44 protein-coding genes and 1 pseudogene are annotated in these 46,570 nt (G+C 71.1%); 27 read left to right on the top strand and 18 right to left on the bottom strand.

Features of this window, described 5'->3' with window-relative positions; all coding sequences use genetic code 11:
- The 4 genes from ABZ070_RS10885 to ABZ070_RS10870 all read left to right on the top strand — a co-directional run.
- Window positions 1-312 (top strand): hypothetical protein (locus ABZ070_RS10885; protein ID WP_356632196.1); only part of this gene is annotated, 312 nt, incomplete at its 5' end.
- 109 nt (window positions 313-421) lie between these two features.
- The gene (locus tag ABZ070_RS10880) at window positions 422-802 is read left to right on the top strand and encodes a hypothetical protein (protein ID WP_356632194.1); all 381 of its coding nucleotides are present in this window, start codon (window positions 422-424) and stop codon (window positions 800-802) included.
- A 22-nt stretch (window positions 803-824) separates the two neighbouring features.
- The gene (locus ABZ070_RS10875) at window positions 825-2,558 is read left to right on the top strand and encodes a cation acetate symporter (protein WP_356632192.1); all 1,734 of its coding nucleotides are present in this window, start codon (window positions 825-827) and stop codon (window positions 2,556-2,558) included.
- Between the two features lie 58 nt (window positions 2,559-2,616).
- Window positions 2,617-3,831 (top strand): histidine kinase, encoded by a 1,215-nt coding sequence (locus ABZ070_RS10870; protein ID WP_356632190.1) that lies wholly within the window; start codon window positions 2,617-2,619, stop codon window positions 3,829-3,831.
- Window positions 3,832-3,843: 12 nt separating this feature from the next.
- On the opposite strand, the gene ABZ070_RS10865 is transcribed toward ABZ070_RS10870, so the two are convergent.
- Window positions 3,844-4,359, bottom strand: a complete 516-nt coding sequence (locus ABZ070_RS10865) for a hypothetical protein (RefSeq protein WP_356632188.1) — start codon at window positions 4,357-4,359, stop codon at window positions 3,844-3,846.
- 85 nt (window positions 4,360-4,444) lie between these two features.
- Window positions 4,445-5,056 (bottom strand): sigma-70 family RNA polymerase sigma factor, encoded by a 612-nt coding sequence (locus ABZ070_RS10860; RefSeq protein WP_356632186.1) that lies wholly within the window; start codon window positions 5,054-5,056, stop codon window positions 4,445-4,447.
- 273 nt (window positions 5,057-5,329) lie between these two features.
- Here ABZ070_RS10860 and ABZ070_RS10855 point away from each other — a divergent pair, with 273 nt between their 5' ends.
- Complete coding sequence (locus ABZ070_RS10855) at window positions 5,330-6,532, top strand: CapA family protein (protein ID WP_356632184.1); 1,203 nt, start codon at window positions 5,330-5,332, stop codon at window positions 6,530-6,532.
- A 42-nt stretch (window positions 6,533-6,574) separates the two neighbouring features.
- On the opposite strand, the gene ABZ070_RS10850 is transcribed toward ABZ070_RS10855, so the two are convergent.
- Complete coding sequence (locus tag ABZ070_RS10850) at window positions 6,575-7,036, bottom strand: universal stress protein (RefSeq protein WP_356632182.1); 462 nt, start codon at window positions 7,034-7,036, stop codon at window positions 6,575-6,577.
- A 156-nt stretch (window positions 7,037-7,192) separates the two neighbouring features.
- Here ABZ070_RS10850 and ABZ070_RS10845 point away from each other — a divergent pair, with 156 nt between their 5' ends.
- On the top strand, window positions 7,193-8,029 hold the full coding sequence (locus tag ABZ070_RS10845; protein ID WP_356632180.1) for a polysaccharide deacetylase family protein: 837 nt from the start codon (window positions 7,193-7,195) through the stop codon (window positions 8,027-8,029).
- Between the two features lie 6 nt (window positions 8,030-8,035).
- Here ABZ070_RS10845 and ABZ070_RS10840 read toward each other — a convergent pair whose 3' ends face one another.
- The gene (locus ABZ070_RS10840; RefSeq protein ID WP_356632178.1) at window positions 8,036-8,683 is read right to left on the bottom strand and encodes a class F sortase; all 648 of its coding nucleotides are present in this window, start codon (window positions 8,681-8,683) and stop codon (window positions 8,036-8,038) included.
- Between the two features lie 376 nt (window positions 8,684-9,059).
- On the opposite strand from ABZ070_RS10840, the gene ABZ070_RS10835 reads away from it, so the two are divergent.
- Window positions 9,060-10,142, top strand: coding sequence for a hypothetical protein (locus ABZ070_RS10835; protein WP_356632176.1), 1,083 nt, complete (start codon window positions 9,060-9,062; stop codon window positions 10,140-10,142).
- A gap of 153 nt (window positions 10,143-10,295) precedes the next feature.
- Here the strand turns inward: ABZ070_RS10835 and ABZ070_RS10830 are convergent, their stop codons facing one another.
- The gene (locus ABZ070_RS10830; RefSeq protein ID WP_356632174.1) at window positions 10,296-10,808 is read right to left on the bottom strand and encodes a hypothetical protein; all 513 of its coding nucleotides are present in this window, start codon (window positions 10,806-10,808) and stop codon (window positions 10,296-10,298) included.
- A gap of 169 nt (window positions 10,809-10,977) precedes the next feature.
- Entirely contained in the window at window positions 10,978-11,499 is a 522-nt protein-coding gene (locus ABZ070_RS10825; protein WP_356632172.1) for a MarR family transcriptional regulator, read from the bottom strand.
- Between the two features lie 75 nt (window positions 11,500-11,574).
- Between ABZ070_RS10825 and pip the strand changes: the two genes are divergently transcribed.
- From pip to ABZ070_RS10805, 4 genes are all read left to right on the top strand, one after another.
- A complete protein-coding gene (gene pip / locus ABZ070_RS10820) occupies window positions 11,575-12,537 on the top strand; it encodes a prolyl aminopeptidase (RefSeq protein WP_356632170.1) in 963 nt (320 codons plus the stop codon).
- A gap of 217 nt (window positions 12,538-12,754) precedes the next feature.
- A complete protein-coding gene (locus ABZ070_RS10815; RefSeq protein WP_356632168.1) occupies window positions 12,755-13,732 on the top strand; it encodes an SCO0930 family lipoprotein in 978 nt (325 codons plus the stop codon).
- A 261-nt stretch (window positions 13,733-13,993) separates the two neighbouring features.
- Complete coding sequence (locus ABZ070_RS10810; RefSeq protein WP_356632166.1) at window positions 13,994-14,800, top strand: SAM-dependent methyltransferase; 807 nt, start codon at window positions 13,994-13,996, stop codon at window positions 14,798-14,800.
- On the top strand, window positions 14,797-16,959 hold the full coding sequence (locus ABZ070_RS10805; protein ID WP_356632164.1) for an EAL domain-containing protein: 2,163 nt from the start codon (window positions 14,797-14,799) through the stop codon (window positions 16,957-16,959). Before ABZ070_RS10810 ends, ABZ070_RS10805 begins: the two co-directional genes overlap by 4 nt.
- A 2-nt stretch (window positions 16,960-16,961) precedes the next feature.
- On the opposite strand, the gene ABZ070_RS10800 is transcribed toward ABZ070_RS10805, so the two are convergent.
- On the bottom strand, window positions 16,962-17,849 hold the full coding sequence (locus ABZ070_RS10800) for a LysR substrate-binding domain-containing protein (protein ID WP_356632162.1): 888 nt from the start codon (window positions 17,847-17,849) through the stop codon (window positions 16,962-16,964).
- Between the two features lie 94 nt (window positions 17,850-17,943).
- On the opposite strand from ABZ070_RS10800, the gene ABZ070_RS10795 reads away from it, so the two are divergent.
- The 3 genes from ABZ070_RS10795 to ABZ070_RS10785 are packed head-to-tail and all read left to right on the top strand — an operon-like array spanning window position 17,944 to window position 21,396.
- A complete protein-coding gene (locus tag ABZ070_RS10795; protein ID WP_356632160.1) occupies window positions 17,944-18,708 on the top strand; it encodes a succinate dehydrogenase in 765 nt (254 codons plus the stop codon).
- Between the two features lies 1 nt (window position 18,709).
- The gene (locus tag ABZ070_RS10790; RefSeq protein ID WP_356632158.1) at window positions 18,710-20,653 is read left to right on the top strand and encodes a fumarate reductase/succinate dehydrogenase flavoprotein subunit; all 1,944 of its coding nucleotides are present in this window, start codon (window positions 18,710-18,712) and stop codon (window positions 20,651-20,653) included.
- Window positions 20,650-21,396, top strand: coding sequence for a succinate dehydrogenase/fumarate reductase iron-sulfur subunit (locus ABZ070_RS10785; RefSeq protein ID WP_356632156.1), 747 nt, complete (start codon window positions 20,650-20,652; stop codon window positions 21,394-21,396). The genes ABZ070_RS10790 and ABZ070_RS10785 overlap by 4 nt, the downstream gene beginning before the upstream one ends.
- A gap of 247 nt (window positions 21,397-21,643) precedes the next feature.
- Here ABZ070_RS10785 and ABZ070_RS10780 read toward each other — a convergent pair whose 3' ends face one another.
- Together ABZ070_RS10780 and ABZ070_RS10775 are read right to left on the bottom strand one after the other, a co-directional pair.
- Entirely contained in the window at window positions 21,644-23,992 is a 2,349-nt protein-coding gene (locus ABZ070_RS10780; protein WP_356632154.1) for an excinuclease ABC subunit UvrA, read from the bottom strand.
- Window positions 23,993-24,020: 28 nt separating this feature from the next.
- Window positions 24,021-25,049 (bottom strand): MsnO8 family LLM class oxidoreductase, encoded by a 1,029-nt coding sequence (locus tag ABZ070_RS10775; protein ID WP_356632152.1) that lies wholly within the window; start codon window positions 25,047-25,049, stop codon window positions 24,021-24,023.
- A 94-nt stretch (window positions 25,050-25,143) separates the two neighbouring features.
- Between ABZ070_RS10775 and ABZ070_RS10770 the strand changes: the two genes are divergently transcribed.
- A complete protein-coding gene (locus ABZ070_RS10770; RefSeq protein WP_356632150.1) occupies window positions 25,144-25,638 on the top strand; it encodes a hypothetical protein in 495 nt (164 codons plus the stop codon).
- Window positions 25,639-25,728: 90 nt separating this feature from the next.
- Here the strand turns inward: ABZ070_RS10770 and ABZ070_RS10765 are convergent, their stop codons facing one another.
- A complete protein-coding gene (locus tag ABZ070_RS10765; protein WP_356632148.1) occupies window positions 25,729-25,944 on the bottom strand; it encodes a dodecin in 216 nt (71 codons plus the stop codon).
- 192 nt (window positions 25,945-26,136) lie between these two features.
- On the bottom strand, window positions 26,137-27,153 hold the full coding sequence (locus ABZ070_RS10760) for a tetratricopeptide repeat protein (RefSeq protein WP_356632146.1): 1,017 nt from the start codon (window positions 27,151-27,153) through the stop codon (window positions 26,137-26,139).
- Between the two features lie 249 nt (window positions 27,154-27,402).
- On the opposite strand from ABZ070_RS10760, the gene ABZ070_RS10755 reads away from it, so the two are divergent.
- The 3 genes from ABZ070_RS10755 (at window position 27,403) to ABZ070_RS10745 (ending at window position 30,617) form a co-directional block, all read left to right on the top strand.
- On the top strand, window positions 27,403-28,674 hold the full coding sequence (locus tag ABZ070_RS10755; RefSeq protein ID WP_356632144.1) for an extracellular solute-binding protein: 1,272 nt from the start codon (window positions 27,403-27,405) through the stop codon (window positions 28,672-28,674).
- 252 nt (window positions 28,675-28,926) lie between these two features.
- Window positions 28,927-29,745: a GNAT family N-acyltransferase gene (locus tag ABZ070_RS10750; protein ID WP_356632142.1), complete on the top strand. Its 819-nt coding sequence runs from the start codon at window positions 28,927-28,929 to the stop codon at window positions 29,743-29,745.
- Entirely contained in the window at window positions 29,742-30,617 is an 876-nt protein-coding gene (locus ABZ070_RS10745; RefSeq protein ID WP_356632140.1) for a lysophospholipid acyltransferase family protein, read from the top strand. The genes ABZ070_RS10750 and ABZ070_RS10745 overlap by 4 nt, the downstream gene beginning before the upstream one ends.
- Here ABZ070_RS10745 and egtD read toward each other — a convergent pair.
- The 4 genes from egtD to egtA are packed head-to-tail and all read right to left on the bottom strand — an operon-like array spanning window position 30,512 to window position 34,861.
- Window positions 30,512-31,474 carry an L-histidine N(alpha)-methyltransferase gene (gene egtD / locus ABZ070_RS10740; RefSeq protein WP_356632138.1) on the bottom strand — a complete coding sequence of 321 codons (963 nt, stop codon included), beginning with the start codon at window positions 31,472-31,474 and terminating at the stop codon, window positions 30,512-30,514. The genes ABZ070_RS10745 and egtD overlap by 106 nt on opposite strands.
- Window positions 31,471-32,226, bottom strand: coding sequence for an ergothioneine biosynthesis protein EgtC (egtC, locus tag ABZ070_RS10735; protein WP_356632136.1), 756 nt, complete (start codon window positions 32,224-32,226; stop codon window positions 31,471-31,473). The genes egtD and egtC overlap by 4 nt, the downstream gene beginning before the upstream one ends.
- Window positions 32,226-33,587: an ergothioneine biosynthesis protein EgtB gene (gene egtB, locus ABZ070_RS10730; RefSeq protein ID WP_356632134.1), complete on the bottom strand. Its 1,362-nt coding sequence runs from the start codon at window positions 33,585-33,587 to the stop codon at window positions 32,226-32,228. The genes egtC and egtB overlap by 1 nt, the downstream gene beginning before the upstream one ends.
- Window positions 33,584-34,861: an ergothioneine biosynthesis glutamate--cysteine ligase EgtA gene (egtA, locus tag ABZ070_RS10725; RefSeq protein ID WP_356632132.1), complete on the bottom strand. Its 1,278-nt coding sequence runs from the start codon at window positions 34,859-34,861 to the stop codon at window positions 33,584-33,586. Before egtA ends, egtB begins: the two co-directional genes overlap by 4 nt.
- Window positions 34,862-34,987: 126 nt before the next feature.
- On the opposite strand from egtA, the gene ABZ070_RS10720 reads away from it, so the two are divergent.
- Window positions 34,988-35,833 (top strand): TIGR02452 family protein, encoded by an 846-nt coding sequence (locus ABZ070_RS10720; protein ID WP_356632130.1) that lies wholly within the window; start codon window positions 34,988-34,990, stop codon window positions 35,831-35,833.
- A gap of 47 nt (window positions 35,834-35,880) precedes the next feature.
- On the opposite strand, the gene ABZ070_RS10715 is transcribed toward ABZ070_RS10720, so the two are convergent.
- Window positions 35,881-36,372 (bottom strand): type II toxin-antitoxin system PemK/MazF family toxin, encoded by a 492-nt coding sequence (locus tag ABZ070_RS10715; RefSeq protein ID WP_356632128.1) that lies wholly within the window; start codon window positions 36,370-36,372, stop codon window positions 35,881-35,883.
- Between the two features lie 63 nt (window positions 36,373-36,435).
- Between ABZ070_RS10715 and ABZ070_RS10710 the strand changes: the two genes are divergently transcribed.
- Window positions 36,436-36,705, top strand: a complete 270-nt coding sequence (locus tag ABZ070_RS10710) for a hypothetical protein (protein ID WP_356632126.1) — start codon at window positions 36,436-36,438, stop codon at window positions 36,703-36,705.
- 118 nt (window positions 36,706-36,823) lie between these two features.
- On the opposite strand, the gene trxA is transcribed toward ABZ070_RS10710, so the two are convergent.
- Window positions 36,824-37,222, bottom strand: coding sequence for a thioredoxin (gene trxA, locus ABZ070_RS10705; RefSeq protein ID WP_356632124.1), 399 nt, complete (start codon window positions 37,220-37,222; stop codon window positions 36,824-36,826).
- Between the two features lie 118 nt (window positions 37,223-37,340).
- Between trxA and ABZ070_RS10700 the strand changes: the two genes are divergently transcribed.
- The 4 genes from ABZ070_RS10700 (at window position 37,341) to ABZ070_RS10685 (ending at window position 44,523) form a co-directional block, all read left to right on the top strand.
- Window positions 37,341-38,780, top strand: a complete 1,440-nt coding sequence (locus ABZ070_RS10700) for an NAD(P)/FAD-dependent oxidoreductase (RefSeq protein ID WP_356632122.1) — start codon at window positions 37,341-37,343, stop codon at window positions 38,778-38,780.
- A gap of 306 nt (window positions 38,781-39,086) precedes the next feature.
- Complete coding sequence (locus ABZ070_RS10695; RefSeq protein WP_356632198.1) at window positions 39,087-41,780, top strand: SpoIIE family protein phosphatase; 2,694 nt, start codon at window positions 39,087-39,089, stop codon at window positions 41,778-41,780.
- A gap of 277 nt (window positions 41,781-42,057) precedes the next feature.
- A complete protein-coding gene (locus tag ABZ070_RS10690) occupies window positions 42,058-43,467 on the top strand; it encodes an alpha/beta hydrolase (protein WP_356632120.1) in 1,410 nt (469 codons plus the stop codon).
- 90 nt (window positions 43,468-43,557) lie between these two features.
- A complete protein-coding gene (locus ABZ070_RS10685) occupies window positions 43,558-44,523 on the top strand; it encodes an AEC family transporter (RefSeq protein WP_356632118.1) in 966 nt (321 codons plus the stop codon).
- A 31-nt stretch (window positions 44,524-44,554) separates the two neighbouring features.
- On the opposite strand, the gene ABZ070_RS10680 is transcribed toward ABZ070_RS10685, so the two are convergent.
- On the bottom strand, window positions 44,555-44,908 hold the full coding sequence (locus ABZ070_RS10680) for a tetratricopeptide repeat protein (protein ID WP_356632116.1): 354 nt from the start codon (window positions 44,906-44,908) through the stop codon (window positions 44,555-44,557).
- A gap of 147 nt (window positions 44,909-45,055) precedes the next feature.
- On the opposite strand from ABZ070_RS10680, the gene ABZ070_RS10675 reads away from it, so the two are divergent.
- From ABZ070_RS10675 to ABZ070_RS10665, 3 genes and pseudogenes are all read left to right on the top strand, one after another.
- The gene (locus ABZ070_RS10675; protein WP_356632114.1) at window positions 45,056-46,021 is read left to right on the top strand and encodes a pirin family protein; all 966 of its coding nucleotides are present in this window, start codon (window positions 45,056-45,058) and stop codon (window positions 46,019-46,021) included.
- A gap of 157 nt (window positions 46,022-46,178) precedes the next feature.
- Window positions 46,179-46,310, top strand: a complete 132-nt coding sequence (locus tag ABZ070_RS10670; protein WP_356632112.1) for a hypothetical protein — start codon at window positions 46,179-46,181, stop codon at window positions 46,308-46,310.
- Between the two features lie 99 nt (window positions 46,311-46,409).
- A pseudogene (locus ABZ070_RS10665) lies at window positions 46,410-46,570 on the top strand (VOC family protein); the annotation flags it as partial.

Below are 46,570 nucleotides of genomic sequence, written 5' to 3'. Positions count from 1 at the left end.
GGCCCGGTCCTAACCTTGATCGGGCCGGGAAGAAGGGGCCTGATGCGCGACATCGAAGCACTGCTGGACGAGCTGCGCAGCCTCCCGGCGACCCGCCCGGCCGACGCCCGTGACCTCGAGGCGGTGCTCGCAACGGTCAGAAGCGCCGCAGGCCGCTGGGCGGATGTGATCTACGAGGTCCAGGAGTCGGCCAGGGGGCTTGTGGGACCGCGGGGTGAGGCCGCCCTGGAAGTCGCGTTCCGCAGGGCGGAGGAGTCGTATGTCGAGCTGGAGATCGCACTGAGCGACTGCGCCCGGTACACGGGCCGCTGACGCGCCCGCCCGGCCGCCCGGTGACCCTCGTCTCTACCGTCGGTAATCGCTCCTGCGTAGACTCACGCCACCTCCCCGAGTTCGCCGAGAGACGCTGGAGCGGACGACGATGTCTGCGGATCAAGCCCCACGCCGCGAGGTGGTCACCGGAGTGCCGCGCGGCACCCGGCGCCCGCCCGGTCATGCCCCGGCCCGCTCGGAGATCAGCGAGCAGACCACGCTCGGTACCACCTATGTCCGCTCCCTGATGCGCAGCCAGCTGCGGGCTGCCCTCTGTGCACTCGGCACGCTCGCCCTGCTCGTCGGTTCGCTGCCGCTGCTCTTCGCGCTCCCGGCTGCGCTCGGCGGCTCACCCGGCTCGCCCGAGCCCTTCGTCTGGACCGCTCTCGGCATCGCCGTATACCCGGTGATGTGGCTGACCGCACGCTGGTACGTGCGGCGGGCCGAACGGAACGAGCGAGACTTCACCCGGCTCGTCGAAGGACGCTGAGGGTGCCGCCCGGAGACGCCACGTGAACCAGACCTACGCGGTGACGGCTGTCACCGTCGTGGTGCTCGCCACCGTCCTCGTCGGCGCGCTCGGCCTGCGCATATCCCGCACCACCTCCGACTTCTACGTCGCCTCCCGCACGGTCAAACCAGGTCTCAACGCCGCGGCCATCAGCGGTGAGTACCTGTCCGCCGCGTCGTTCCTGGGCATCGCGGGACTGGTTCTCCTACAGGGTCCGGACATGCTCTGGTACCCGGTCGGCTACACCGCCGGCTACCTCGTCCTGCTGGTGCTGGTCGCCGCTCCGCTGCGGCGCTCGGGGGCGTACACCCTGTCCGACTTCGCCGAGGCCCGGCTGGAGTCGGCGCGGGTGCGCAGGCTCGCGAGCCTGTTCGTCGTCGGCATCGGCTGGCTGTACCTGCTGCCGCAACTGCAGGGCGCGGGCCTGACGCTGCAGATCCTCACCGGCGCTCCGGACTGGGTCGGCAGCGTCGTCGTGGCCGTCGTCGTCACCGGAGCGGTCGCCGCCGGCGGCATGCGCAGCATCACCTTCGTCCAGGCCTTCCAGTACTGGCTGAAGCTCACCGCCCTGCTGGTACCGGCACTGTTCCTCGTCGCGGCGTGGCTCGGCGACGACGCCCCGCGCGCCCGCTTCGACGCGCCCGCCGTCTTCCAGAAGCACACGGAGGTGCGCGTCGACGACACCGTCCGCGTCGACCTCGACGCTCCGCTGACGCTCACCGTCTCCGGCTCGGTCGACGGCATCCGCCACCATGAGAGGCCCGTCGCGCTCGACGAGGGAACGCACCGCATCGAGGCCGGCACGACCCTGCGGTTCCCGAAGGGCGCCGAAGTGCCGCAGCGGACGACGGAGGGCACCGATCCGCTCAGCTGGTCGCAGCCGCTGTCGGGGGGCCGGGACGGCTACCGGCTGTACGCGACGTACGGACTGATCCTGGCCACGTTCCTCGGCACCATGGGGCTTCCGCATGTCGCGGTCCGCTTCTACACCAGCCCGAACGGGCGTGCCGCCCGCCGTACCACCCTGGTCGTGCTCGGCCTGATCGGCGCGTTCTACCTGCTCCCGCCGGTCTACGGCGCGCTCGGGCGGATCTATGCCCCTGAACTCGCCCTGACCGGCGCCGCCGACGCAGCCGTCCTGATACTGCCGGAACGGATCGTCGGCGGGCTCGCCGGCGAACTGCTCGGCGCACTCCTCGCCGGGGGTGCGTTCGCCGCCTTCCTGTCCACCGCCTCCGGGCTCACCATGTCGGTGGCCGGCGTGATCACGCAGGACGTGCTGCCCTCGCGCGGTGTACGGCACTTCCGGCTTGCCACCCTGTCCGCCATGGCCGTGCCGCTCGCGCTGAGCGCGGTGGCGACCAATGTGCCCGTCGCCGACGCGGTCGGACTCGCCTTCGCCGTCTCCGCCTCCTCGTTCTGTCCGCTGCTGATTCTCGGCATCTGGTGGCGCGGGCTCACCCCGCCCGGGGCGGCCGCCGGCCTCGTCGTCGGCGGCGGCGCGGCACTGACCGCCGTGATGGCCACGCGCACCGGCCTCGCGCCCGAGGGCTGGGCGCACACGCTGATGGCCTGGCCCGCGGTCTGGTCGGTGCCGCTCGGATTCCTGACCATGGTGGCCGTCTCCCTGGCCACCCCGCGCCACATACCCGCCGGCGCGGCAGCCACCCTGGCCCGGCTGCATCTGCCGGAGGACCTCGTCGGGCGACCGCAGCACGAAGGAGCACCGCGATGACCGGGTACCACGACGACCGGCCGAGGGGCGCCACGACGAACGGCGAAGGGGTACCGGGATGACCGGCACCGGAGTGGCCGCGCTGGCCGCGGCGGGGGCCGTACTGCTGGCCGTCGGCATGGTGCTCGGCCGGATGACGGCCGGCCGCGGCGCACGCCCCGACCTCGATCTCGGCACGCCCGTGGAACGCGCCACCTTCCACACGCTGCACACCGCCTCTCTCGCCGCCCCGCCGCTGCGCGCGGGCCTCACGCAGGACACGGCCCGCAAGGCCGCCCGCCGGCTGCGTTCCCTGCTCGGCACGGAGGCGCTCTGCCTCACCGACCGCGAAGCGGTGCTCGCCTGGGACGGCCCAGGCGCGGAGCGCCACCGGCAGCAGGTGATGGCGCTCGTCGCCGAGATGCTCGACTCCGGGCGCAGCCAGAGCGTCCACTCCGAGTGCGACGACCTGGACTGCCCGCTGCGCTGGGTCGTCATCGCCCCCCTGACCGGCGAGGAAGGCGTGCTGGGGGCCCTGGTCGCCTACGGGTCACGGGAGTCCGCCGTCCTGGTGCGGGCCGCCACCGAGGTGGCCCGCTGGGTCTCCGTACAGCTGGAACTCACCGAGCTCGACCGGTCCCGCACCGCCCTGATCGAGGCCGAGATCCGGGCCCTGCGCGCGCAGATCTCCCCGCACTTCATCTTCAACTCGCTCGCCGCGATCGCGTCCTTCGTCCGCACCGACCCCGAGCGCGCCCGGGAACTCCTTCTCGAGTTCGCCGACTTCACCCGCTACTCCTTCCGTCGGCACGGCGAGTTCACCCAACTCGCCGACGAACTGCGCTCCATCGAGCAGTATCTGGCGCTGGCCGGGGCCCGTTTCGGCGACCGGCTGAAGGTCACGCTCCAGGTCGCCCCGGAGGTCCTGCCGGTGGCCCTGCCGTTCCTGTGCCTGCAGCCTCTCGTCGAGAACGCCGTCAAGCACGGGCTCGAGGACTCGAGGAACGAGTGCCGTGTCACGATCGCCGCCCAGGACGCGGGCGCGGAGGCGATGGTGACCATCGAGGACGACGGCGTGGGGATGGACCCGGACATCCTGCGCGGCATCCTCGCGGGGGAGCGCAGCACCTCGTCGGGCATCGGGCTGAGCAACGTCGACGAGCGACTGCGACAGGTGTACGGGGACGACTACGGGCTGGTCATCGAGACGGCCGTCGGCGCGGGCATGAAGATAACCGTCCGTATCCCCAAGTACCGGGCAGGCGTCCATTCGTCGGCGGGACCGCGCACCTGAGGTGCCCGGCGTTCACCACAGGTGGATGGCCAGGTGGCCGAGCGGCAGCCCCAATTCCCACGCCGGCGTCCACACCTGGGCGGCTTCGTCGGCGGCCGGTTCCGGGACGTGGGCCGGGTGCCACGGCTCGAGATTCCCCAGGTCGGTGGCGAGCAGTTGGGTGTCCCGCAGCCGGCGCCACGCCTCCGAGGCGAGCGTCAGGTCGGGATCCTCGCCGCCGCGGCGCATCCGCTCCGTCCTGGCGGCGAGTTGCCGCTGCACCCACTGCGGCCAGGGGTGCCCGTACGACGTCACCGTCAGCCAGTGGTCGATGCGCGCGGCCGTGCGGATGCCGGCGTGGGGGTCCGGTCCGTCGCAGAGATGGATGGTGAGCGCGAGTGTCTGCCGGCCGGCCCGGAATTCGAGCGAGCCGCTGTCGACCAGGGCGCCGTTGCGCATCATCTCGTCGGCCGTGTACTCCGCGCAGAGCCATGCCATGGGGACCGCGAGCCCGCCTCCGCTGGTGCCGTTCGTACTTTCGGGCTGCACTCTCCTCCACCCTCTTCCGTACGCCTGCGTTCGCGTCTCGACCACGAGCCTCCACCGACAAACACGGCCGGCGGCGCGTCTTTGCTCAACTGGCGCGTGACGTTTCGCATATGGCCGCCCGGTGGCCGTGACCCGTGGGGGAGGCGCTCATCACCGGTGTGCCCGGGGCGGAGGGGGCGGCGCGCCTGCTGTAGCCCGGCAGGCAGCGGGCGAGGGCGCGCAAGGCGTAGTGCGAGCGCGACTTGACGGTGCCCGGCGGAATGCCGAGGGCCTGGGCGGCCTCGTTCACGCTCAGACCGTGGAAGTAGATCTGGACGAGAACGGCGCGATGCTCGGGACTCAGTGACCCCACTGCCGCGCGCACATCGAGCGCGGCGACCGCGCTTTCGGTGACGTCCGCGGGGTCGGGCGTGGTGGCGAGCACACCGTCGCCGATCTCCGTGGGGCGGGCCAGGCGCGAGCGCCGGGCGTCGATCGCGAGCCGGCGAGCCACGGTGAAGAGCCAGGGGCGCATGGACTCGTAGGGGGCGTCGAAGGCCTCCGGGTGCTGCCAGGCCCGCACCAGCGTCTCCTGCACCAGGTCCTCGGCGCGCTGCTGGTCCCCGTAGGTCAGCCCGAGCAGAAAGCTCAGCAGTGCGGGCCCGTGCTCGCGCTGCAGATCCGCCAAGGTCCGCTCGTCGGTCGTCGCGGTCGCCATTGCCCACACCCTTCTCCCCGGAGGTCTGCTGCCACGTGGCGTATACGAACGCATCCCGGCGCGCGGCGACAGTCGGCGTACCGCTGTCGTCGACGAACGGTCGCACCGAGCGGCGAGTGGTGCGGTGAACGGTCAACCGGCCCGGCTGGCCCGATCGGAATTCACAGGTCCGTTGCGGTGACCGCGTCGGCTCGGTCGCTTGACTCGGCGGAGCCCGCACCTATGGATTCGATAGACATGCCGTTAATCACACAAATGGGAGGTGCGTCGACGATGACGCACACGAGACGCGCGCCACGGACCACGGTGGCTGTCTGTGCTGTGCTGCTCGCGGGAGCGGCGGGCTGCGCCGGGCTGCAGGACCCGGACCACCGCGCCGCACCCGGGAAAGGCTCCAGCGGCATCGCGCCCCCCGCCGCCGGGGCCGCATCCGCCCCGCGCGGCTTCACGCTCGTGGCCAGCGGGGACGTGATCCCGCACGGCTCGGTCATCAACCAGGCCGCCGAGGCGGGGCGCGGACGCGGCTACGACTTCCGCCCCATGCTCGCCGCCGTCGGCCCCGTCGTCTCCAGCGCGGACATCGCCGTCTGCCACATGGAGACGGTCTACGGTGCCAACGGCGAGTACACCGGCTTCCCCCTCTTCAAGTCGCCGCCCGAGATCGCCGAAGGGCTCGCCTCGGTCGGCTACGACTCCTGCTCCACCGCCTCCAACCACACCCTCGACGACGGGACCGCGGGGGTGTGGCGCACCCTGGACGCCCTGGACCACGCGGGCGTCCAGCACGTCGGTTCCGCCCGCACCCCCGAGGAGGCCGACCAGCCCGCCTGGCTCACCGCCGGGGGCGCCAAGGTGGCGCAACTCGCCTACACCTACGGCATCAACGGCTACCGGGTGCCCGCGGACCCGCCCTGGACCGTGAACCTCATCGACGAGCGGCAGATCATCGACGACGCTCGCGCCGCGCGGAGCGCCGGGGCCGATGTGGTCGTCGTCAGCCTCCACTGGGGCACCGAGTGGCAGACCGCCCCCGACCAGCGGCAGCTGGACCTCGGCCGGTCGCTCACCGCCTCCACCACCGCCGGACGCCCCGACATCGACCTGATCCTCGGTACCCACGCCCACGTCCCGCAGGCGTACGAGAAGGTCAACGGCACCTGGATCGTCTACGGCATGGGCGACCAGATCGCCGGTTCCATGATCAACCACCTCGGCGAACAGGACCCGCGCGGCAACGAGAGCTCCATCGCCCGCTTCACCTTCGCCCCGCCCGCCACCAGCAACGGCCGCTGGGAGGTCACGAAGGCCGAGTACATCCCGCAGTGGATGGACACGGTCGCAGGCCGCGTCGTCAACCTGCCGGACGCGATCCGCCGCGAGGGCCCGCGCGACGACTACGTCACCGCCCGCGCAACGATCAGCGACACCGTCCTCAGCCGCGGCGCAGCAGCGGACGGTCTGACCATGGGACGCTGAGAGCACGTCCGGGATCACGGGACGACGGTCACCGGCCGTCGATCACGGGACGACCGTCACCGGCCACCGCCCGGCCTTCACCAGCCGGACCGCGACCGATCCGACGATCCGGTGCCCGGCCGACTCGGAGGCACCCACCACCACGGCGTCCGCCTTGAGTTCGTCGGCCGCGGTGACCAGCCCGGAGTAGGGGTCGCCGCGGAAGGTGTGGAACTCCCAGCGCACGTCCCAAATGCCCCTGACCCGCTCCGCGGCCGCCCGGATCTCCGCGACCAGTTCCTCGGCGATCTCCCCCGTCGTGTCGGCGACCGGAACACCGAGGGCGGCGCCTGCGGGCATCACCGGCTGTACGTAGACGATCGCGAGCAGCGCGTTCTGCCGTCGGGCGAGACCGCTCGCATACGCCGCCGCCCGCAGGGACGAGTCGGAGCCGTCCAGGCCGACGACGATCACCTTCGGGCCGTCCGTGCCCCGTTCGAACCGGTGCGGCGAGTGTTCTGTCACACGAAAAGGCTATCCGCTCCACGGCGCCTGCCCGCTGTCAGCCCGGCCCGCGACGAACGGCGCCGCCCGCCCCGGCACTGCTCCCATCGGGTATTTTCCGCCGCGGAACCGGTGTTGATCAGACGGTCGTGGCAGTGGTCGTGCGAGCAGTTGGCCATGAAAGAGGATCAGCTGCTTCCGGGCCGCCGTTCGGTGTTCCGCATCGCCGCCTGTCTCGGCGCCGCCGCTGTCGGAGGCATGCTCGTCAGCGAGCGGGCCGAGGCCCCGGGACGCGCTCCCGCCGCCCCCGCGCCGGCTGGGGGCCCGGAGGTCGCCCGCCCGCCCCAGGCCGCTTCCTACCGGCTGCGGCCCATGACGGCCTACGCGCCGCCCGCACGGCAACGCGCCGCGCCGCCGGTGCGCAAGCGCCCCATCCTCGAGGTCCCCGCCAGGGGCCGCACCATGGTCCTCACCTTCGACGACGGTCCCGACCCCCGCTACACACCGGACGTGCTCGCCATCCTGCGCAAGCACGACGTGCGGGCGATGTTCTTCGTCTGCGGCGAGATGGCCACCGCCCACCGTGATCTGCTGCGGGAGATGGCCGGGGACGGCCATGTGGTGGGCAACCACACGTGGTCCCATCCGCTGATCCCCGAGCTGTCGTCGTCCAAGATCAACGATCAGCTGGGCCGTACGAGCGAGGTGATCGAGGAGGCGGTGGGCGAACCGCCGTTGTGGTACCGCGCCCCCTATGGTGCCTGGAACCGGCGCTCCTTCGAGATCGGCGCCGAGCTCGGCATGGAGCCGCTCGGATGGACCCTCGACACCCTCGACTGGGCGACTCCCGGCACCGGCACCATCGTCCGCCGGGTGCTCAAAGGCGCGGCACCGGGAGTGATCGTCCTCTCGCACGACGCGGGCGGCAACCGGACGCAGAGCGTCGCGGCGCTGCGAAGATACCTGCCGAAGCTGCTCGACAAGGGCTACCAGATCACCGTTCCCCGCCGTTGACCTCGGTCAGACGACCTTGACCATCCGGGCGAAGACGACCACGTTGCCGTCGTACCCGCCTGCCTTGGAGTAGCCACCGCCGCACGTGATCACGCGCAGCTCCGGCTGGCCGGTGTCGGCGTACACCCGTACGCCGGGGAAGTCGTTCTTGGCGAAGACCTCCACCCCGTACACCTCGAAGACGGCGACGCGGCCGTCGAAGCGAGGCACGTCGATGAGGTGGCCCGTCTTGACGGAACCGAGGCCGTAGAAGACGGCGGGGCCGGCCTGGTTGTCGACGTGCCCCACGATGACGGCGGTGCCCCGCTGACCCGGTGACACCCCGTTCTGGTACCAGCCCGCGAGGTTGGCGTCGTGCGGCGGCGGGGCCTCCACCCAGCCCTCCGGGTCCAGTCCCACGTTCACGATCGGGGCGTCCACCTTGATCGTCGGGATGCGCACCCGCGACGCCGGTGCGTACGGCAGCGGCTCCAGCGGTACGGGAAGGAACGTCTCGCCCACCCTTCCGTGGGACGCGGCGGCAGCCGGTTGCGGCGGCCCGAGGCCCACATCCACACCGTTCCTCACCATGGCAAGCCCGGTGAGCATGACAAGAGCCAGTACCCCCCAGGGCGAGCGTCTCCGCGTCTGAGAGCCGTACCTGTCCTGGCCCATGGTTCTCCCTTCGCGCATTTGTGGGCACGCTATGCGCGGTGCGCAAGTCCTGCGAGGGGGGAAGCGCGAACGGGTGGCAGGGGTGGTGGGCGCTGGCCCATCCGAGCATTTCGACCGATAAGCACTCTGACGGTCTGTGACCTGCGGCTCCGTCAGGAATGAGCTGCTCGGTCGGCGTGTCGCCTCACCGGGGTGGACCAAGCCCGAAATGCGTCGAACGCGTCACCCAGTGATGGTTCGTCATGGAAGACGTACTCGTCGAATATCCCGGAGCGCCGCTTTGGGGCGTCTTCCTTCTGGAGGTTCAACGATGCGTGCCTCACGCGCTCTCGCAGCGACGGTGACCGCCTGCGCGGCCGTCGGACTATGCGCTCCCATGGCGGTCGCCGGCGGCAGCAGCGGCCCCCGGAACGTCCGAGTCAGCCCGTCTTCCGTATTTCAGGGCGGCATCCTGACCATCCACGTCGACGGATGCCGCCGCGGCGGCGTCGTCAGCTCCAACGCGTTCCCGGACGCGTCGCTCTCCCCTGTCGGCGACCGAGGTTTCTACGGTCCCGGCGGTGTCCGGGCCGACGACGGGGGTTTCGGTGGCAACGGCGGTGATCGTGGCGACCGCGGGGGCAATGGTGGTGACGGCGGGGTGAACGGTGGGGGCAACGGCGGCAACGGGGGTGGTGGCCGGGGCGACAACGGTGGGGGCAACGGGGGTGACCGGGGTGACAGCAACGGTGGCGGCAATGGCGGCTTTGGCGGTGACCGGGGTGACAGCAACGGTGGCGGCAACGGTGGCTTTGGCGGTGACCGGGGTGACAGCAACGGTGGCGGCAATGGTGGCTTTGGCGGTGACCGGGGTGACAGCAACGGTGGCGGCAACGGTGGCTTTGGCGGTGACCGGGGTGACAACAACGGTGGCGGCAATGGCGGCTTTGGCGGTGACCGGGGTGACAACAACGGTGGCGGCAATGGCGGCTTCGGCGGCGACCGCGGCAACAACAACCGCGGCGACAACGGCGACCGCGGTGGCAACGGTGGCGACCGCGGGGGGAACGGTGGTGACCGGGGCGGCAACGACCGCGACCGTGGAAACGACCGCGACCGTAACAACGACCGAGACCGCCGCAACGACCGCGACCGCCGCAACGACCGCGACCGCGGGAACGGCGGCTTCGGCGGGGACGCCGCTTTCAGGGGCTTCGACGAGTCGGTTGCCACGGCCCGCGTGCGGAACAACGCGACTCCCGGCAACTACAGTCTGACCGTCAGGTGCCACGACAGCTCGCAGATCGCCAGGGCTTCGTTCAGGGTGCTCCGTGGTCGGGGAGCGGAGGGTGGTCTCGGTGGCTCCATCGGTCCGACCAAGGCCGAGATGGCGATCGGTGCCGGTCTGGTCGCCACGGCGGCCGTCGGCGGCAGCCTGTTCATCGTGCGCCGCCGCCGCACGATCGGAGAGGAGGCCTGACCGGCCGATGCTCCGAACGTCCGGTCACCCGACGACCGGCCGCAAACGCCCGCCGCCCCGAATCCTCGTCAGGACTCGGGGCGACGGGCGGTCGGTGCGGGGTGCGGAGCGGGTGGCGCCGTTGATGGGTGGGCAGCAGGGTCTGCGCGCCCATCACTGCTGGCGGTTGGACGACCGCCTGCGGATGATGACCACGGTCGCGGTGGCGGCTGCCACGACGAGAGCGCTGCCGGCGGCGATCTCCGCCGCGTTCAGCTCCTTGAAGCCGCCGCCCACGCCGCCGCGAACACCCTGAGGCGGGGTGGTCGTGGTCGAGCGGGCGGAGGGGGCTGCGGCCCCGCCGGCGATGGTGAGGTCGAGGGTCCCGACCCGGCCGATGCAGTTGAACTGCACCGAGTACACGGCGCCCGGTGTGGCGTCCCAGTCGACGGTGGCCGTGGCCGCGCCGTTGCGGGGGATGGTGACGGTGTCGAAGACACCGGAGGTGACCGTGGTGCTGCTGGGGCAGCCGCCCGCGGTCAGAGTGATGCGCCCGCCCGCGGCGACGGTCGAGGGCGTGACTTCGAAGTCGTACGGTGTGTTGTTGACGGCCGCAGCCGAGGGGGCCGTCAGTGCGAGTGCGGCCGCTCCGAGCAGAGCGGCGGATGCGGCACGTATCGTGCGCATGGTCGTCCTCCGGTCCCGAGGAGCAGTCGCGGAACGATTTCCGCAGGGGTCGGAAAGTGCACCTCGATCACCGAAACGCTAAGAGCGGCTCCGGTCACCCGCGATTGGTGTAGGGCAAACGGGTCATCTTTCTGATCCGGCCAGGTGAACCTGCCGCCAGGGTGTTACATCAGGTGCGGTGGCGCATGAGATCGGGCGCCGCGTCGTAGATCCGCTCGAGCATCGAACGTCGCTGCAGTACTGCGAGAGCCTCGCCGACGAGTTCGCTCAGCGGGTACGTGAGCTCGGCCTCGAAGGCGGTGGCCGCCGCCGCGGTCGCCTGCCACTCGGCGTCCAGTGCCGGCAGCAGCGCCTCGGCCTTCGCAGTGAGGGAGGCGATGCGCCTGCGTCCGTCCCTGCCCGGGCCGACCGTGGCGAAACCTTCCTTGACGAGCTGGGCGACCGTCTGGCTCGCCGCCGAATGGGTCACGCCGGTCGCCGCTGCCAGGTCCTGGATGGAGCTCGCGCCTTCGGCCGCCAGAATGCGCAGAACCGGCACGTAGCGCGGGCGCATTCCTTCGAGGCCGAGTCCGTCGTAAACGGCCGTGACGTCCGCCTCGAGAGCTGAGAGCAGGAGGCGCAGGCGGGTGCCGAGCATCTCAGGGCCCGGGCGGGTGCCGGCGGGGCCGGAGTCGGGGCTCGTGGAGGGCATGCGCCTAATATAACAGCGCTGTTGTATCTTTCGGAGAGTCTGCGTGGCAGATCGGACCCCCGAGAGGACATCGTCTTGGCAGAGCTGTATCCGCCGATCGAGCCGCACGAGCAGGGGATGCTCGACGTGGGCGACGGAAACCTCGTCCACTGGGAGGTCTGCGGCAACCCGCTGGGCAAGCCCGCGCTCGTCGTCCACGGCGGGCCCGGTTCCGGCTGCAACCCCCGTATGCGCCGGTACTTCGACCCGGAGGCCTACCGGGTCGTGCTGTTCGACCAGCGTGGCTGCGGACGGAGCACTCCGCACGCGGCCGACCCGGCCGCCGACATGAGCCTCAACACCACGGAACATCTGCTCGCCGACATGGAACGGCTGCGCGAGCACCTCGGGATCGAGCGCTGGCTCCTTTACGGCGGCTCGTGGGGGTCCACGCTGCTGCTGGCATATGCGGAACGCCATCCTCGGCGGGTCTCGGAGATAGTCGTCAACGGCGTGACCACAACACGGCGACGGGAGATCGACTGGCTCTACCGGGGAGTGGGCCGCTTCTTCCCGGAGCAGTGGGACCGTTTCCGCGCCGGCGTACCGGAGGCGGGGAGCAGCGGCGACCTCGTCGCCGCGTACGCGCGCCGTATGGAAAGCCCCGACCGGACGGTACGGGAGAACGCGGCCGACGAGTGGTGTCGCTGGGAGGACGCCGTCCTGTCCCTGGAGCCGAACGGCGGGCCGGACCCCTACAGCGGCAGGCCCTCGGAAGCGCGGCTCGCCCTGGTGCGGATCACCGCGCATTACTTCGCGCACGGGGCATGGCTGGAGGAGGGGGCACTGCTGCGCGGTGCCGGGCGGCTGAATGGAATTCCCGGAGTGCTTCTCCACGGCCGTCTCGATCTCAGTTCACCGCTCGAGACCGCGTGGGAACTCGGCCGCAGCTGGACCGACGCGGAACTGGTGGTCGTGGACGACTCCGGGCACAAGGGGAGTGCCACGATGCGCGAGCGGGTGCTCGGCGCTCTGGAACGGTTCCGGTACGCCCAGTGACGTGAGTGCTTCATGGGGCAGTTGAGATCCGGCCAATTCTGCGGCCGCTCCTCGTGGGGTGAATTCACCTGGTGGAACCAGGATTCGACCATTCGCGGTCAGGACGCCGAAGATTTTTTCAAACACGTTGAACACCCGTCACCCTCCCGTCCGTACCTAGGGCCATGAACGGCGCTCCCAGGCGCCGGAACCAGTTGGATGAACTACGGGAGTGGACATGAACACCTGGCGGAACGCCTCGCTCGCGGTGACTGCGGCGGCCGTACTCGCGCTGACGACGGCGTGCGGTCAGGAAAAGGGCAACGAAACCCCCAACGGCCAGGCGGTCGGCGCCGCCAACCCCGCACAGCCCGGCAACGGTTACGGCTCCGAGGCCGGTTACGGCTCCGAAGCGGGCGGCGAGGCGGCGGCCGCCAAGCCTGCGGGACAGCTCGCGGTCTGGGAGAGCAAGGACTTGGGCGAGGTCCTCGCCGACAGCGAAGGCCTCACGCTCTACCGTTTCGACAAGGACACCGCCAAGCCGCCGAAGTCGAATTGCGAAGGCGACTGCGCCAAGGCGTGGCCCATCGTGGCCGCGGGCGGAGCCAGTGCCGCCCCCGGCGTGGACCCGTCGCTGCTCGGTGAGATCACGAGGGCGGACGGTACGAAGCAGCTCACCATCGACGGCTGGCCGATGTACCGCTACGCCAAGGACACCAAGGCGGGCGACGTCAAGGGCCAGGGTGTCGGCGGTACTTGGTACGCGGCGGCCCCCGACGGCAAGAAGGCCGCTCCCGGCGCGGCCGGGGAGTCCGGTGAGGAGACGGGCGACGAGGGCACCGAGCCCGCTGATCTGGCCGGTCTGTCCGTGCGCAAGGACCCCAAGCTCGGTGAGATCGTGGTCGACAAGAACGGCATGACCGTCTACCGCTTCATGAAGGACTCCGCCTGGCCCATGAAGACGGCCTGCACCGGAGACTGCCTCAAGAAGTGGCCGGTCGTGGAGCCCGTCGACAAGAACGACACCGTCGGAATCCTCAAGAAGGGCTTCGTCACCTTCGACCGCCCCGACGGGATCGAGCAGCAGACCATCGACTGCTGGCCGATCTACACCTTCGCGGGCGACTCCAAGCCGGGTGACACCAACGGCCAGGGTGTCGGCGGCACCTGGTACGCCGTATCGCCGGAGGGCAAGCCGGTCGGAGCGCCCAAGTAGTCCCCACGCTGCGCCTCCGGCAGGCGTCGGCCCGCGACACGCCCCCGCGCGTGACGCGGGACCGACGCATGTGCGGCGGGAGTGTGCCGAGAGGGTGTGACGCGGGCGGATGACGACGGCTCGTGACGACCACGTGTGACCAAGAACGGACCGCGAATTTCCGTTTGGGGTCGCCCTCTTGGCGGGCGATCAGTAGCCTCGGCTCGAACGCCGGCCATGGTCATGGCCGAACTCCCCCGTGGCGACTAGTTGGAGACATCGATGGAGCGTCCGGCCTGGGCCCCGCAAGGCATCGACATATCGGTGCCGAGCGTGTCCCGCATTTACGACTTCTACCTGGGCGGATCGCACAATTTCGAGGTCGACAGGGAGGCCGCGCGCAAGGCCATGGAGTTCCTCCCGGGACTCCCCAAGATCATGCAGGCGAACCGTGCCTTCATGCGCCGGGCGGTCAATTACGCGGTGGCGGAGGGCGTCACTCAGTTCCTCGACATCGGCTCCGGCATTCCGACGTTCGGGAATGTCCACGAAGTCGCCCGCAAGGCCGCTCCCGAGGCCCGGGTGCTCTACGTCGACCACGACCCCGTGGCGGTCGCCCACAGCCGCGCCGTGCTCGAAGGCGACGAGCAGTCGGACGTCGCCGCCGCCGATCTGCGCAAGCCGCGCCAGATACTCGACAGCCCCGAAGCCGGGCTGCTCGACCTGGAACGGCCGGTGGCGCTGCTCCTCGTTGCCGTGCTGCACTTCCTCGAGGACGAGGACGATCCCCGGGCGGCGGTGGCCGAACTGCGCGACGCACTGGCCCCCGGCAGCCTGATCCTCCTCACCCACGCCTCCTACGAGGGCATTCCGGTGCCGGCCGAACGGGCCGGCGGGGCGGTCGAGGTCTACCGCGACATCCGCAACCCGCTGGTGATGCGTTCGCGCGAGATCGCTGCGTTCTTCGACGGGTTCACCATGGTCGAACCGGGCCTGGTGTCCATGCCGCGCTGGAGGCCCGAGGGGCCCGTCGACCAGGAGGACCCATTCGCCTTCTCCGGCTTCGCCGGGGTGGGGCGAAAGGCGTGAAGCAGACGTCACAGACGGCCGCGGCCACGGACGGCCAGGACGCCCTGGACGACCGGATCAGGCGGTTCGCGACGATCTGGAGCCGGGCCATCTTCCCGGCCACGGCCACGTCGATGACCCGTCCCGAGTTCGAACAGCATCTGCTGCCGCTTGCCCGCGAGTTGAACGAGGCGCTGCACGCCCGCCCGTTCACCGCACAGCCCGCCCACGGTGTGGGCGCCGCACTGGTCCGCGCACACTGCACCGACCCGGACGCGCTCAGCCGCACGCTCGGAGTCGTCGATGCGTATCTGGTGCTGTACTGCGGCGACCCGGAGCAGAGCACGGAGGAGCACCGGGCGCGCTGTGCACGGCTGCAGCACGCGCTCGCCGCGGGCTTCGCCCAGGCCCTGCGGGAGCGCACGCTGGCCGAACAGGAGGCCATCGCCCGCTCGTCGCTGCTGGCACGCAGCGAGGCGCTGCAGGCCATGCACGCCACGGAGGCCCGCTTCCGAGCGGTCTTCGAGGGCGCCGCGATCGGTATCGGGATCGCCGATCTCGAGGGCAACGTGCTCGAGGTCAACGACACCCTGACCCAGATGTTCGGCGGACTCGAGAACCACGTCCGCGGCCGCAAGGTCACCGACTGGGCGCACCCCGAGGACCGGCCGCAGGTGTGGGAGCTCTACCGGGAGCTGGTGAACGGGGAGCGCGAGCACTACCGGGTCGAGAAGCCGTTCTACCGCAACGACGGCACCGCCCTGTGGACCAATCTGACCGTCTCCCTGCTGCGTGACGCCGACGGCCAACCGCAGTACCAGCTGGCACTGTTGGAGGACACCACGGAGCGCCGGCTGCTCAATCTGCGGCTGCGGTACGAGGCCACGCACGACGCACTGACCGGCCTGCCCAACCGCACCCTGTTCTTCGAGCGTCTGGAGAAGGCGGTCGGCGCGGGGAACGGCGCCCGTTTCGGGCTGTGCTACCTCGACCTCGACGGCTTCAAGACCATCAACGACAGCCTCGGCCACGCCACCGGCGACCGGCTGCTGGTGGAGGTCGCGGACCGGCTGCAGAGCTGTGCCACCGCGCCGGGCGAGATGGTCGCCCGCCTCGGCGGCGACGAATTCGTCGCGCTGACCACCGGGCCCGACACCCAGCGCGAGGTCGACGAGCTCGCCGCCCGCATCCTCGGCGCCCTGGCCACCCCGATCTGCGTGGACGGGCGGGAGTTCACGGTACGCGGCAGCATCGGCATCGTCGAGGGACCGGCCGGCGAGCGGACCGGCGCCGAGGTGCTGCGCAGCGCCGACATCACCATGTACCGGGCCAAGTCGGCGGGCGGCAACCGCTACGAGCGCGCCGACCCGGAGGCCGACGCCCGTGTCATCACGCGGCACGGGCTGACCAACGCGCTGCCCGCCGCCCTGGAGCGCGGTGAGTTCTTCATCGAGTACCAGCCGCTGGTGCACCTCGGGGACGGCAGCGTGCACGGCGCCGAGGCGCTGGTGCGCTGGTGCCATCCGCAGCACGGGGTGCTCGGGCCCGACCGGTTCATACCGCTCGCGGAGCGCACCGGGCTGATCGTGCCGCTGGGCCGCTGGGTGTTGGAAGAGGCCGTACGCCAGGCCCGGTTCTGGCAGAAGCGGCACTCCGACGGTGGGCCGCTGCGGATCAACGTCAACCTCTCGCCCGCCCAGCTCCAGCATCCCGGGCTGGTGACCGACACCGTCGAAGTCCTCGAGCGGTCGGGCCTCGAGCCGGGCGCGCTGTGCCTGGAGGTCACGGAGTCGGCGCTCATCGGCGCCGACGAGGATCTGCTCAAGCCGCTGCGGCAGCTCGCGGAGATGGGCGTGGACATCGCGCTCGACGACTTCGGCACCGGGTACTCCAACCTTGCCAATCTGCGGCGGCTGCCGGTGAGCGTGCTCAAGCTGGACCGTTCGTTCACCCAGGGCATGCAGCGACACCCCGCCGATCCCGTCGACCTCAAGATCGTCGAGGGCATCGTCTCACTGGCGCACAGCCTGGAACTCGCCGTCACGGTGGAGGGCGTGGAGACCGGAGCGCAGGCCGAACAGCTGCGTGAGATCGGCTGCGACACCGCCCAGGGCTGGTACTACGCCAGGCCCGGCGCTCCGGACCGGATCCACACGCTGGTCCTGGCCGACGCGGTCTGACGTCAAGGTGCCGCCCGCGCGGCCAGCAGCAGCCGCTGCAACTCGCGGGCGGCACGGGGCGGGGCGACGTCGCTGCGGTGCGCGAGAGCGATGGTGCGGCGCAGACCGGGGCGGGCGAGCGGGGTGACCCGCAGATCGCCGCCGGCCCGCTCTGCGACCATGCTGGGCACGACGGCGACGCCGAGGCCCGCCCGTACGAATCCCAGTACGGCGTCCATCTCACCGCCCTCCACCGTGAACGAGGGCTCGAAACCCTCGGCGCGGCAGGCCGCCACCGTCAGCTCCCGCAGGTCGTAGCCGTGCCGGAACATCACGAGCGGCTGGCCCGCGAGGTCGGCGATCCGCACCGGGCTGCGTGGGGGCTGCGAACCGGGGGAGGACACCACGACGAGGTCCTCCTGGAGCAGTTCGACCGTGGTGAGCGCCGGCGCCGGTGTCGGCAGCGGCAGGACGACCAGCGCCAGGTCGAGAGAGCCGCGCGCCAGCTCCCGTACGAGATCGTGCGAGCCGGACTCCTCGATCAGCAGCTCGATCCCGGGATGCCTGTCGTGGAAGGCGCGCAGCACTTCGGGCAGCAGGCCGGTGCACAGGCTGGGGGTGGCGCCCAGCCGCACCCGGCCGCGGCGCAGCTGGGCCAGTTCCTGGACCTCGCGACGGGCTGTGTCGGTGTCGGCGAGGATGCGGCGGGCCAGCGGCAGCAGGGCCTCGCCGGCGTCGGTGAGGGCGATGTTGCCGCGCGCCCTGCCGAACAGGTCGGCACCCAGCTCCTTCTCCAGCGCCCGGATCTGCTGGGAGAGGGAGGGCTGTGACACGTGGACGCGTTCGGCGGCGCGGGTGAAGTGGCGCGTCTCCGCCACGGCGACGAAGTAGAGGAGCTGCTGGAACTGCATGCGCCCAGTTTAAAGGTGCCATAGGTGGAGCCTATGAAGATGAGCCGGATCATGTCTTGGACCTCTGGACCGGTGCGGCCCTAGCGTCGACGGCATGGCTCTGGCAACGAGGACGGACCGGGATCCGTCCAGGACGGACCAGCACCCGTCCAAGAGGAACCGGCAACCCGAGAGGGACCGGCAGGCGTCCGTTCTGCGGCTGTTCTGGCGGTCCACCCTCGGCAAGAAGACGGTCATGGCCGTCAGCGGTCTGATCATGCTCGGCTATCTCGTCGCCCACATGATGGGCAACCTCAAGATCTTCTTCGGCCCGGACGAGTTCAACGCCTACGGCCACTGGCTGCGCACCATGGGTGCCCCCGTGCTGCACTACTCGTGGGGGCTGTGGCTGGTGCGCGTGGTCCTGCTCCTCGCGGTCGTCGGCCACGCCGTCTCCGCCTACCAGCTCAGCCGGCGCGACATCAAGGCGCGTCCGGCCAAGTACGTCCACAAACGACCTCGTTCGAGCTACGCCACCCGCACCATGCGCTGGGGCGGCGTCATCGTCGGACTCTTCATCGTCTGGCACCTGCTGGATCTGACGACGCTCACCGTGAACGAGAACGCCCAGGCCGGCCACCCGTACGAGAACGTCGTCGCCACGTTCTCGACCTGGTACGGCAACACCGTCTACATCGTCGCGATGCTCGCCGTCGGACTGCACATCCGCCACGGCTTCTGGAGCGCCGCGCAGACCCTCGGGGTGGGCAGTGCCACCCGCGAGCGCATTCTCAAGGCCGCCGCCCACGGGCTGGCGCTCGTGCTGACGGCCGGTTTCGTCTCCGTGCCCGTCGCCGTCATGACCGGATGGGTGAGCTGACATGCACCACGACTACGCAGAGTACGAGACCGGCGCACCGATCGCCGACACCAAGGCCCCCGACGGGCCGATCGCGGAACGCTGGGACAAACGCCGCTTCGAGGCGAAGCTGGTCAACCCCGCCAACCGCCGCAAGCACACCGTCATCGTCGTCGGCACCGGCCTCGCCGGCGGGGCGGCCGGCGCCACGCTCGCCGAACAGGGCTACCACGTAGAGCAGTTCTGCTACCAGGACTCGCCACGACGCGCCCACTCCATCGCCGCCCAGGGCGGGATCAACGCCGCCAAGAACTACCGCAACGACGGCGACTCCGTACACCGCCTCTTCTACGACACCGTCAAGGGCGGCGACTTCCGCGCCCGCGAGTCAGGCGTCCACCGCCTCGCCCAGATCTCCGTCGAGATCATCGACCAGTGCGTGGCCCAGGGCGTGCCGTTCGCCCGCGAGTACGGGGGACTGCTCGACACCCGGTCCTTCGGCGGCGTCCAGGTCTCCCGCACCTTCTACGCCCGCGGCCAGACCGGCCAGCAACTCCTCCTCGGTGCCTACCAGGCGCTCTCCCGCCAGATCGCAGCCGGCACCGTCACGATGCACGCCCGCACCGAGATGCTCGACCTGATCGTCGTCGACGGGCGCGCCCGCGGCATCGTCGCCCGCGACCTGGTCACGGGCGAGATCTCCACGTACTTCGCCGACGCGGTGGTGCTCGCCACCGGCGGCTACGGCAACGTCTTCTATCTTTCGACGAACGCCATGAACTCCAACGCGACCGCGATCTGGCGCGCCCATCGGCGCGGCGCGTACTTCGCCAACCCCTGCTTCACCCAGATCCACCCCACCTGCATCCCGCGCACCGGCGACCACCAGTCCAAGCTGACGCTGATGAGCGAGTCGCTCCGCAACGACGGCCGCATCTGGGTGCCGAAGGCCCGCGGCGACGCCCGGCCGCCGAACGAGATCCCCGAGAACGAGCGCGACTACTACCTCGAGCGCATCTACCCCTCCTTCGGCAACCTCGTGCCACGCGACATCGCCTCACGCGCCGCGAAGACCGTCTGCGACGAGGGACGCGGCGTCGGCCCCGGCGGGCAGGGCGTCTACCTGGACTTCACCGACGCCATCGCCCGGATGGGCCGGGCCAAGGTCGAGGAGAAGTACGGCAACCTCTTCGAGATGTACGAACGGATCACCGCGGAGAACCCGTACGAGGTTCCGATGCGCATCTACCCGGCCGTGCACTACACGATGGGCGGACTGTGGGTCGACTACGACCTGCAGACCACCGTCCCCGGCCTCTTCGCCATCGGCGAGGCCAACTTCTCCGACCACGGCGCAAACCGCCTCGGCGCCTCGGCGCTGATGCAGGGCCTGGCCGACGGCTACTTCGTCCTGCCGGCCACGATCAACGACTATCTCGCGCGCGGTGGCTTCGCCCCTGTCGACGCCTCGCATCCCGAGGTCACCGCGGCCGTCGCGGAGACCGAGGACCGGCTGAATCTGCTCCTCGCCGTCGACGGCGACCGCACCCCCGACTCCTTCCACCGGGAGATCGGCGAACTCATGTGGGAGTTCTGCGGAATGGCCCGCACCGACGCGGGGCTGCGCAAGGCGCTCGCGCGGATCCCGCAGCTCCGCGAGGAGTTCTGGCGGCGCATCAAGGTCCCCGGCACCGGTGAAGAGTTCAACCAGTCGCTGGAGAAGGCCAACCGCATCGTCGACTACCTCGAGCTCGCCGAACTCATGTGCCTCGACGCCCTGCACCGCTCGGAGTCCTGCGGCGGCCACTTCCGCGAGGAGTCCCAGACCGCCGACGGCGAAGCCGCCCGCCGGGACGAGGAGTTCGGCTACGCCGCCGCCTGGGAGTTCACGGGCTCCGCGCCGGTACTGCACAAGGAAGACCTCGTCTTCGAGTACGTCCACCCCACCCAGCGGAGCTATGCATGAAGCTCGAACTGCGCGTCTGGCGCCAGCAGAACGCCGACGCCCCCGGCGCCATGACCACCTACGTCGTCGACGGCATCTCCTCCGACATGTCGTTCCTGGAGATGCTCGACACCCTCAACGAGGACCTCATTCTGCGGGGCGAGGAGCCGGTCGCCTTCGACCACGACTGCCGTGAAGGCATCTGCGGCGCCTGCTCGCTGGTCATCAACGGCGAAGCCCACGGCCCGGAGCGCACCACCACCTGCCAGCTCCACATGCGCTCCTTCCGCGACGGCGACACCATCGACATCGAGCCGTGGCGGGCGGCCGCCTTCCCCGTCGTGAAGGATCTCGTCGTCGACCGCTCCGCCTTCGACCGGATCATCCAGGCGGGCGGCTACATCAGCGCCCCCACCGGCTCCGCCCCCGACGCGCACGCCACCCCGGTCCCCAAGCCGGACGCCGACTCGGCGTTCGAGCACGCCGAGTGCATCGGCTGCGGGGCGTGCGTCGCGGCCTGCCCCAACGGCTCGGCGATGCTCTTCACCTCCGCGAAGGTCAACCACCTCAATGTGCTGCCCCAGGGAGCACCCGAGCGCGAGACCCGGGTGCTCGAGATGGTCGCCACCATGGACGACGAGGGCTTCGGCGGATGCACCCTCACCGGGGAGTGCGCCACTGCGTGTCCCAAGGGCATCCCGCTTCCGTCGATCGCGGCCATGAACAGGGAGTGGCTGCGGGCGACCCGCAAGGCCAAGCGCTAGGGTCTTTCGTTTGGATCAGGCCGGATCAGTGTGGGGGTCCCCCCACACTGATGGGCGTACCCCCGGGCCGCGCCCCTGGGCCGTGGTCTACGGCGGCCCCCACGTCGGCACCATGACATCCGGCGCGAGCCGGCCGCCCCTGCCACCTCGTCCTCGTCCGACGTCACTTCCGCACAGTCCTGTTGAGGTACCGGTCCCGCTCCCGGCACGGTCCGCGGACGTACCCCAATCGGACCGCCCCGGAGGATCAGCCCCCGTCGCCCCGCAAGGCTCTGGCCAGGTACGGAGCCGTGCGGCTGCCCTGCGTGCGTGCCACCTCGGCCGGGGGGCCGGCCGCCACGATCCGGCCGCCCTCGTTGCCCCCTCCCGGGCCCAGATCGATCACCCAGTCCGCGCCCGCCACCACGTCCATGTCGTGCTCGACCACGACCACCGTGTGGCCCGCGTCCACCAACCCGTGCAACTGGCGCATCAGCACCTCGACATCGGCCGGATGCAGCCCCGTCGTCGGCTCGTCCAGCACGTACAGCGTGTGACCGCGGCGCAGCCGCTGGAGCTCCGTCGCCAGTTTGATGCGCTGCGCCTCGCCGCCCGACAGTTCCGTCGCGGGCTGGCCGAGCCGCAGATAGCCGAGGCCCACGTCGAGCAGCGAACGCAGGCTGCGTGCCGCCGCCGGGACGTCGGTGAAGAAGTCCGCTGCCGTCTCCACCGTCAGGTCGAGCACCTCCGCGATGTTCAGGCCCTCGTGGCGGACTTGCAGCGTCTCCTCGTTGTAGCGGGCGCCGCCGCAGTCCGGGCAGGGTGCGTACGTACTGGGCAGGAACAACAACTCCACGGAGATGAAGCCCTCCCCCTGACAGGTCTCGCACCGGCCGCCGACCACGTTGAAGGAGAAGCGGCCGGCCCTGTAGCCACGCTCGCGCGCCTCCCCGGACGCGGCGAAGATCTTGCGGACCACGTCGAACAGCCCGGTGTAGGTGGCGAGGTTGGAGCGCGGGGTGCGGCCGATCGGCTTCTGGTCCACCGTCACCAGGCGCTGCACGCCGGGCAGTTCCGCGGTGACCGAACCGACCAGCGTCGACTTCCCGGAGCCCGACACACCCGTCACCGCGGTCAGCACCGAAAGGGGCAACCTGGTGGTGAGCCCGCGCAGGTTGTGGCGGGTGAGCGGCCCGAGGGCCAGGTGGCCGGACGGTGCACGCGGGGTACGCGCGGCGGGCGGGCCGGCGTCCAGGAGGAAGCGGCGGGTCGCCGACTCGGCCACCTGGGCGAGCTGGTCAGGGGGGCCGCTGTGCAGCACCCGCCCGCCGTGCTCCCCCGCCAGCGGTCCCACATCGACGAGCCAGTCCGCGTGCCGGACCACACCGAGGTGGTGCTCCACCACGAAGACGGAATTGCCGCCCGCCTTGAGCCGGTCGAGGACGACCAGCAGGGCCTCCGTGTCGGCCGGGTGCAACCCCGCCGACGGCTCGTCGAGGACGTAGACGACACCGAACAGCCCCGAGCGCAGATGGGTTGCCAGCCGTAGCCGCTGCAACTCGCCGCTGGAGAGCGTGGGGGTGGCCCGGTCCAGACTCAGATAGCCCAGGCCCAGATCGGCCACCGTGGCGATACGCGCCAGCAGGTCCGCGGTCAGCACCCGAGCCGTCTCGCCACCCGCCGCTTCCTCCAGCACCCCGGCGAGCGCGGTCAGCGGCAGTTCGGCCAGCTCGGCGATCGTACGACCCGCGAAGGTCACCGCCAGTGCCGCCGGCCGCAGTCTGCTGCCGCCGCACGACGGACACGGCTCGCTGGTCAGGAACCGTTCGGCCCTGGCGCGCAGCGTGGCGCTCCTGGAGTCCGCGAACGTGTGCAGCACATGGCGCCGTGCGCCCGTGTACGTGCCCTGGTAAGGACGTTGAATGCGGCCCGCCTCGCGGACCGGGTGCACCGTGACGACCGGCTGCTCGTCCGTGAACAGGATCCAGTCCCTGTCCTTCCGCTCCAGCTCCCGCCACGGCCGGTCGACGTCGTAACCGAGTGCGTCCAGCACGTCGCGCAGGTTCTTGCCCTGCCACGCTCCGGGCCAGGCCGCGATCGCGCCCTCGCGGATCGACAGCGACGAGTCGGGCACGAGCAGTTCCTCCGTGGTGCTGTGCACCCGGCCCAGACCGTGGCACCGGGGGCAGGCGCCGGCGGCCGTGTTCGCCGAGAAGGCGTCCGAGTCGAGCCGCGGAGCGCCGTCCGGGTAGTCGCCTGCCCGCGAGAACAGCATGCGCAGCGAGTTGGAAAGAGTGGTGACCGTGCCGACGGAAGACCGCGACGTGGGGGAGGAGCGGCGCTGTTCCAGCGAGACCGCCGGGGGCAGACCGGTGATCTCACCGACCTTGGGCGCGCCCACCTGGTGGATCAGCCGGCGGGCGTACGGCGCGACGGACTCGAAGTAGCGGCGCTGCGCCTCGGCATAGATCGTGCCGAAGGCCAGGGAGGACTTCCCGGAGCCGGAAACGCCCGTGAACACGACCAGGGCGTCACGCGGAATGTCGACGTCGACGCCGCGCAGGTTGTGCTCCCGGGCGCCGCGGACGCGCACGTAAGGGTCGTGGGAGTTGTGCATAAGGGACGATTCTAGATGTCGGCGCTGGTCAGGCCGCCTCGGCGGAGAGTCCGGCGATACGGGCGAGCCGCCGCAGACAGTCCAACAGCGCCGCACGGTCGTACGTACTCGTCGTCACCAGCACCTCGTCGGCGCCGCTCTCCTTGACCACCGTCTCCAGCGCGTCGGCGACCTGTTCCTCGGTGCCGGCGATGTGGCCCACGAGACCCGACTCGTAGAACCCGCGCTCCTTGGCGGTCATGCCGCTCCGCTCCAGCGCCTCGATCCGCTCGGGCGGCAGCAGCGGCGGGAAGGAGCCGTGGGTGCGGGAATACGCCATCGACCACGCCTCCGGCATCAGCAGCCGGCGCGCCTCCTCCTCGGTCGCCGCGACAGCGACGGTCCCGGCGACGACCACGTACGGCCGCTCGGACCAGGTGGACGGCCGGAAATCCCGCCGGTAGCCCTCGACCGCCGCGAGCAGCCGGTCCCTGCCGCGCAGATCACCGATCACCAGCGGCAGCCCGGCGCGCGCCGCGATCCCGGCGCCCTCGCCGGTGGCCAGCAGATACGGCGGTATCCGCAGGCCCTCCGAGGGACGGGCGTGGACCTGCGGATGCACACTCTGGCCGCCGGTGAACCAGCCGAGCAGCTCGTCGAGCTGCGCCGCGAAATCCTCGGCGTCCTTCTTGTCGCGGCCCAGGGCCCGGCGGATGCCGTCGGTGAAGCCGACGGAGCGGCCGAGACCCATGTCGATCCGGCCGGGGAACAGGGACTCCAGCACACCGAACTGCTCCGCCACCACCAGCGGTTGATGGTTGGGCAGCATGACCCCGCCGGTCCCGACCCGGATCGTCGACGTCGCGGCGGCCACAGCGGCCGCGAGCACGGTCGGCGCGGAACCGGCGACGCCGGGGACGCTGTGATGCTCCGAGACCCAGAATCGGTGGTAGCCGAGCGCCTCGACCTGCTGGGCGAGGCGCACGGTGTCGCGCAGCGCGGCAGGGCCGTCGAACCCCTCGCGCGTGCGGGAACGGTCGAGCACGGACAGGCGGGCCGATGCGATCAATGAGCTCACATCCCGTTCAACGCCCTCGGGCGGTGAGGATTCCCCGGCGTCACCCCGCCCGGGACGTGCCCGCCTTAGGGCGAAAGACCCTAGGGTGGTCGGCGTGACACGCAGGAACAGGCCCCTGGCCGTATTCGATCTCGACGGCACGCTCTCCGACTCCGGGCACCGTCAGCATCTGCTGGAGCGCACACCGCGGGCGTGGGACGCCTTCTTCGACGCCGCCCCCGAGGACCCGCCGCTCGCCGAAGGGGTGGCGTTGTGCCTGCGTGCCGCGCAGGAGTGCGAGGTGCTCTATCTGACGGGCAGGCCGGAGCGGTGCAGAGCGGACACCGTGGAGTGGCTCGCGGCCCAGGGACTGCCCGAGGGGCGGCTCTTCATGCGGCGCAACGACGACCGGCGGCCGGCGCGCAGGACAAAGCTGGAGATCCTTCGGCGGCTCGGCCGCGACCGGGAGATCAGCATGCTGGTCGACGACGACGAGCTGGTCTGCCAGGACGCGGAGCGCGCCGGGTTCCGGGTGGTGCGGGCACGCTGGGGAGCCGCGAGTACGACCCCCGCGATGCGGGAGGCCCAGGAACGCGAGGGCCGCACCTGAGGCTCCCGGCGCGGGTGCGGGGGCCGGTTCCCTGCGGACCGCATCGCGCACGCCTGTGACCGCACGCCCGGCGTGCTGAACGGGTGAGCGTCAGTCGCCGTCCTCGAGGCGGAATCCGACCTTGAGGCCGACCTGGTAGTGCTCGATCTGCCCGTCGACGATGTGCCCGCGGACCTGCGTCACCTCGAACCAGTCGAGGCCCCGCAGGGTCTGCGACGCCCGCGAGATCCCGTTCCGGATGGCCTGGTCGACACCGTCGGTGGACGTGCCGACGATCTCGGTGACTCGGTAGGTGTGGTTCGACATGGGTGTCGCGCTCCTCTCGATGCGTTCACTCCACGGTGCCCCACCAGGAGGCTTCCCGCGAGACGTCGGGCCCGGGGGCGTGCCGTCGCCCGCCGGCGAGCACCCCTGACGGTGCGACGCCGCTCGGGGCCTTCTGCCGGTCGCGCCGGATGTGCCCGGTGCCCGGTGCCTTCGTGCACCGTCGGCGATCGGTCAGGCAGCAGCCAGCTCGCAGCGGAACGCGACGACGGACTGCCGGGCCTGCCGCAGCCCGATCCGGGTGAACTCCGCTTCCAGTTCCGCCAGTTCAGTCAGAGTCGCCGCCCGTGCCCGGCCTCTGCGAGCGCGGGACTTGGCAAGGCCGAGCCGCGCCAGCGCCGTTCCCCGCGCCTCCTGCATGTCGCGGAACTCACGCAGCGCCACCGCGTAGGCCGCGCAGGCTTCTTCGTAGCGGGCGGCACGGAACAGCACGTTGCCGCGCATCTTGTGGTTGTAGGCCAGCGCGCCCGCCAGCTCCAGCTCCCGGCAGACGGCCTCCGCCTCGGTGAGCAGGTCGAGCGCCCGGGCCGTCTCGCCGCGCAGGGACAGCACGTCCGCCATCCCGCGCAGCGACCACGCCCTGCCCCGCGCGTCATCCGCCTCGGCCGCGATCCCTGCGCATTCGGTGAACAGCTCAAGGGCCTTTCCGTGCTCGCCCGTGTTCCGGTGCATCTGGGCTATGCCGGACATCGCCCACACCATGTGGCGTGCCTCGCCGTGGGCCCGCGCCTGCTGGAGGAGCTGCTCGTGCAGGTCGGCGACGGCGGCGTAGTCCCCCTGTATCCGTCCCGTCTCCGCGAGCCCGGCGAGCGCGTAACCGTGCGCGAGACGCTCGCCACAGGCGTCGGCGAAGGCGACGGCCGCGGAGAGCAGCCGGCGGGCGAGCGGCAGTGTGCCGCACTGACGGGCGAGCGTCCCGCCGCTCCACAGCGCCCACGCCATCCCCGCCGTGTCGCCGGCCTGCCGTGCGCAACGGTAACTGTCGCGCCAGGCGGCCCGCGCCTGCGCCGCCCGCCCCAGGCGCCGGTTGGCCTCGGCGAGCGCCAGCGCGGCACGGGCTCTCTCCAGGTCGGTGCCCGCGTCGCGGTGCGCACGCTCCGCTGTGGCGAGAACTTCGTCGTAGGAGGAGTTCACGCTGAGAGCCGCACCGAGATCGCCCTGGTACTCGGGAGCGAATGCCTTGCCGTACATGTCGAAGTGGCCTCCTGACCGTGGGGGGTTCGATCAAGAAGCTATGAGGCGCAGGGGGTTCGGCGGATCAGCCTCCCTATGTGTCTTCGGGTAGCCCCGAAGTGCTACGCCGGGAGGACCGGTCATCATCCAGTCGTAGGGGGCGCCGAGGTGTCCGGGACTTGACCGGACCATTGGTTCAGACCAAAATCCAGCCAACACGCCCGTGCGAGCGCCGTGCGCTTTCCCCCCACGTCGGGTCCATCCTCCATGCCCACGCTGAAGGTGACCTACGTGAAGAACCGCTGGTACGGCCTGCCCACCGCGCTCGTGTGCGCCATGACGCTCAGCGGCTGCGGGGTCCTCCCGGGTGGTTCGGAGAAGAGCACCGTCGACATCTGGCTGATGCAGGACAGCGTCTCCGAGGAGTTCCTCGAACGTTTCACCTCCGAGTACGAGAAGCAGCACCCGTCCGTCGATCTGCGGGTGACCGTCCAGGAGTGGACGGGCATCGGCAAGAAGGTCACGGAGGCGATCAAGAGCGACGACGCCCCCGAGGTCATAGAGGTGGGCAACACTCAGGTCGCCCAGTACGCGCAGAGCGACGGACTGCGCGACCTGACCCTCGAGGCCGTTCGCGACCTCGGCAACGAGGAATGGCTGCCGGGCCTCGCGGAGCCCGGCAGCATCAACGGCTCCCAGTACGGCATCCCCTGGTACGCCGCCAACCGCGTCGTCATCTACAACAAGGAACTGTTCGCCGAGGCGGGCATCACCGAGCCGCCGCGGGACCGGGCCGAGTGGCTGGAGATCTCCGAGAAGCTCGACGGTGGCGGCCGGCAGGGTATCTACCTGTCGGGCCAGGACTGGTACACCCTTGCCGGCTTCATCTGGGAGGACGGCGGAGAGCTGGCCGTCGAGAGGGGTGGCAACTGGGAGGGCGCGCTCCACACCGGGGCGGCCCTGCGCGGCATGGACTTCTACAAGCGGCTCCAGTCGCACGGCGACGGGCCCAAGGACGCCGACGAAGTCACACCGCCCCAGGCCGAGGTCTTCGCGAAGGGCGACGTTGCCCAGATCATCGCGGTGCCGAGCGCGGTGCCTCTCATCGAGAAGGCCAGCCCCGCACTCAAGGGGAAGCTCGGCTTCTTCCCGGTGCCGGGGAAGACGTCAGAGGCGCCGGGCGCCGTCTTCATCGGAGGCTCGGACCTCATCGTGCCCGAGAACGCACGTGAGAGATCCGCCGGCGTGGAGGTCGTCAAGGCACTCGCGAGCGAGGAGTGGCAGACCGAACTCGCTCTGACGATGAACTACGTGCCCAACAAGACCACCCTCGCAGGTGTCATCGAGGACAACGAGGGCACCGCCGCGATGGCCGCCGGCGCCGCGCGCGGCCGGGCCACGCCCAACTCCCCCCAGTGGGCCGACGTCGAGGCCGACAACCCGATCAAGCCCTACATGACGGCAGTCCTCCAGGGTCAGGACCCCGCCCGCGCGGCCCGAGCCGCCTCCGCCAGGATCACGGCGGCGCTGACCCCCTGACCGGGAGGGCCCGGGCCGATCACGAGGGGTGAGCCGTCGCGCGGGGAGGCCCGGCGGCCCGGTCGGGCGGGACGGGGCACGGGCGGGGAAGGGCCGCGCGCGGGAAGCCGCGGGCGGCATTGCCCGGCATTCAGCGTTCTCACATCCGCTCTCCGCCGGGCGGTCATGTCGAATCCAGTCGGCCACGGAAGAAACAAGGAGTTGGGCCGCCGCACCCGCGGTCCGCCCCTCCCTCCGGCCCAGGAGACCGCCATGCCAGCATCGCCGCTCGTCCTCCCCGCCCCGCTGCCCGCTCAGGCGCATGCCCAGGCCCCCGCCCCCGCCCCCGCCGCGGGCGACGAGCCCCGCTACGTCGTCTCGCTCGCCCGCGACCAGGAAGAGGTACGTGCCGCGCAGCGTCTGCGTCACCAGGTGTTCGCCGGGGAGATGGGTGCCCGGCTCGACGGACCGGAGCCGGGCCTCGACACCGACGCGTTCGACGCCTACTGCGACCACCTGCTCGTCCGCGAGGCGGAGACCGGCGAGGTGGTCGGCACCTACCGGCTGCTCCCGCCGGAGCGCGCCCGGATCGCCGGACGCCTCTACTCCGAGGGCGAATTCGACCTGACCCGGCTCGGCCCCATCCGTGACGACCTCGTCGAGGTGGGCCGCTCCTGTGTCCATCCCCTGCACCGCAACGGCGCCGTGATCGCTCTCATCTGGGCGGGTCTGGCCCGCTACATGACCCGTACCGGCCACAACTGGCTGGCCGGCTGCTGCTCCCTCCCCCTCGCCGACGGCGGCACCCTCGCGGCGGCGACCTGGGACACCGTCCGGACCAAGCACCTCGCCCCCGAGGAGTACTGGGTCACGCCGCACAAGCTCTGGAACGCCGACACCGCAGCCCGCCCCGCCGCACGCACCGAGCTGCCGCCGCTGCTGCGCGGCTACATCCGGCTCGGCGCGTGGGTGTGCGGCGCTCCTGCCCACGACCCCGAGTTCAATGTCGCCGATCTCTACGTTCTGCTGTCGCTGCGCCGCACCAACCCCCGCTACCTGCGGCACTTCCTCTCCCTCGCACCGGTGCGATGAGCGTCTGGCTGCCCACCGCCCCCTGCACGCCCGAGGAGTGCGCCACCCACCACGGATCCGTGTCCGGCCCGGCCGTCATGGGCCTGCGACTGCTGACGGGCCTCGCGGCCGTCACCGTCGGCGTACTGCTCGCCCCCGTGGCGGCGCTGCTCGGCCGGCTCTTCGGCACCGTGTTCCGGCACCGGCTGACCCGCTGCTGGTCGCGCGCCGTGCTGCGCGCCTTCGGCGTGCGGGTACGGGTGCGGGTCATCGGCGTGCCCCACGACCGCAGGGCCGCGCTGGTCGTGGCCAACCACATCTCCTGGTTGGACATCCCTCTGGTGGCCGCTGTGCTGCCCGGCCGGATGCTCGCCAAGAGCGAGGTCCGCGGCTGGCCGGTCCTCGGCCCGCTCGCGGCCCTCGGCGGAACCCTCTTCGTGGAACGGGACCGGCTGCGCACCCTGCCCGGCACCGTGGCGTCGATGGCGGCAGCGCTGCGCGGCGGCGCCCGCGTGGTCGTCTTCCCCGAGGGCTCCACCTGGTGCGGCCGCGGCCAGGGCCCGTTCCGTCATGCGGCCTTCCAGGCGGCCCTGGACGCGGGTGCCGCCGTCCAGCCGGTACACATCACCTATCTGCCGACCGGCGCGGCGGCGTTCGTCGGCGACGACCCGCTGCTCGCGTCCCTGCGCCGGGTGGCGGCGGCCGGCGGGCTCACCGCGGAGATCCGGCTGCTGCCGCCGATCCTCCCCGGTGCCTTCCCCGACCGCCGCTCACTTGCCCGGGCGGCTCAGCTCGCCGTCGCGAGGGAGAGCGCGAACCGCCCTTCCCCGTCGGTCCACCAGTGCGTCAGATCCATGCCGACCTCGGCGAGTTCTTTGCGCACACCGTCCTGACGGAACTTCGCGGACACCTCTGTGCGCAGTTCCTCGCCCGCCTCGAACGGCACCACCAGATCCAGTTCGGGAATCTTGACCGTCAGGGCCGAGCGTGCCCGCAGCCGCATCTCGATCCACTCGTTGTCGTGGTCCCACAGCGCCACATGCTCGAAGTCGCCGGGATCGACGTCCGCGTCCAGCTCCCGCGCCAGCACGGCGAGCACGTTCTTGTTGAACGCGGCCGTCACCCCCGCCGCATCGTCGTAGGCGCGGACCAGCACCGACTCGTCCTTCACCAGGTCCGTCCCCAGCAGCAGGAAGTCGCCCGGATCCAGCAGGGCGCGCACCGACCGCAGGAACACGGTCCGCTCGGCCGGCAGCAGATTGCCGATCGTGCCGCCGAGGAAGGCGACGAGCCGCGGCCCGGGCGTGCCCGGCAGGGCCAGCCCCCGGGTGAAGTCGGCGATCAGGGCGTGCACGTTCAGCTCCGGCCGTTCGGCGAGCAGCGTCTCGGCCGCGCCCGTGAGCGCGCTCTCGCTCACGTCCACCGGTACGTAACTGTGCAGTCCGGGCAACGCGTCCAGCAGGTAACGGGTCTTCTCCGACGATCCGGACCCGAGCTCCACGAGGGTGCGCGCCCGGGTCGCCGCCGCGATCTCCGGTGCCCTGGCGGCCAGGATCTCCCGCTCCGCTCGGGTCGGGTAGTACTCGGGAAGCCGGGTGATCTCCTCGAAGAGTTCACTGCCCCGGGCGTCGTAGAACCACTTGGGCGGCAGGGACTTCGGCGTGCGGGTCAGGCCGTGCAGCACATCGGCCCTCAGCGCGGCGTCCGTCGCGTCCTCGGGCAGGGTACGGGTCAGCAGGAACGGGCTCACTGGGTCGGCTCCTTGAGCTCGGTCAGCAGGACGTCGGCGCGCGTCGCGATGAGCACGGTGCGATCGGGCGCCTCCTGCCAGAGGGGATCGTCGTCGTACGGTTCGGAGGCCACGACCGTGCGCCGGCCGGGTTCGGTCAGATACCAGAGGGTGTCGCCCCAAGCGGTCGCGGCGATCGTCGTGCCGTCCGTCAGGAGCAGGTTCAGCCGGGATTCCGGCGCCGCCCCGGCCGTGTCGCGGACGGTGTCGGCGAGGGCCTGACCGAGGCTGTCACCCGCGCGCAGCCGGTGCAGCACCAGCGCCCACAGCAGGGCGGAGTCGTTGCGCGCCTCCATCGACAGCAGCTCGTCCGCGGGCAGCGCCGCGGCGAGCGCGCCCATCGAGGCGGGCCACCCCCGCACCGCGCCGTTGTGGCTGAACAGCCACGGCCCCGCGGCGAAGGGCGCCGCCGCCGCCTCGCCGTCCGCGCCGGGCGCGGTCGCGTCGCGTACGGCCGCGAGCACGGCGGTGCTGCGCACCACGCGGGCCAGGTCCGTGAACGACAGATCGGCCCAGATCGGCCCCGCACGCCGGTATCTGGCCGGCACGGGATCGCCCTCCGCGTACCAGCCGACCCCGAAACCGTCGGCGTTGACGGTGCCGTACCGCTGCCGGCGCGGCTCCCAGGCCTGGTGCAGCAGGCCGTGCGCCGGCTCGACCAGCAGAGCGCCGAGTGGCTCCGGCGGTCCGAGTGCCGCGATATGACGACACATCAGATCATGCTCCCTTCGGGACCGGCGTAGGAATCCGGACGACCGTGAACCTCCGGGCCGGCGTCCACTTCCGCATCCCGCGCCGTGCGGAAGCCGGCGAAGATCTGGCGGCGCACCGGAAGGTCCCAGTTCCGGAAGGTGCCACGGCAGGCCACCTTGTCCACCGCGAACGAACCGCCGCGCAGCACCTTGTGCTCGCTGCCGAAGAACACCTCCGAGTACTCCCGGTACGGGAACGCCGCGAAGCCCGGGTAGGGCAGGAAGTCGCTCGAGGTCCACTCCCACACGTCGCCGATCAACTGCCGTACGCCCAGCGGCGACGCGCCGTCCGGATAGCTGCCCGCCGCCGCGGGCCGCAGATGACGCTGGCCGAGATTGGCGTGCGACGAGGTCGGCTCCTCGTCGCCCCACGGATAGCGGCGGTCCGTGCCGGTCCGCGGATCGTGCCGGGCGGCCTTCTCCCACTCGGCCTCCGTGGGCAGCCTGCGCCCCGCCCAGCGGGCGTAGGCATCCGCCTCGTACCAGCTGACGTGCAGGACCGGCTCCTGCGGCGGCACCTCCTCCACCACGCCGAAGCGACGGCGCAGCCACACTCCGCCCTCCCGCCGCCAGAACAGCGGTGCCCCGATGCCGTGCTGCCTGATCTGGTCCCAGCCCTCGTCGGCCCACCAGAGCCGCTCCCGGTAGCCGCCGTCCTCGATGAACGCCTGGTACTCGCCGCAGGTCACCGGAACCGTGTCGATGTGGAAGGCCGGCACGATCCGCCGGTGCGCGGGCCGTTCGTTGTCCAGCGCCCACGGCTCGGTGGACGTGCCCATGGTGAACTCACCGCCGGGGATCAGCACCTCGCGCGGCAGCGGTCCGCGGTCATGGACAGGCGGCTCGGGGGCCGAGAGCGCGGCGGGCCCCTTCCTCAGCTGATGGGTGATCAACATCGTTTCGTCGTGCTGCTGCTCGTGCTGGGCGATCATCCCGAAGGCGAAACCCGCGTCGACCAGCGGGCCGCCCTCGAGCGGCGTCCGCTCCAGGATGTCCAGCACCCGGCCGCGGACGTCGGAGGCGTAGACGCGGGCCTCGGCGGGGGGCAGCAGCGGCAGGGTGGGGCGCTTCGACCGGGGATGCTCGAACGCGTCGTAGAGGGAGTCGATCTCGGGCCGCAGCGGCTCCCCTCCGCCCACCGTGCGCAGCAGCCACTGCTCCTCCTGATTGCCGATATGGGCCAGGTCCCATACCAACGGCGACATCAACGGGGAGTGCTGAGCGGTCAGTTCGGGGTCGTCGACGCACGAAGTGAGAGCGGCGGTGCGGCGGCGGGCCCGGGTCAGCGCATCGAGAGCCTGACGGCGCAGTTCGTCGGTCATGTGCCAAGGTCCTTCACCATGGAGGGGATGCGCAGATCGTCGGCGGGGGATCGCCCCCGCAGTACGTGGCGCTCGTTGAAGTCGGCGACCGCGTCGCGCACCGGCGTGGACGCACCCAGGCGCTCGAGTGCCTCCAGCGCGGCGGCGAAGCATGTCATGGCCGCGGCGTGCAGCTCCTGATCGGCCAGACCGTGCCGCGCGGCCGCCACCCACAGCGGGTTGCGCGGCGCGGCGGGAGAACCTCCCGTGTACTCGGCGAGCGGCTTGACGGCGCGGTACGCCGTCTCCGCCGCTTCCGGATCGTCGAACAGCGCGGCGGTCACCGCGAGCGGCACCATCCAGCCGTCCTCCCCGGGCTGCGCGTCGATCATGCGCAACTCGAGATGACCCCGGGGACGTACGGGCGGGAACAGCGTCGTGAGGTGGTAGCGGAGGTCCTCGACGGTCGCCGTCCTCGGCGCGCCGGAGCGCAGCCAGTTCCGGAACGTCAGCCCGTCCGGCAGCGTCCAGGGCCCCTCAGGCATGCGCACGCACATCACGGGCGCGTCCAGCGCATGCGCGGTCCACGCGGAACGCGGCTCCGTGTCCAGGGGCGGCGCCATGGGACGTACGGGGTCGAGCATGTTCCACACCGCCTGGCGCGTGGAACGCCAGCCGGTCGGACGGCCCTGCATCACAGGGGAGTTGGCGAAGGCGGCCAGCAACACCGCCCCGACCAGGTGGGCGAGGCGCCAGCGACGGCCGTGACCGAGCGGCCCCGGCTCTTCCTCTCCCGCGTCGACACAGACCTGGATGGAGGCGGAACTGCACATCATGCTGCGGCCGAAGGGGCCGGACCGGTCGAAGTACGACTCCATCGCGGCATAGCGCGGTTCTTGGAGCACGCGGCGGGGCGGATGCCAGGGATCGAGGCCCAGGCCGTTGAGAGTGAGGCCTGCCGGTCGGAGCGCTTCTCTTACGGTGTCCAGGTCGGCGGCTGTGGAGTCGATGCACTCCATCAGGGAGGCGGCGGGCTGCGAGCTGAGTTCCAGCTGGCCGCCGGGCTCGAAGGTCAGAGCGGAGTTCAGGGTCAGGGCGCGTACGTCGTCGAAGGCGGCCTCGAGGCGGTCGGGTGCCACGCGTATCTCGGGCCGCTCACGTTCATGGACCAGCCACTCAAGTTCCACACCCAGGGTGCGGGGCGGGCCGGTCTTGAAGCAGATACATCGGAGCAGGTCCTCGGCATCGTCCTCGGATATCGGACGGCCGAAGTCGCCCGTATCAGGTGGGTGCATGATCGGCTCCTCCAGTCGAAGGGTCTCTGTCAACCTAAGGCCACAGCCGCCGGTTCGCACAAGAATGCCTCTGAGGAGCGAAAATGTGTTTGCCGCCGCCACCTGCGGTTCCCGAAGATGTCGGACATGAGCGCACGACTGCGGGGGATCGCCAGACAGACCGAGGAGATCGTCGAGGAGGGGGTGTACCGGCTTCCGGACGGACGCGAGGTGCGCATCGGCGAGGGAATCGCCGCCGCCCTCGCGGGCACCCGGATGTACGGCCCCGAACCCGTGGCGGTGACACCGGACACCGACCGCGCCACCGCCTTCCAGGTCACCGGCGAGAGCAGCACAGAGGCGGCCCGCAGGCTCACGGCCGCGGCACCGGAAGCCGTTGCCGTCCTGAACTTCGCCTCCGCCCGCAACCCGGGCGGCGGCTATCTCAACGGGGCACAGGCACAGGAGGAGGCACTGTGCCGCTCCTCCGCCCTGTACGCCACGCTGCTGCGGGCCCCCGGGTTCTACGAGCACCATCGTGCGGAACGCAGCGTGTTCTACACCGATCGGGTCATTCACTCACCGGGTGTGCCCGTCTTCCGCGACGACCGCGGCCGTCTGCTCCAGCAGCCGTACGCGGTCGGCTTCCTCACGTCGCCCGCGCCCAATGCCGGAGTCGTCGCACGCCGCACGCCCGACGAGGCGCACCGCATCCCCGCCGCGCTCGCCTCGCGTGCGGAACGGGTCCTTGAGACGGCCGCGGCATGCGGATACCGCCGACTCGTACTCGGCGCCTGGGGCTGCGGGGTCTTCCAGAACGACCCGGCCGCGGTGGCCGGAGCGTTCCACGCCCTGTTGACCGGGGGCGGACGGTTCGCCGGCCACTTCGACGAGATCGTGTTCGCCGTGCTGGACCGGGCCGGCACCTCGCCGACACTTGCCGCGTTCCGCCGGACCTTCGCGGACCAGGTTCTCGGCGACCGGGTCCTGTGAGGTATGCCGCGATCGGATCTTGGTGACCGGTGCCGAGCGGCCGGGGCTCAGCCCCAGCCGTAGCGCTCACGCAGCCGCTGCACGACCCGGTCGAAGCGCGGCCGGTCCAGCGCGCACGCCTCGCGGCGCATCCCCGCCTCGTGCACGCGCAGGACGCGGTCGAGATCGACCCACGACTCGCGCCCGGCGGCGTCCCACGACCCGACGCCGATCGGCACCCACTCGCGGTCGTCGTCGTGGCGCTTGCTCGACAGCTGCACGGCCAGCAGCGTCCCCGCCGCCTCGCGTGCCACCACCAGCACCGGGCGGTCCTTGCCACGGCCGTCGTTCTCCTCGAACGGCACCCAGGTCCACACGATCTCGCCCGGATCGGGATCGCCGTCGCGCGCCGGGGCGTACGAAGTGCGCACCGGCCCGACCCGCAGGGGATCGGCCTCGGTCGTGGCCGCAGGGCCGGACCTGCCGGGCAGATCCGCTGTGCTGCCGAAGGGCACGGAGCCGTGCGGGCGGTGACCGGAGGAGGCGGAGGAGAACGTCATCGGGCCACCGTAGTCCCCGTGGGCGACATGCGGGCGGGGCGGTGGGTGTCTAGCGTCGCCTCCATGAGCACACAACCGCAGCGGTTCGGGATCCTCGTGATCCCCGAACACGTCCAAGGACACGACACCGCCCTGCTCAGCCAGGACGCCATCCGCGCCGCGGTCGTGGACGCCACCGGCGAGCTGGGCGCGTCCGGCTTCCCGCGCTACGTGGGCGACGGTGTGGAGGTCGACATCGACCCGGAGACACGGGCGGTGGAGGCACTGCTGGTGGACGGCGCGGAACTGTCGCTGGGGCTGGTGGCGAAGGTGGTCGACGCGGACGAGCTGTAGCGGCCCACGGCCGCATTCTCACCCCCGACGAACGGCCGTGGGCGCGTTTGCCGGGCACCAGCCCCGCAAACGCGCCCACGGTACGTCCCTGCCCGATCGGAGAGCCCTCGGGTCGGGATCAGGCCCCGGGCCCGGCGCCGTCAGACGCGGCAGCCCCCTTCTGGGCTTCTTCGATCGACTTGCGGACCTCGTCCATGTCCAGCGCGCGAGCCTGCCCGATGACATCCTCGAGCGACGCCTCGGGCAGTGCGCCGGGCTGGGCGAAGACGGCGACGTTGTCACGCACGATCATCAGGGTGGGGATGGAGCGGATCTCGAAAGCCGCGGCGAGCTCCTGCTGGGCCTCGGTGTCCACCTTCGCGAACACCAGATCGGTGTGGCGCTCCGACGCACCCTCGAAGACCGGCGCGAACTGGCGGCAGGGACCACACCAGGAAGCCCAGAAATCGATCAGGACGAAATCGCTGTCGGTCACGACCTGATCGAAGTTTTCCTTGGTGAGCTCAACGGTGCTCATGACGTGCTACCTCTTCCTGATGTCCGGCGGACTCGCCCCGCACAACGGTGCCCGGGGCCGTGCTATTCCTGCCCCTGCCCATGTGGCCAGGACGCACACCCCGGATCAGACTGGCTCTATGACTCGAGCTGTGGAGTACGACGTCGTGGTGCTGGGGGCGGGCCCCGTCGGGGAGAACGTGGCGGACCGGACCAGAGCGGCGGGTCTGAGCACCGCGGTGGTGGAGAGCGAACTCATCGGCGGTGAATGCTCCTACTGGGCCTGCATGCCCAGCAAGGCGCTGCTGCGCCCGGTGATCGCGCGAGCAGACGCCCGCAGACTGCCCGGCCTCAACGGCGCGGTGCAGGGGCCCCTCGACACCCAGGCCGTACTGGCCCGGCGCGACGAGCAGACCTCGCACTGGAAGGACGACGGCCAGGTGGGCTGGCTCGACTCCATCGGCGCACGTGTGTACCGCGGCCGCGGCGTTCTGCACGGCGCCAGGAAGGTGACGGTGCACGGCCCGGAGGGCGAGCACCACACGCTCACCGCCCGGCATGCCGTCGTGGTGAGCACCGGCAGCCGCGCCGTCCTGCCCGACATCCCCGGTCTCGCCGGCGCCGGTGCGTGGACGAGCCGCGAGGCCACGAGCGCCCGCGAGGCGCCCGGGCGGCTGGCCGTCGTCGGCGGGGGAGTGGTCGGCGTCGAGATGGCCACCGCCTGGCAGGCACTGGGCTCACAAGTGACCCTGCTCGTACGCGGTCCCGGGCTGCTGCCCCGGATGGAACCGTTCGTCGGCGAACACGTCGCCGAAGCCCTCACGGAAGCCGGCGCCACGATCCGGACCGACACCGCAGTGACCGCCGTCGAACGCCAGGGCGGCGCCGGCTCCGGACCCGTCACGCTCGTCCTCGGCGACGGCGAACGCATCGAGGCCGACGAGGTGCTCATCGCCACGGGACGCGCACCGCGTACCGAGGCCATCGGACTGGAAACCGTGGGACTGGAGCCGGGCTCATGGCTGACGGTCGACGACAGCTGCCGCGTGAAAGGCGTCGACTGGCTCTACGCGGTCGGCGACGTCAACCACCGCGCGCTGCTGACACATCAGGGCAAGTACCAGGCGCGTATCGCCGGAGCCGCCATCGCGGCCAGGGCACAGCACGTACCGCTGCTGGAGAGCGACCGCTGGGGTGCGCACAGCGCGACGGCCGACCACGACGCCGTGCCGCAGGTCGTGTTCACCGACCCCGAGGCCGCGGCCGTGGGGCTGTCGCTCGCCGAGGCGGAACGGGCCGGGCACCGGGTCCGTGCCGTCGACTACGACCTGGCGTCGGTCGCAGGCGCCGGACTCTACGCGGAGAACTACCGCGGTCACGCCCGCATGGTCGTCGACCTGGACCGGGAGATCCTGCTCGGCGTCACCTTCGTCGGCTCCGGCGTCGGCGAACTGCTGCACTCCGCCACGATCGCGGTCGCCGGGGAGGTGCCGATCGAACGGCTGTGGCACGCGGTCCCCTCGTACCCGACGATCAGTGAGATCTGGCTGCGGCTGCTGGAGACCTACCGGGAGGGATGACCCGGCGGCCGCGGCCCGCGGGGCGGGAGCAGCGCTCCCGCCCCGCAGGCGCTCGCTGCCGGAGGGCATGTGAGCGGCATGGCCTCGTCGACGGTGCCGGGCGACCGACCAGCGGTGCCCGCGCCGGTGAGGGCACTGCCGGTGTCATGGCCTTCATGCGATCGGTCCGTGGCACTCGGCCCTCGTCATGTGCCGGCGTGGAGGGGGAGCGCGGCTCGGGTGTGCAGCCGCGGAGCATCTCGAGGTGTTAGAAAGGTCAGTGTGGTCACACGTTCCGACCGATCCCGGAGAGCACCGGGCCGGTCACTGACCGACAAGCATCCCCGGAGCCTCGCCGGACAGGTCTTCGCCCTGCAGGTGGCTGTGGCGGTGCTGCTCGTGGCGATCGCGGTGCTGGCGCTCGTGCTTCAGTCCCGACACGACAGCAACGTGGAGGCGAGGCGCCGTTCCATCGCCGTCGCAGAGACGTTTGCGAACTCGCCGGGTGTCCTGGCCGCGCTGAAGACCCCCGATCCCTCCAAGGAGCTCCAGCCTCTCACCGAGGAGGCGCGGAAGGCGGCCGAGGTCGACTTCATCGTGGTGATGGACACGAAGGGGATCCGCTACACGCATCCCCAGCCGGACCGGATCGGGAAGAGGTTCGTCGGCACCATCGAGCCCTCGGTGGCCGGCCGCGTGTACACGGAGAGCGTCGACGGCCCGCTCGGCCACGAGGTACAGGCAGTCGTTCCCGTCCGCGACCGCCAGGGCAAAGTCGTGGCCCTGGTGTCCGCCGGCTTGAAGGTCAAGAACGTGACCAACGTGGTGGAGCGACAGCTGCCGATCATCTTCGGCGCCGGAGCCGCCGCGCTCGGCATGGCCACGGTCGGGACGGCGCTCGTTGCCAGGCGACTACGGCGGCAGACCCACCGCCTGGGCCCGGCCGAGATGACCCGCATGTACGAGCATCACGACGCAGTGCTGCACGCAGTCCGCGAAGGCGTGCTCATCGTCGACACCGACGGTCGGCTTCTGCTGGCGAACGACGAGGCCAGACGGCTGCTGGAGTTGCCCCCCGACGCCGAGGGCCGGCCCGTCTCGGAGCTGCACAACCTCGACCCCGGCACGGCTGAGCTGCTGACGTCGGGCCGCCTGGCCGTGGACGAGGTGCATCCGGCGGGGGAGCGGTCGCTTGCCGTGAACCAACGGCCCACGGATCGCCACGGTGGCCCCAAAGGGACGGTCGCGACCTTGCGTGACTCCACGGAGCTGCGGGCGCTGTCCGGCAAGGCGGAGAGCGCCCGCGAGCGGCTGAGACTCCTCTACGACGCCGGTCTTGGCATCGGTACCACTCTCGACGTGGTGCGCACGGCCGAGGAGCTGGCGAAGGTCGCGGTCCCCCGGTTCGCCGACTTCGCCACCGTCGATCTCGCCGACCCGGTACTGCGTGGGGAGGAGCCGACCGGTACGGGGACGCACATGCGCCGCACCGCCGTCCACGGCATCAGGGACGACCATCCCCTCTACGAACTCGACCGCCTGATCTACTTCCTCCCCTCCACACCCCAGGCACGGGGTTTCGGCAGCGGCAGGTCGGAGCTGGTGCCCGACCTGTCCACCGCGACCGGCTGGCACGCCCAGGACCCGGAGCGGACACGGCTGATCGTCGACTACGGCATCCATTCGCTCATCACGGTGCCCCTCAAGGCGCGGGGCGTCGTCCTCGGCATCGCCAACTTCTGGCGCTCGGAGGAGCCTCAGCCGTTCGACGAGGACGACCTGTCCCTGGCCGAGGAACTGGTCGCGCGGGCGGCGGTCAGCATCGACAACGCCCGCCGCTACACCCGTGAGCACACCCTGGCCGTGACCCTGCAGCGCAGCCTGCTGCCGCGTGCCCTGCCCAAGCAGGGCGCACTGGACGTCGCCCACCGCTACGAGCCCGCGCTCTCCGGCGTGAGCGGCGACTGGTTCGATGTGATCCCGCTGCCGGGCAGCCGCGTGGCACTGGTCGTCGGCGATGTCGTCGGCCACGGCCTGCACGCGGCCGCCACGATGGGACGTCTGCGCACGGCAGTACAGAACTTCTCCACACTCGACCTGCCGCCCGACGAGATCCTCAGCCACCTCGACGACCTCGTGGAGCGCATCGACCATGAGGAGTCGGAGGAGGACGCCGGTGCGGGGGTCATGGGTGCCACCTGCCTGTACGCGATCTACGATCCCGTCTCCCGCCACTGCGCCATGGCCCGGGCCGGACACCCCCTGCCCGCACTGGTCCACCCTGACGGAAGCGTGACGTTCCCCGAGCTGCCGTCCGGGCCGCCCCTTGGCCTCGGCGGTATGCCCTTCGAGACCGCTGAACTGGAACTGGCGGAGGGAACGCAACTCGTCCTCTACACCGACGGGCTCATCGAGGACCGCACCCGGGACATCGACGTCGGGATCGAGATGCTGCGTCAGGCACTGGCGTCCCATCCCGACCGGCCGCCGGAGGCGAGCTGCCAGGCCGTGCTCGACGCGCTCCTGCCCGACCGGCCGAAGGACGACGTGGCGCTCCTCATCGCCCGGACACGGGCGATCCGCGCCGACCACGTCGCCGGCTGGGACATGCCGTTCGATCCCGCCGCCGTGGCAGGGATGCGTGCCGCCGTGGCCCAGAAGCTGGACGACTGGGGTCTGTCCGAGCTCGCGTTCGCCATGGAGTTGGTGATCAGCGAGCTGCTCACCAACGCCATCCGCTACGGCTCCGCGCCGGTCACGATGCGACTGCTGCGCGACCGCACCCTGACCTGCGAGGTGGCCGACGGAAGCAGCACTGCGCCCCATCTGCGGTACGCGGCCACGACGGACGAAGGAGGCCGCGGCCTGTTCCTCATCGCGCAAATGGCCGAACGCTGGGGCACGCGCTACACCCCCCAGGGGAAGGTCATCTGGGCGGAGCTGGCGCTGCCACGATCCGACGGGAAGGCGGACGGCGCAGGGTGGTTCGACGCCCTCGACGCCCTCGACGCTGAACTCTAGGGCCTCTCGTTCGGATCATGCCGGGCTCGCGGGCCCTCCAAACGGAAGACCCTGGCTGCCAGGCCGGCAGCGGCTCACGGAGCAAGGAGAGCCAGTCGGTGCTGACCCGGCCCGACTCGTCCGCGGAGAAGACCTCGGGGCGGGCTTGCGGGGGACGACCGTGGCGGCGGGCGGCGTGCCGTGCGTTGGGCCGTGGTGAGGATCGGGCAGGGGCCGTTCGGGGGAAGGCGGGTGTCGTGTGCGGCGGCGGGCGGCGGGGCTCGTACGTTGTGCTGGCATGACGCACTCATCGGATGCCGGCGCCTCCCGCCACACCCGCCGCACCGCGCTCGCCGGTCTCGTCGGCGGCGTGGGCGCCCTGATGACCACCGGTTGCAACGCCCAGAACGCCTCGTCCGCGCAGGCGCCGACCCCCAGCGGTACGGCGTCGGGTGCCCGGGCGCAGGGACCCGCGCCGGGCGCCATGACGCTCTTCAGGGACCCGGCGTTCAACTTCAACGGGCTGATGGCGTTGGGGGGTTCCGGCGCCGGCGCCGGCGAGGTGGGCGAGGTGCTCACCGCCGTCAACAGCATCAACAAGGCCGGTCTCTCCGCGCAGAGTTACGTCGAGACCTTCAAGAAACTCGGCGACCGGCTCATGGACGCCCCCGAGGGCAGCAAGCCGGACCGGGAGACCGAGCGCTTCCGCGCTCTGCGGGCGGCACAGTACTACGCCCAGGCGCTGTTCTTCGTACTCGGTTCCGACACCCCGGGCAACGAGAAGCAGATGTACGAGGCCGGGCGCGGCGCCTGGGACAGGTTCTGCAAGCTGACCGACCCGGCGCCGGTGACGGCGAACGTACGTTACGGCAACACCCCCATGCCCGTCTGGTTCTTCCGTCCGGAGGGCTCCGGCGGGAGACGCCCGACCGTGATCCTCACGAACGGCAGCGACGGTCAGAACGTCGACATGTGGACCTACGGAGTCCAGGCCGCCCTCGCGCGCGGCTGGAACGCCCTGGTGTACGACGGGCCCGGCCAGGGCCAGTTGCTCTTCGTCGACCAAGTGATCTTCTCCCCTCGCTGGGAGCAGGTCGTCACCCCACTCGTCGACTGGCTGGTCGCCCGCCCGGACGTCGACCCAGACAAGATCGCACTGACCGGGCTGAGCATGGCCGGTGACCTGGCGCCTCGGGCCGCGGCCTTCGAGAAGCGCATCGCCGCGCTGGTGGCCATGCCGGGTTGCCTGGTCCCGTGGCTCGGTTTTCCGCCCGAGGTCCGGCAGATCCTCACCCCGAGCAAAGCGGAGACGAACAACATCTGGAACAAGGAGGTCGCTCCCGAACTTCCTCCGGCCGATGCCGCGACGCTGCGGAAGCGGATGGAGCCCTTCTCCATCCCGGCCATGCTCGACGCCCGCGAAGGAAAGACGTTCACCGACTTCTACACTCCCGCGAGGCGCATCCAGGCGCTCGACATCACGAACGTCGTCGGCCGCATCACCATGCCGACACTGGTCCTGGACTACGAGTTCGAGCAGTTCTACCCCGGCCAGGCACGCCAGATGTTCGACAAGCTGACCTCGCCCAAGGACTACGTCAAACTCACCGCGGCCCAGGGGGCGCAGCTGCACTGCTCCCCGATGGCCCCGCAGCTGCACTGCGAGGTCGTCTTCGACTGGCTGCAGGAGACGCTGTCCGGGAACTGACCCCGGCGGAGCGGCCCTCGTTCACGGGAGTGGGCATCGTCCCACGGGGGCCGCCGAACCGCAGTGATCGCCGTCGGGCATGCTGACCCGGTGACCGTGCTCTCCGGCTTCCTGCCCATCTGGGCGATCACCGCGGTCGGCTGGGCGGCCGGCCGCTTCGACGTACTCGGAAAGCACGCCCAGACCGTGCTGGGCCGGTTCGCCTTCGCGTTCGCCATGCCGGCGCTGCTGTTCCTGACACTGTCCCGAGCGCAGGTGTCCGACCTGGTCGCCCCCGGCGTGGCCGTGTTCGCCGCCAGTGTCGTCATCGTGCTCGGGCTCGGCCTGCTGCTCGGGCGCTGGGTGTTCCACCGCAAACGGGCCGACCGGGCCATCGGCGCCATGGCGGGCGCCTATGTGAACTCCGCCAACCTCGGTATCCCGGTGGCCGTGCACGTCCTCGGCGACGCGTCGTTCGCGGTCGCGGCGGCGCTGTTCCAGACGCTGTTCGTCACCCCCCTGATCCTGGTGCTGATGGACCTCGACGCGGGGCGCGCCGACGGCACGCGCCGGCGCCGCATCCTGTCGCTGCCGTTGCGCAACCCGATCATCGCGGCCTCGGCCGCCGGGGTGGCCGTGGCCGCACTCGAGCTGCGGTTGCCGGAGACGGTGATCTCGCCCGTCCAGATGCTCGGCGGCGCCGCCGTCCCCGCGGCGCTGTTCGCGCTCGGCATGTCCCTGAACACCCGCACGGGGCCGGCCACAGGGCCCGCCACGGCATCAGCCACCGAAGCTGCCGGGCAGCTTCACCGCGGGCGCGCCGAACGGCGGGTCCTGGTCACCCTCAAAACGGTCGTGCAACCATTGCTCGCCTACGCCCTGGCCCGCTGGGTCTTCGGCATGGAGGGCCACGACCTGCTCGCGGTCGTGCTGTGCGCGGGCCTGCCGACGGCCCAGAACGCGTTCATCTTCGCCTCCCAGTACCGGCTCGACACCACCCTCGCCCGGGACACCGTGCTGCTGTCCACCCTGCTCTCCATGGGGTCGCTGTCCCTGATCACGTGGTTGCTCGCGTGACCGCCGCCCGCCGCCGGTCCGGTCCGGCCCGCTACTCGCCCGCCCTCGCCTGCTCGCCCGTCATCGCCGCTGCCATCCGCAGATGCGGTGCCGCTGCGTCCGGCCGGCCCTGCCGTTCGAGCGTGCGGCCGAGCATCAGGCGTGCGTAGTGCTCCACCGGATCGCACTCCAGCACGGCCAGAAGCTCGCTCTCCGCCTTGCGCAGCTGCGCCGAGTGGTAGTACGCGCGGGCCAGCAGAAGCCGCGGGCCCACTGCCCCGGGGGCTTCGGATACCAGACCGTCCAGGATGCGCGCCGCCGTGACGTACTCCTTGGCGTCGAAGAACATCCGCGCCCGGTCCCAGCGCTCGGCGGACGTGCCGAACTCGTAATAACTCCCGTTCACATGTGCTCCTTCCCGGCCCGTTCCCGGTCCCGTGCCGTCCTGTGCCTGCCGACCGTTGCGAACGCGGCAACGGTGCCGGGCATTCCGCCGCGGGAAGCCGCTGCCCGACCCGCCCGCCCGCGGCGCGCAGGAACTAGGTTGTGCGGTATGAGCAATCTCGATCGTCAGGCCACCCCCTCCGTGTGCGGTGGTCGGGGCTTTGTCGTCGCCGAGCCCGTCCGTGAGCTTCTCAGCCCCCGTCGGGTCCAGCTCGGCGAGTCCACCGAGGTCCGCCGGCTGCTGCCCAACCTCGGTCGACGCATGGTGGGAGCCTGGGCCTTCGTCGACCACTACGGTCCGGACGACATCGCCGACGAGCCCGGCATGCAGGTGCCGCCACACCCGCACATGGGTCTGCAGACCGTCAGTTGGCTGCACGAAGGCGAAGTCCTGCACCGGGACAGCACAGGTTCACTGGCGACCATCCGCCCCCGTGAGCTGGGCCTGATGACCTCGGGCCGTGCGATCAGCCACTCCGAGGAAAGTCCCCGGCCGCACGCCCGTTTCCTGCACGGCGCCCAGCTGTGGGTGGCCCTGCCCGGAGCCCACCGCGACGTCGACCCCCACTTCCAGCACCACACCGACCTCCCGGCCGTCACCGCCCCCGGCCTGACCGCCACGGTCGTTCTCGGCACCCTCGACGGCGCGGCCTCGCCCGGCTCGACGTACACCCCGATCGTGGGCGCGGACCTCGCTCTCGCCGCCGGTGCCGAAGCGATGCTGCCCCTCGATCCGGACTTCGAGTACGCGGTGCTCTCCATGTCGGGCGAGGCCCACGTCGACGGCGTCCCCGTGCTCCCCGGCTCGATGCTCTACCTCGGCTGCGGCCGCTCCCAACTTCCTCTGCGCGCCGAGTCCGACGCCGGACTGATGCTGCTGGGCGGCGAGCCGTTCGAGGAGGAAATCGTGATGTGGTGGAATTTCATCGGCCGGTCCCACGAGGAGATCGAGGCGGCCCGCACGGACTGGATGGAGAGCACCCGCTTCGGCGAGGTGAAGGGCTACGACGGCGGGCGGCTGCCCGCCCCGGCACTGCCGCCGGTGGCGCTGAAACCGCGGGGACGGGTGCGCTGACCTGGGGTGATGAGAGAAGGCTGGTCGCCCTGCCGAGCGGGGTACGTGGTGCCCCAGCTCCTGCGCGAGCTCCGCTTCGGCGACGACCTTCTCGGGCTCGACGAGGACGACCCGCGCCCGCGGCGGGACTGGCCCATTTGGCAGGGGATCGCGGCGGATGAGGCGTGGACCAGGGGAGCAGCCGAGAGCGTGTGCGGCGCCGGGCTTCCGGGACCGCGGTGTCGCGGACGCCTTCGACCGGCTCGAGAACCGGCTCCAGGCCATCGAGCGGGACACCGATGTGGCCTGAGTGGACAACCAGGAGGCCGATCACAGTAGGTGAGCGGACGGGCCGACCGCATCGCAAAGAGGACCCAGCCTGTCCTAGATCCCTCATAGCGTCCCGTCCATGAGCCATGAAGACACGTCAGCATCCACGTTCCGCTATTCGGCTGTCACCTTCGACTGCCCTGATCCAGCCGAGCTGGCCCACTTCTACGGAATGGCCCTCGGCCTGCCTGTGGTCTTCTCCACCGACGATTTCATCCTGCTCGGCCAAGAGGGAGCTGC

This window comes from Streptomyces sp. NPDC006283 (genome assembly GCF_040613325.1).
GTDB lineage: Bacteria > Actinomycetota > Actinomycetes > Streptomycetales > Streptomycetaceae > Streptomyces.
The sequence above is the reverse complement of the archived record's forward strand: the minus strand, read 5'-3'. Positions and strand labels throughout refer to the sequence as shown.

What these genes read in the sequence shown, in the direction of transcription:
- ABZ070_RS10880 (WP_356632194.1), top strand. Translation starts at nt 422, where the DNA reads ATGTCTGCGGATCAAGCCCCACGCCGCGAGGTGGTCACCGGAGTGCCG.
- ABZ070_RS10870 (WP_356632190.1), top strand. Translation starts at nt 2,617, where the DNA reads ATGACCGGCACCGGAGTGGCCGCGCTGGCCGCGGCGGGGGCCGTACTG.
- ABZ070_RS10860 (WP_356632186.1), bottom strand. Translation starts at nt 5,056, where the DNA reads ATGGCGACCGCGACGACCGACGAGCGGACCTTGGCGGATCTGCAGCGC.
- ABZ070_RS10855 (WP_356632184.1), top strand. Translation starts at nt 5,330, where the DNA reads ATGACGCACACGAGACGCGCGCCACGGACCACGGTGGCTGTCTGTGCT.
- ABZ070_RS10845 (WP_356632180.1), top strand. Translation starts at nt 7,193, where the DNA reads ATGAAAGAGGATCAGCTGCTTCCGGGCCGCCGTTCGGTGTTCCGCATC.
- ABZ070_RS10840 (WP_356632178.1), bottom strand. Translation starts at nt 8,683, where the DNA reads ATGGGCCAGGACAGGTACGGCTCTCAGACGCGGAGACGCTCGCCCTGG.
- ABZ070_RS10835 (WP_356632176.1), top strand. Translation starts at nt 9,060, where the DNA reads ATGGCGGTCGCCGGCGGCAGCAGCGGCCCCCGGAACGTCCGAGTCAGC.
- ABZ070_RS10830 (WP_356632174.1), bottom strand. Translation starts at nt 10,808, where the DNA reads ATGCGCACGATACGTGCCGCATCCGCCGCTCTGCTCGGAGCGGCCGCA.
- ABZ070_RS10825 (WP_356632172.1), bottom strand. Translation starts at nt 11,499, where the DNA reads ATGCCCTCCACGAGCCCCGACTCCGGCCCCGCCGGCACCCGCCCGGGC.
- ABZ070_RS10815 (WP_356632168.1), top strand. Translation starts at nt 12,755, where the DNA reads ATGAACACCTGGCGGAACGCCTCGCTCGCGGTGACTGCGGCGGCCGTA.
- ABZ070_RS10810 (WP_356632166.1), top strand. Translation starts at nt 13,994, where the DNA reads ATGGAGCGTCCGGCCTGGGCCCCGCAAGGCATCGACATATCGGTGCCG.
- ABZ070_RS10800 (WP_356632162.1), bottom strand. Translation starts at nt 17,849, where the DNA reads ATGCAGTTCCAGCAGCTCCTCTACTTCGTCGCCGTGGCGGAGACGCGC.
- ABZ070_RS10795 (WP_356632160.1), top strand. Translation starts at nt 17,944, where the DNA reads ATGGCTCTGGCAACGAGGACGGACCGGGATCCGTCCAGGACGGACCAG.
- ABZ070_RS10790 (WP_356632158.1), top strand. Translation starts at nt 18,710, where the DNA reads ATGCACCACGACTACGCAGAGTACGAGACCGGCGCACCGATCGCCGAC.
- ABZ070_RS10785 (WP_356632156.1), top strand. Translation starts at nt 20,650, where the DNA reads ATGAAGCTCGAACTGCGCGTCTGGCGCCAGCAGAACGCCGACGCCCCC.
- ABZ070_RS10780 (WP_356632154.1), bottom strand. Translation starts at nt 23,992, where the DNA reads ATGCACAACTCCCACGACCCTTACGTGCGCGTCCGCGGCGCCCGGGAG.
- ABZ070_RS10765 (WP_356632148.1), bottom strand. Translation starts at nt 25,944, where the DNA reads ATGTCGAACCACACCTACCGAGTCACCGAGATCGTCGGCACGTCCACC.
- ABZ070_RS10760 (WP_356632146.1), bottom strand. Translation starts at nt 27,153, where the DNA reads ATGTACGGCAAGGCATTCGCTCCCGAGTACCAGGGCGATCTCGGTGCG.
- ABZ070_RS10755 (WP_356632144.1), top strand. Translation starts at nt 27,403, where the DNA reads ATGCCCACGCTGAAGGTGACCTACGTGAAGAACCGCTGGTACGGCCTG.
- ABZ070_RS10750 (WP_356632142.1), top strand. Translation starts at nt 28,927, where the DNA reads ATGCCAGCATCGCCGCTCGTCCTCCCCGCCCCGCTGCCCGCTCAGGCG.
- ABZ070_RS10745 (WP_356632140.1), top strand. Translation starts at nt 29,742, where the DNA reads ATGAGCGTCTGGCTGCCCACCGCCCCCTGCACGCCCGAGGAGTGCGCC.
- egtC (WP_356632136.1), bottom strand. Translation starts at nt 32,226, where the DNA reads ATGTGTCGTCATATCGCGGCACTCGGACCGCCGGAGCCACTCGGCGCT.
- egtB (WP_356632134.1), bottom strand. Translation starts at nt 33,587, where the DNA reads ATGACCGACGAACTGCGCCGTCAGGCTCTCGATGCGCTGACCCGGGCC.
- egtA (WP_356632132.1), bottom strand. Translation starts at nt 34,861, where the DNA reads ATGCACCCACCTGATACGGGCGACTTCGGCCGTCCGATATCCGAGGAC.
- ABZ070_RS10720 (WP_356632130.1), top strand. Translation starts at nt 34,988, where the DNA reads ATGAGCGCACGACTGCGGGGGATCGCCAGACAGACCGAGGAGATCGTC.
- ABZ070_RS10715 (WP_356632128.1), bottom strand. Translation starts at nt 36,372, where the DNA reads ATGACGTTCTCCTCCGCCTCCTCCGGTCACCGCCCGCACGGCTCCGTG.
- ABZ070_RS10710 (WP_356632126.1), top strand. Translation starts at nt 36,436, where the DNA reads ATGAGCACACAACCGCAGCGGTTCGGGATCCTCGTGATCCCCGAACAC.
- trxA (WP_356632124.1), bottom strand. Translation starts at nt 37,222, where the DNA reads ATGAGCACCGTTGAGCTCACCAAGGAAAACTTCGATCAGGTCGTGACC.
- ABZ070_RS10700 (WP_356632122.1), top strand. Translation starts at nt 37,341, where the DNA reads ATGACTCGAGCTGTGGAGTACGACGTCGTGGTGCTGGGGGCGGGCCCC.
- ABZ070_RS10690 (WP_356632120.1), top strand. Translation starts at nt 42,058, where the DNA reads ATGACGCACTCATCGGATGCCGGCGCCTCCCGCCACACCCGCCGCACC.
- ABZ070_RS10675 (WP_356632114.1), top strand. Translation starts at nt 45,056, where the DNA reads ATGAGCAATCTCGATCGTCAGGCCACCCCCTCCGTGTGCGGTGGTCGG.
- ABZ070_RS10670 (WP_356632112.1), top strand. Translation starts at nt 46,179, where the DNA reads ATGAGGCGTGGACCAGGGGAGCAGCCGAGAGCGTGTGCGGCGCCGGGC.